The organism is Promicromonospora sp. NPDC023805, from assembly GCF_040639635.1.
GTDB lineage: Bacteria > Actinomycetota > Actinomycetes > Actinomycetales > Cellulomonadaceae > Promicromonospora.
In genome coordinates this window covers 56,859-114,026 of the sequence record NZ_JBFAAH010000020.1, presented here as the reverse complement: position 1 = coordinate 114,026, position 57,168 = coordinate 56,859, and the positions used below count along the sequence as shown (strand labels likewise).

General features: G+C 72.0%; 51 protein-coding genes and 1 pseudogene (2 of these 52 running past the window's edge). 14 read left to right on the top strand and 38 right to left on the bottom strand.

Annotation, left to right across the window (positions count from 1 at the left end; translation table 11 throughout):
* Positions 1–747, bottom strand: the 5' portion of a protein-coding gene (gene recA / locus AB0F70_RS19395; protein WP_357451775.1) for a recombinase RecA. Its footprint begins 474 nt before the window's first position; the window shows 747 of its 1,221 coding nt (coding positions 1–747); the start codon lies at positions 745–747; its stop codon lies off the left edge, out of view.
* Positions 748–1,004: 257 nt separating this feature from the next.
* Entirely contained in the window at positions 1,005–1,241 is a 237-nt protein-coding gene (locus AB0F70_RS19390; protein WP_357451773.1) for a DUF3046 domain-containing protein, read from the bottom strand.
* A gap of 68 nt (positions 1,242–1,309) precedes the next feature.
* On the opposite strand from AB0F70_RS19390, the gene AB0F70_RS19385 reads away from it, so the two are divergent.
* Positions 1,310–6,466, top strand: a complete 5,157-nt coding sequence (locus AB0F70_RS19385; protein WP_357451770.1) for a DEAD/DEAH box helicase — start codon at positions 1,310–1,312, stop codon at positions 6,464–6,466.
* Here the strand turns inward: AB0F70_RS19385 and AB0F70_RS19380 are convergent.
* Positions 6,432–7,169 carry a DUF998 domain-containing protein gene (locus tag AB0F70_RS19380; RefSeq protein ID WP_357451767.1) on the bottom strand — a complete coding sequence of 246 codons (738 nt, stop codon included), beginning with the start codon at positions 7,167–7,169 and terminating at the stop codon, positions 6,432–6,434. The two genes, AB0F70_RS19385 and AB0F70_RS19380, sit on opposite strands and share 35 nt — an antisense overlap.
* Positions 7,170–7,379: 210 nt before the next feature.
* Between AB0F70_RS19380 and AB0F70_RS19375 the strand changes: the two genes are divergently transcribed.
* A complete protein-coding gene (locus tag AB0F70_RS19375) occupies positions 7,380–8,192 on the top strand; it encodes a DNA-formamidopyrimidine glycosylase family protein (protein WP_357451762.1) in 813 nt (270 codons plus the stop codon).
* Between the two features lie 122 nt (positions 8,193–8,314).
* On the opposite strand, the gene AB0F70_RS19370 is transcribed toward AB0F70_RS19375, so the two are convergent.
* The 3 genes from AB0F70_RS19370 to pgsA all read right to left on the bottom strand — a co-directional run bounded on the left by AB0F70_RS19370 (position 8,315) and on the right by pgsA (position 10,022).
* Positions 8,315–8,668 carry a helix-turn-helix domain-containing protein gene (locus AB0F70_RS19370; protein WP_116674556.1) on the bottom strand — a complete coding sequence of 118 codons (354 nt, stop codon included), beginning with the start codon at positions 8,666–8,668 and terminating at the stop codon, positions 8,315–8,317.
* 263 nt (positions 8,669–8,931) lie between these two features.
* Positions 8,932–9,435: a CinA family protein gene (locus AB0F70_RS19365; RefSeq protein ID WP_357451759.1), complete on the bottom strand. Its 504-nt coding sequence runs from the start codon at positions 9,433–9,435 to the stop codon at positions 8,932–8,934.
* The gene (gene pgsA, locus AB0F70_RS19360; protein ID WP_357451756.1) at positions 9,432–10,022 is read right to left on the bottom strand and encodes a CDP-diacylglycerol--glycerol-3-phosphate 3-phosphatidyltransferase; all 591 of its coding nucleotides are present in this window, start codon (positions 10,020–10,022) and stop codon (positions 9,432–9,434) included. The genes AB0F70_RS19365 and pgsA overlap by 4 nt, the downstream gene beginning before the upstream one ends.
* Before the next feature lie 90 nt (positions 10,023–10,112).
* Between pgsA and AB0F70_RS19355 the strand changes: the two genes are divergently transcribed.
* Positions 10,113–11,363, top strand: a complete 1,251-nt coding sequence (locus tag AB0F70_RS19355) for a CapA family protein (protein ID WP_357451753.1) — start codon at positions 10,113–10,115, stop codon at positions 11,361–11,363.
* On the opposite strand, the gene AB0F70_RS19350 is transcribed toward AB0F70_RS19355, so the two are convergent.
* Entirely contained in the window at positions 11,360–14,203 is a 2,844-nt protein-coding gene (locus tag AB0F70_RS19350; protein WP_357451751.1) for a DNA translocase FtsK 4TM domain-containing protein, read from the bottom strand. The two genes, AB0F70_RS19355 and AB0F70_RS19350, sit on opposite strands and share 4 nt — an antisense overlap.
* Before the next feature lie 197 nt (positions 14,204–14,400).
* The gene (locus AB0F70_RS19345; RefSeq protein WP_357451748.1) at positions 14,401–14,811 is read right to left on the bottom strand and encodes a hypothetical protein; all 411 of its coding nucleotides are present in this window, start codon (positions 14,809–14,811) and stop codon (positions 14,401–14,403) included.
* 92 nt (positions 14,812–14,903) lie between these two features.
* Here AB0F70_RS19345 and AB0F70_RS19340 point away from each other — a divergent pair, with 92 nt between their 5' ends.
* Positions 14,904–15,491: a TetR/AcrR family transcriptional regulator gene (locus AB0F70_RS19340; RefSeq protein ID WP_357451745.1), complete on the top strand. Its 588-nt coding sequence runs from the start codon at positions 14,904–14,906 to the stop codon at positions 15,489–15,491.
* A 40-nt stretch (positions 15,492–15,531) separates the two neighbouring features.
* On the opposite strand, the gene AB0F70_RS19335 is transcribed toward AB0F70_RS19340, so the two are convergent.
* The 7 genes from AB0F70_RS19335 to rraA all read right to left on the bottom strand — a co-directional run bounded on the left by AB0F70_RS19335 (position 15,532) and on the right by rraA (position 22,679).
* A complete protein-coding gene (locus AB0F70_RS19335; RefSeq protein ID WP_357451741.1) occupies positions 15,532–16,545 on the bottom strand; it encodes an adenosine deaminase in 1,014 nt (337 codons plus the stop codon).
* 31 nt (positions 16,546–16,576) lie between these two features.
* Entirely contained in the window at positions 16,577–17,413 is an 837-nt protein-coding gene (locus AB0F70_RS19330; RefSeq protein WP_357451738.1) for a DUF4328 domain-containing protein, read from the bottom strand.
* 152 nt (positions 17,414–17,565) lie between these two features.
* Entirely contained in the window at positions 17,566–18,222 is a 657-nt protein-coding gene (locus AB0F70_RS19325; RefSeq protein ID WP_357451735.1) for a DUF998 domain-containing protein, read from the bottom strand.
* A 734-nt stretch (positions 18,223–18,956) separates the two neighbouring features.
* Positions 18,957–20,642 carry a ribonuclease J gene (locus tag AB0F70_RS19320; protein ID WP_357451732.1) on the bottom strand — a complete coding sequence of 562 codons (1,686 nt, stop codon included), beginning with the start codon at positions 20,640–20,642 and terminating at the stop codon, positions 18,957–18,959.
* Positions 20,643–20,705: 63 nt separating this feature from the next.
* Complete coding sequence (gene dapA / locus AB0F70_RS19315) at positions 20,706–21,677, bottom strand: 4-hydroxy-tetrahydrodipicolinate synthase (RefSeq protein ID WP_357451729.1); 972 nt, start codon at positions 21,675–21,677, stop codon at positions 20,706–20,708.
* 28 nt (positions 21,678–21,705) lie between these two features.
* Entirely contained in the window at positions 21,706–22,218 is a 513-nt protein-coding gene (locus AB0F70_RS19310) for an ATP-binding protein (RefSeq protein WP_357451726.1), read from the bottom strand.
* Positions 22,215–22,679 (bottom strand): ribonuclease E activity regulator RraA, encoded by a 465-nt coding sequence (rraA, locus tag AB0F70_RS19305; protein WP_357451722.1) that lies wholly within the window; start codon positions 22,677–22,679, stop codon positions 22,215–22,217. The genes AB0F70_RS19310 and rraA overlap by 4 nt, the downstream gene beginning before the upstream one ends.
* Positions 22,680–22,747: 68 nt before the next feature.
* On the opposite strand from rraA, the pseudogene AB0F70_RS19300 reads away from it, so the two are divergent.
* The 7 genes and pseudogenes from AB0F70_RS19300 to AB0F70_RS19270 form a co-directional block, all read left to right on the top strand.
* Positions 22,748–23,650: pseudogene (locus AB0F70_RS19300) on the top strand (aldehyde dehydrogenase family protein); the annotation flags it as partial.
* Between the two features lie 85 nt (positions 23,651–23,735).
* Positions 23,736–24,461 carry an AzlC family ABC transporter permease gene (locus AB0F70_RS19295; RefSeq protein ID WP_357451719.1) on the top strand — a complete coding sequence of 242 codons (726 nt, stop codon included), beginning with the start codon at positions 23,736–23,738 and terminating at the stop codon, positions 24,459–24,461.
* Entirely contained in the window at positions 24,458–24,778 is a 321-nt protein-coding gene (locus AB0F70_RS19290) for an AzlD domain-containing protein (RefSeq protein WP_357451716.1), read from the top strand. Before AB0F70_RS19295 ends, AB0F70_RS19290 begins: the two co-directional genes overlap by 4 nt.
* A 101-nt stretch (positions 24,779–24,879) precedes the next feature.
* Entirely contained in the window at positions 24,880–25,383 is a 504-nt protein-coding gene (locus tag AB0F70_RS19285; protein ID WP_357451713.1) for a GNAT family N-acetyltransferase, read from the top strand.
* A 124-nt stretch (positions 25,384–25,507) separates the two neighbouring features.
* Positions 25,508–25,975: a hypothetical protein gene (locus tag AB0F70_RS19280; RefSeq protein ID WP_357451710.1), complete on the top strand. Its 468-nt coding sequence runs from the start codon at positions 25,508–25,510 to the stop codon at positions 25,973–25,975.
* Complete coding sequence (locus tag AB0F70_RS19275) at positions 25,972–26,475, top strand: GNAT family N-acetyltransferase (protein WP_357451707.1); 504 nt, start codon at positions 25,972–25,974, stop codon at positions 26,473–26,475. Before AB0F70_RS19280 ends, AB0F70_RS19275 begins: the two co-directional genes overlap by 4 nt.
* A gap of 43 nt (positions 26,476–26,518) precedes the next feature.
* Positions 26,519–27,817 carry an MFS transporter gene (locus AB0F70_RS19270; RefSeq protein WP_357451704.1) on the top strand — a complete coding sequence of 433 codons (1,299 nt, stop codon included), beginning with the start codon at positions 26,519–26,521 and terminating at the stop codon, positions 27,815–27,817.
* Here the strand turns inward: AB0F70_RS19270 and AB0F70_RS19265 are convergent.
* From AB0F70_RS19265 to AB0F70_RS19240, 6 genes are all read right to left on the bottom strand, one after another.
* Positions 27,703–29,133 (bottom strand): MFS transporter, encoded by a 1,431-nt coding sequence (locus AB0F70_RS19265; protein ID WP_357451701.1) that lies wholly within the window; start codon positions 29,131–29,133, stop codon positions 27,703–27,705. The two genes, AB0F70_RS19270 and AB0F70_RS19265, sit on opposite strands and share 115 nt — an antisense overlap.
* Positions 29,134–29,346: 213 nt before the next feature.
* Positions 29,347–30,696: an APC family permease gene (locus tag AB0F70_RS19260; RefSeq protein ID WP_357451698.1), complete on the bottom strand. Its 1,350-nt coding sequence runs from the start codon at positions 30,694–30,696 to the stop codon at positions 29,347–29,349.
* 76 nt (positions 30,697–30,772) lie between these two features.
* Positions 30,773–31,129 (bottom strand): PRC-barrel domain containing protein, encoded by a 357-nt coding sequence (locus AB0F70_RS19255; protein ID WP_357451695.1) that lies wholly within the window; start codon positions 31,127–31,129, stop codon positions 30,773–30,775.
* A 19-nt stretch (positions 31,130–31,148) separates the two neighbouring features.
* Entirely contained in the window at positions 31,149–31,592 is a 444-nt protein-coding gene (locus AB0F70_RS19250) for a hypothetical protein (RefSeq protein ID WP_357451692.1), read from the bottom strand.
* Entirely contained in the window at positions 31,589–32,818 is a 1,230-nt protein-coding gene (locus AB0F70_RS19245; protein WP_357451689.1) for a divalent metal cation transporter, read from the bottom strand. Before AB0F70_RS19245 ends, AB0F70_RS19250 begins: the two co-directional genes overlap by 4 nt.
* A complete protein-coding gene (locus AB0F70_RS19240; protein ID WP_357451686.1) occupies positions 32,815–33,348 on the bottom strand; it encodes a hypothetical protein in 534 nt (177 codons plus the stop codon). The genes AB0F70_RS19245 and AB0F70_RS19240 overlap by 4 nt, the downstream gene beginning before the upstream one ends.
* A gap of 131 nt (positions 33,349–33,479) precedes the next feature.
* On the opposite strand from AB0F70_RS19240, the gene AB0F70_RS19235 reads away from it, so the two are divergent.
* Positions 33,480–34,442 carry a TIGR03557 family F420-dependent LLM class oxidoreductase gene (locus tag AB0F70_RS19235; RefSeq protein ID WP_357451683.1) on the top strand — a complete coding sequence of 321 codons (963 nt, stop codon included), beginning with the start codon at positions 33,480–33,482 and terminating at the stop codon, positions 34,440–34,442.
* A 22-nt stretch (positions 34,443–34,464) separates the two neighbouring features.
* On the opposite strand, the gene AB0F70_RS19230 is transcribed toward AB0F70_RS19235, so the two are convergent.
* The 10 genes from AB0F70_RS19230 to AB0F70_RS19185 all read right to left on the bottom strand — a co-directional run bounded on the left by AB0F70_RS19230 (position 34,465) and on the right by AB0F70_RS19185 (position 46,128).
* Complete coding sequence (locus AB0F70_RS19230; RefSeq protein WP_357451680.1) at positions 34,465–34,938, bottom strand: hypothetical protein; 474 nt, start codon at positions 34,936–34,938, stop codon at positions 34,465–34,467.
* Positions 34,935–35,708, bottom strand: coding sequence for a 4-hydroxy-tetrahydrodipicolinate reductase (dapB, locus tag AB0F70_RS19225; protein ID WP_357451677.1), 774 nt, complete (start codon positions 35,706–35,708; stop codon positions 34,935–34,937). Before dapB ends, AB0F70_RS19230 begins: the two co-directional genes overlap by 4 nt.
* Positions 35,709–35,797: 89 nt before the next feature.
* On the bottom strand, positions 35,798–37,126 hold the full coding sequence (locus AB0F70_RS19220) for a pitrilysin family protein (protein WP_357451674.1): 1,329 nt from the start codon (positions 37,124–37,126) through the stop codon (positions 35,798–35,800).
* A 1-nt stretch (position 37,127) separates the two neighbouring features.
* Complete coding sequence (locus tag AB0F70_RS19215) at positions 37,128–39,389, bottom strand: polyribonucleotide nucleotidyltransferase (RefSeq protein ID WP_357451671.1); 2,262 nt, start codon at positions 39,387–39,389, stop codon at positions 37,128–37,130.
* 222 nt (positions 39,390–39,611) lie between these two features.
* On the bottom strand, positions 39,612–39,881 hold the full coding sequence (gene rpsO, locus AB0F70_RS19210) for a 30S ribosomal protein S15 (protein ID WP_357451668.1): 270 nt from the start codon (positions 39,879–39,881) through the stop codon (positions 39,612–39,614).
* 249 nt (positions 39,882–40,130) lie between these two features.
* Entirely contained in the window at positions 40,131–42,017 is a 1,887-nt protein-coding gene (locus AB0F70_RS19205) for a heme peroxidase family protein (protein WP_357451665.1), read from the bottom strand.
* Between the two features lie 85 nt (positions 42,018–42,102).
* Positions 42,103–43,656, bottom strand: coding sequence for a DUF6297 family protein (locus tag AB0F70_RS19200; RefSeq protein ID WP_357451662.1), 1,554 nt, complete (start codon positions 43,654–43,656; stop codon positions 42,103–42,105).
* Positions 43,653–44,333 carry an ABC transporter ATP-binding protein gene (locus tag AB0F70_RS19195; protein ID WP_357451659.1) on the bottom strand — a complete coding sequence of 227 codons (681 nt, stop codon included), beginning with the start codon at positions 44,331–44,333 and terminating at the stop codon, positions 43,653–43,655. Before AB0F70_RS19195 ends, AB0F70_RS19200 begins: the two co-directional genes overlap by 4 nt.
* Positions 44,334–44,368: 35 nt before the next feature.
* Positions 44,369–45,391: a bifunctional riboflavin kinase/FAD synthetase gene (locus tag AB0F70_RS19190; protein WP_357451656.1), complete on the bottom strand. Its 1,023-nt coding sequence runs from the start codon at positions 45,389–45,391 to the stop codon at positions 44,369–44,371.
* A gap of 143 nt (positions 45,392–45,534) precedes the next feature.
* Positions 45,535–46,128: a TetR/AcrR family transcriptional regulator gene (locus AB0F70_RS19185; protein ID WP_357451653.1), complete on the bottom strand. Its 594-nt coding sequence runs from the start codon at positions 46,126–46,128 to the stop codon at positions 45,535–45,537.
* Between the two features lie 119 nt (positions 46,129–46,247).
* Between AB0F70_RS19185 and AB0F70_RS19180 the strand changes: the two genes are divergently transcribed.
* Positions 46,248–47,339 carry a hypothetical protein gene (locus AB0F70_RS19180; protein ID WP_357451649.1) on the top strand — a complete coding sequence of 364 codons (1,092 nt, stop codon included), beginning with the start codon at positions 46,248–46,250 and terminating at the stop codon, positions 47,337–47,339.
* A gap of 26 nt (positions 47,340–47,365) precedes the next feature.
* Here AB0F70_RS19180 and truB read toward each other — a convergent pair whose 3' ends face one another.
* From truB to AB0F70_RS19150, 6 genes are all read right to left on the bottom strand, one after another.
* Positions 47,366–48,445, bottom strand: coding sequence for a tRNA pseudouridine(55) synthase TruB (truB, locus tag AB0F70_RS19175; protein ID WP_357451646.1), 1,080 nt, complete (start codon positions 48,443–48,445; stop codon positions 47,366–47,368).
* Between the two features lie 136 nt (positions 48,446–48,581).
* Positions 48,582–49,022 carry a 30S ribosome-binding factor RbfA gene (rbfA, locus tag AB0F70_RS19170; protein ID WP_357451643.1) on the bottom strand — a complete coding sequence of 147 codons (441 nt, stop codon included), beginning with the start codon at positions 49,020–49,022 and terminating at the stop codon, positions 48,582–48,584.
* 92 nt (positions 49,023–49,114) lie between these two features.
* Entirely contained in the window at positions 49,115–52,165 is a 3,051-nt protein-coding gene (gene infB / locus AB0F70_RS19165; RefSeq protein WP_357451640.1) for a translation initiation factor IF-2, read from the bottom strand.
* 176 nt (positions 52,166–52,341) lie between these two features.
* A complete protein-coding gene (locus AB0F70_RS19160) occupies positions 52,342–52,551 on the bottom strand; it encodes a YlxR family protein (RefSeq protein WP_357451637.1) in 210 nt (69 codons plus the stop codon).
* 144 nt (positions 52,552–52,695) lie between these two features.
* Positions 52,696–53,745, bottom strand: a complete 1,050-nt coding sequence (nusA, locus tag AB0F70_RS19155) for a transcription termination factor NusA (RefSeq protein ID WP_357451634.1) — start codon at positions 53,743–53,745, stop codon at positions 52,696–52,698.
* Position 53,746: 1 nt separating this feature from the next.
* Complete coding sequence (locus AB0F70_RS19150; protein ID WP_357451631.1) at positions 53,747–54,337, bottom strand: ribosome maturation factor RimP; 591 nt, start codon at positions 54,335–54,337, stop codon at positions 53,747–53,749.
* Positions 54,338–54,537: 200 nt separating this feature from the next.
* Here AB0F70_RS19150 and AB0F70_RS19145 point away from each other — a divergent pair, with 200 nt between their 5' ends.
* Positions 54,538–55,587: a DUF4439 domain-containing protein gene (locus AB0F70_RS19145; RefSeq protein WP_357451628.1), complete on the top strand. Its 1,050-nt coding sequence runs from the start codon at positions 54,538–54,540 to the stop codon at positions 55,585–55,587.
* 92 nt (positions 55,588–55,679) lie between these two features.
* Here AB0F70_RS19145 and AB0F70_RS19140 read toward each other — a convergent pair whose 3' ends face one another.
* On the bottom strand, positions 55,680–57,168 hold the 3' portion of the coding sequence (locus tag AB0F70_RS19140; protein ID WP_357451625.1) for a proline--tRNA ligase. Its footprint extends 338 nt past the window's final position; 1,489 of the gene's 1,827 nt are visible here — the last part of the coding sequence; its start codon lies off the right edge, out of view; it ends in the stop codon at positions 55,680–55,682.

Genomic DNA, 57,168 nt, shown 5'->3' with positions numbered 1-57,168 from the left:
CTTGACGACCTTCACCCGGGTGCGGTTACCGACCGCGTCCGTACCCTCCTTGAGGGTCTCGATACGCCGGATGTCGAGGCGGATCGACGCGTAGAACTTCAGCGCCTTGCCACCGGTGGTGGTCTCGGGCGAGCCGAAGAACACACCGATCTTCTCGCGCAGCTGGTTGATGAAGATCGCGGTGGTGCCGGAATTGCTGAGGGCACCCGTGATCTTGCGCAGGGCCTGCGACATGAGGCGAGCCTGCAGACCCACGTGGCTGTCGCCCATCTCGCCCTCGATCTCGGCCTTGGGCGTCAGCGCGGCGACGGAGTCGATGACGATGATGTCGAGCGCGCCGGAGCGGATCAGCATGTCGGTGATCTCGAGCGCCTGCTCGCCGGTGTCCGGCTGCGAGACCAGGAGGGCGTCGGTGTCGACACCGAGCTTCTTGGCGTAGTCCGGGTCGAGCGCGTGCTCGGCGTCGATGAAGGCCGCGATGCCGCCCTGGCGCTGCGCGCTGGCCACCGCGTGCAGCGCGATGGTCGTCTTACCCGATGACTCAGGACCGTACACCTCGACGACACGGCCACGGGGCAGGCCACCTATACCGAGGGCCACGTCGAGGGCGATCGAACCGGTCGGGATCACCTCGATGGGTGCGCGGATCTCGTCGCCGAGGCGCATGACCGAGCCCTTGCCAAAGCTGCGGTCGATCTGGGCGAGGGCCGCTTCGAGGGCCTTGTCGCGATCTGCTGGTGCGGGCATGTGCAACACCTTCGGTTCAGGGGCGCTCTGTGCGCCGGCATGGATGGCTCTGTACGTCGTTGCCGACCGTACGCGGAGCCACTGACACGGACGCCTTCTCCGGCCGCCGCCTGTGGACGACGTTCCGAAATCCGTGCCTGTGGTCGAAGTCTAGCCGAACGCGTGTTCGAGGCAAGGCAGGACACATCAGTGTGTCGCAGGACATCTTGTCGGTGCGTTGGCTCCTGGGCCGCGACTCCTGGAACTACCGTCCCGCCTCAGCGGCGGGGCGGCGGTGCCTGCCGGTGCTCGTCCCTGCCCCACCGGTCGGTGTCGGGCACGTCCAGCGCGTCGCACAGCGCGTGCCACACGTCACGCGGTTCGTCGCCGTCCTCCAGCGCGACGGCCGGGGTCCGGCCGTCGAGCGCGGGCAGCACCTGCTCGCGCGCGAGGGCGCGCCCGTAGCCCGGACCGAACACCTCGTCGATCAGCTGCCAGAAATCCCGTTCGCGCACCCGTCAACCCTACGTCTCCCCCTGGGCGGCCGGTGCACTCCGGGCCGGTGTCAGTGGTCAGGGACAGAATGGGGTCCATGGCAACACCCGACGACCCGCTCTCCCGGTTCGGACCCGCAACCCGCGCATGGTTCACCGGGGCTTTCGCGCAGCCCACAGCCGCCCAGGCGGGCGCGTGGGACGCCATCGCTCGCGATCAGCACGCGCTCGTGGTGGCGCCGACCGGGTCGGGCAAGACGCTCGCGGCATTCCTCTGGTCGATCGACCGGATCATGTCCGCTCCCCCGCCCGAGGACCGGACCCGTCGCTGCCGCGTGCTGTACGTGTCGCCGCTCAAGGCCCTCGCCGCAGACGTGCAGCGCAACCTGCGCTCCCCGCTCACCGGCATCCGGCAGGCCGCGGCACGGGACGGCGTGGTGGTCCCGGACGTCACGGTCGGCATGCGCACCGGCGACACACCGGCCAACGAGCGGCGCTCGTTCGCCACCCGGCCCCCGGACATCCTCGTCACGACGCCGGAGTCGCTCTTCCTCATCCTCACCTCGGCCGCCCGTGCCGGGCTCGCCGGTGTGGAGACGGTGGTGCTCGACGAGATCCATGCCGTCGCGGGCACCAAGCGCGGCGCGCACCTCGCTCTCAGCCTGGAGCGCCTCGACGCCCTCCTCGACCAGCCCGCGCAGCGCATCGGGCTGTCCGCGACGGTGCGCCCGGTGGACGTCGTCTCCCGGTTCCTCGGCGGCGGACGGGCCGACAGCTCGGCCCGCGAGGTCGCGATCGTGCAGCCGCCGTCGCACAAGGAGTGGGCCATCGACGTGGTCGTGCCCGTTCCCGACCTCGCGGACCTTGACAGCGCGCCCGCCACCGGTCCGTCCGACGGCGCGGCGTCAGGTGACGACGAGATAGACCTCTCGGGCGAGGCCACGCGGCCGCTGCGCAGGGCCTCGGTCTGGCCGCACGTCGAGGAGCGCGTGGTCGACCTCGTCGCCGACCACACCTCGACCATCGTCTTCACCAACAACCGGCGGGGCGCCGAGCGGCTGACCGCCCGGATGAACGAGGTATGGGCGCAGCGCCAGGGGCTCGAGGTCGCCGACCCGGCAAGCACCTGGGCCGCGCTCGTACCGGGCCAGTCGGGCACGAGCGCCGGCTTCCCCCGCCCCGTGCCCGGACAGCGCGGCATGCCAGAGGCAGTACCCGGCCGGGACATGACCGGAGTCGCTACCGGTCAGGACGAGATGATCCTGGCGCGCGCGCACCACGGGTCGATGAGCCGTGCGGAGCGCACACGCACCGAGAACGAGCTCAAGGAGGGCCGGCTGCCCGCCGTGGTCGCCACGTCGTCCCTGGAGCTCGGCATCGACATGGGAGCGGTGGACCTGGTGGTCCAGGTCGGAGCACCGCCGTCCGTGGCGAGCGGGCTGCAGCGCATCGGCCGTGCCGGCCACCAGGTGGGTGCGGTGTCCAAGGGTGTGGTCTTCCCGCTGTTCCGTGGCGACCTCGTGCCGGCCACCGTCATCGCGCAGCGCATGCGCGCCGGCGAGATCGAGCACATGCACGTCCCGGCCAACCCCCTCGACGTCCTGGCTCAGCAGGTGGTGGCGGCCCTGGCGGTCGACGACTGGGCCGAGGAGGACCTGCTCGCCCTCGTCCGCCGCTCCGCGCCGTTCACGCACCTCGGCGACGCCACCTGGCGGGCAGTGCTCGACATGCTCGCCGGCCGCTATCCCAGCGAGGACTTCGCGGAGCTGCGCGCCCGCATCACCTGGGACCGCGCCACAGGCATGCTGCGAGGCCGGCCCGGAGCCCTGCGTCTTGCCGCCACGAGCGGTGGCACCATCCCGGACAAGGGCGCCTTCGGCGTCTTCCTCGCCACCGATGCACCGGACGGCGGAGCCCCTGGTGACGCCCTCACCGACGCGGTGACCGGCGGCGGCGCACGCATGCGCGGCGGTAAGCGGGTCGGCGAGCTGGACGAGGAGATGGTCTACGAGTCCCGGGTCGGCGACACGTTCACGCTCGGGTCGAGCACCTGGCGCATCCAGGAGATCACCACCGACCGGGTGCTGGTCACCCCGGCGCCCGGCCTCCCCGGACGTCTGCCGTTCTGGCGGGGCGACGCCCAGGGCCGCCCCGCCGAGCTCGGGCGTGCCGTCGGCGCATTCGTCCGCGAGGCCGACGCCGCCCTGGCCGCCGACCCCGAGGCCGGGCGCAAGCACCTGCGCGACGGTGGGCTCGACGCCTGGGCGGCCGACAACCTCGCCGCCTATCTCATCGAGCAGCGGCAGGGCACCGGACGGGTGCCCGACGACCGGACCGTGGTCGTGGAGCGCTTCCGCGACGAGCTCGGCGACTGGCGCGTCGTGATCCACTCGCCGCTGGGCGCACGGGTCCACGCACCGTGGGCCCTCGTGATCTCCGCCCGCCTGCGGGCACGGTTCGGTCTCGACGTCGCCGCTATGCACTCCGACGACGGGATAGTGCTGCGGCTGCCCGACTCCGGCGGCGGCTGGGACGGCGACCCGTGGGACGTCGGCGCCGCCGTTCCGGAGGACGGCGAGACCGACGCGCGGCCTGAGCACATACCCGGCCGGGTCACGCTCGAGGACCTGCTCCTGGACCCGGACGAGGTCCTGGGTGCCGTCCGCGACGAGCTGGGCTCGTCGGTGATGTTCGCGGCCCGGTTCCGCGAGGCCGCGGCGCGCGCACTGCTGCTCCCCCGGCGGCGGCCCGACAAGCGGCAGCCGCTGTGGCAGCAGCGCCAGCGGTCCGCCCAGCTGCTCGAGGTGGCCAGCCAGTTCCCCGACTTCCCGATAGTGCTGGAAGCCGCCCGCGAGTGCCTCCAGGACGACTTCGACGTCGCCGCCCTGGCCGATCTCATGCGCGAGATCGCGGCCGGCGGCGTGCGGGTCGTAGAGGTCACGACGCCGACTCCCTCGCCCTTCGCCCAGTCGCTCCTGTTCGGCTACACCGCCCAGTTCCTGTACGACGGCGACGCGCCGCTGGCCGAGCGGCGCGCGGCCGCCCTGTCGCTCGACCCGGAGCTGCTCGCCGAACTGCTCGGTGAGCAGGGTTCCGCGGACCTGTCCGACCTCCTGGACCCGGGCGCCGTCGAGCGCACGGAGGCCGAGCTGGCCGGGCTCGCACCCGACCGCCAGGCCCGCGACGCCGAGGGGCTGTGGGACCTGCTCCGTCGCACCGGTCCGCATCCGCTCGACGCGCTGGAGGCCCGCACCCGCGAGGAGGCACGGCACGCGGTGGAGCACTGGCTCGACGAGCTCGAGGCCACCCGCCGCGTGATCCGCATCCGGTTCGCCGGCATGGAGCAGTGGGCGGTCGCGGAGGACGCGGGCCGGCTGCGGGATGCGCTCGGCGTGGCGCTGCCGGTGGGTATCCCGGAGACGTTCACCGAGCTCGTGCCCGACCCGCTCGGTGATCTCCTGCGCCGTCACGCCCGCACGCACGGGCCCTTCGGCGCCGGCGCGGTGGCTCAGCGGTTCGGGCTCGGCATCGCGGTAGTCGTGCACGGGCTTGCCCGGCTGGAGGGCAACGGCGTGCTCGCCCGCGGCAGCCTGCGCCCCGGTTCGCTGGGCGGCACGGGCGACGAGTGGTGCGACCCCGGGGTGCTGCGCCTGCTGCGGCGGCGTTCGCTCGCGGTGCTGCGGGCCGAGGTGGAGCCCGTGGAGCAGGAGGCCCTCGGCGCCTTCCTGCCCCGCTGGCAGAACGTCTCCACGGGCCTGTTGCGGGGTGCGGACGGGCTGGTGCAGGCGATCGAGCAGCTCGCGGGTGCCGCCGTCCCGGCGTCGGCCCTGGAGACCCTGGTGCTGCCCGCGCGCGTGACCGACTACTCCCCCGCCCTCCTCGACGAGCTGACGGTCGCGGGCGAGGTCCTGTGGGCCGGGCACTCCCGCCTGCCCGGCTCGGGCGGCGGGGACGGCCTGATCTCGCTCCATCTGGCCGACGGCGCCCCGCTCACCCTCGCCGCGCTCGAACCGGTCGAGGAGGAGAGCCTGCTGGACTCCGAGCTGCACCGTGCGGTGCTGGACCTGCTGACCGGTTCCGGCGGCTTCTTCCTGCCCCGCGTCGCCGAGCTCACCGGCGCCGAGCCGGACGCGGTGCTCGAGGTGCTGTGGGACCTGGTCTGGGCCGGACAGGTCACGAACGACGGGCTGGGCGCCCTTCGGGAGCGGGTCAGCGGCGCCGGTGCCCACCGAGCGCCGCGGACGGTCGCGCGCGCCCGGCCGGTGCGGCGCTCACGGTTCGCGGTGTCACCCGGGCGGCCTGCGTCGGCCCTCCGGGCGAGCACGTCGGTGCCAGGAGGCGGTGGCCGCTGGGCGGCCCTTCCGATGCGGGAGGCCGACCCGACCGTGCGGGCACACGCGCTGACGCAAGTGCTGCTCGAACGGCACGGCGTGCTCACGCGGTCCGGTGCGGCAGCCGAGGGCGTCGGGGCGGGCTACCGCGACGTGTATCGCGTGCTGTCCGGGCTGGAGGAACGCGCAGCGGTGCGCCGCGGGTACTTCGTCGAACACCTGGGCGGTTCCCAGTTCGCGCTGCCGGGCGCGGTCGATCGCCTGCGGGTCGACGCGCAGGACCGCACCCGGATCATCGAGGCCGAGCTGGAGGTCGCCGAGCGGACGGCAGCCATGGCGACCGGCACGGGCGCGAGCAGCACGAGCGGCGCGGTGGTGCTCGCCGCGATGGACCCCGCCAACCCGTACGGGGCTGCGCTCGCCTGGCCTGCGGGGCCGCACGGGCCCACCGGTCCAACCGGGCCCGGAAGTCCAGCGGCTCAGGACGGCACGACAGCCGGCCCGTCGGGCGGCGCGGCCGGCGCCGAGTCCGGTGGCGGGGCCGGGCTCGTCGTCGGCCCTGTGCCGGACGGCGGTGCGGCGTCGGACGGAAGTCCGGGGAACAGGCCCGTCACGGCGCACCGGCCCGGCCGGAAGGCCGGGGCGGTGGTGGTGCTCACCCACGGCGACCTCACACTCTTCGTGGAGCGGGGTGGCCGGACCGTGCTGTCGTTCAGCCAGAGCCCCGCACGGCTCGCGGTCGCCGCAGACGCGCTGGCCCGTACGGTTCGCGAGGGTCGCCTGGGCCGCCTCGTGGTCCAGCGGGTCGACGGCATACCGGCGCTGGAGGCCGCCCGGCATCATCCGGTGGCGCGTGCGCTCGTCGAGGCCGGATTCGCGGTCACGCCGCGAGGTCTGCGGATCTCGATCCGCTGAGCAGGAGGGCGGGTTCGGCCACCTCGGCCGTCTCGTGCTTCGGTGCCTCGGCATCGATGGTGACGGCGAGCAGGATCAGGTAGCCGATCATGACGGCGAACCCCACCCGCTCGATGAGGCCGAACGCCACGATCCCGGAGCCGACGGAGACCAGCGACAGGTGCACCACGAGAAAGACCGCGACCAGGACGCCCAGGACCCACGCGAACGTCCGCAGCCCTCGTGGCAGCGCGGTCCGCGGTCGGCGGATCGAACGCTCCAGGCTCAGGCCGACGGCCGGGAGCACGCAGAACGCCGTTGCCGCGCTCCACCGGTGGATCGTCGCGGAAAACGTCCCCGGAGTACCCGGCGGGTCGGTGGGGAACGCGCCGACGAGCACCATCGAGATGGCGAAGACGATCATCGCGGCCGCGGGAACCGGACCGACCGCCAGTCCGGAGCGGTACATCCGGGCCGTGAGGATCAGCCCGAGCACGGCGAGCGTCACGCCGCCCGCCAGGATGAGCTCACCGCCACCGGGCGTGAAGGCGTACCAGCTGATCGGATCGAGCACCGGGTCGACGGCCGCCCCGATGAAGTGCGCGGCGACTATCGTCAGCGCAGCGATCCCGCCGAACCAGCTCGCTGTCCGCGCACTGCGGGGGACTACTGAGAAGGCGGGCACGTCCGCGTGTCTCGCCAGGTCATCGGCAACAACGTTCATGTGTCAAGGATCGTGGACCGAACGCGCGGAAGCCACCAGATCTACCCTGATTGCGCCCTGATCTTTCTGCGGGCGATCCCTGATACGGCTCGGACGGCCGTCCGAGCGCAAGCCGGACCAGACCGTGTCGGGTGGGTGATATGCCGGTTGCGCGACGTATCTCGGCCCAGGCGCACACTACGCTGAAGCCCCACGACGAGGGGAGCATACGTGCCAGAAGGCGATGTACTGCGCCTCACGGCCGAGCGCCTCACGGTCGGGCTCCGCGGACTGCCGCTCGTCCGCGCGGAGCTGCGCTGGCCGAGCGCCGGAGGGGCAGACCTGACGGGCGCCGTCGCGCTGGAGACCCGCGCATACGGCAAGCACCTGCTCACGCGTTTCGACGACGGGCGCACCCTCCACACGCATCTGCGCATGGACGGGTACTGGAGGATCCACCGCACGGGCTCGCGCGACGCGTCAGCGCGTAACCCCGCCATCCGTGCGGTGCTCGCGACGGAAGCCTGGACCGCCACCGGATGGCACCTCGGGATGCTCGACCTGCTGCGCACCCACGACGAGCAGCGGATCCTCAACGGGCTGGGGCCGGACGTGCTCGGCGCCGACTTTCCCACCACCGGGCTGCCCGACGCCGCGGCGCGACTCGTCCGCGAGCCCGAGCGGCCGCTGTGTGCCGCCCTGCTGGACCAGCGCACGGTCGCGGGCATCGGCACCATCTGGATGGCGGAGTCGCTGTTCGCGCGGCGCCTGTTCCCGTGGACGACGACCGGGGCGCTGACCGAGGAGGAGCGCGACGACCTCCTCCGCACTGCTCGCAGGCTCATGGAACGCAGCGTCGCGGTGGGCCGGGCCCGGGGCCTGGGCGCTGTCGAGATACATGCGCACGGCCGGGCGGGCCGGCCGTGCCACCGGTGCGGCACCCCGATCAGCGTCGGCTCGGCGAACGAGAAGCCCTACGAACGCCCCGTGTTCTGGTGCCCCACCTGCCAGGCCCCCGACGCGAGACAGGCCGTAGCGGGGTAGAACTACAGCGGCACAGAGACAGTGGCACAGAGACAGCGAGACAGAACTGAGGCTGGGCGCTGATCTGCGCCCAGCCTCAGTTCTGTCTCGCTGAAGTTTTACCTCGTGCTGATGACGGCCGGTCAGCCGACAGGTGCCAGGTCCGACTGCGCGACCTCTCGCCGCGCTGCGGTCCGGTCGCCTCCCCTGGCGAGCAGCCCTGCGACGAAGTCCGCCGGGATCGTGTCCGGGATCTGGAATCCTTCGGCCACCGCTACGCGGTCGCTCACCTCACGCAGGACCAAGGACAGCGGCACGTCGAGCGCCTCGCAGATGGAGCCAAGAAGCTCGGACGACGCCTCCTTCTGACCGCGCTCCACCTCGCTGAGGTAACCCAGCGACACTCGCGCCGCCGACGAAACCTCGCGCAGGGTGCGCCCCTGACGCTGCCGCGTGTCACGCAGCACGTCTCCGATTTCTCGCCGTAGTACGACCATCTCGCGCCCCCTCTCAGTGCCTGTCCCTGAACTCACGCCCTGCCCTGCCTGGACCGGACGTGCCTTGCGTGTGGTGCGTGCTCCGTGCGTGGAGTTCGTTCTACCGTACCCCGCGCTCGAAGAGTTCTTGCGCCCGCTCCGGGTGGTCGGCCTGTTCATGATCACACCGGGACTAACGCCGTGGATATGAGCCTTGTTCCCAAGGTCCACCTGCGTCAAGCCCTGTGCAAGATTAAACCAAGAAACTTCACATGTCTGTAACTTCAGGAAACTTCGTGGGGTGTGTTGAATTTTTCACCCGAGGTCTCGCTGACGAGGAGCAACGCCATATCGAGCACACCTCGCACGGAGTCAGCGATCACCTTTGACCGGTCCCCGTCGAGGTCAAGCCGCTGCACCTCCGACGCTACCGGAGTGCTGACCGCGACGAAAACCACACCCGGCCCTTGACCATCCTGTGGATCTGGTCCAGCGACCCCGGTCGTGGCCAGCCCCACATCGGCACCCGTGGCGGTGCGTATCCCGGCCGCCATCTGGGCAGCCACCGCCTCGTCCACGGCACCCCGCTCGGCGAGCAGGTCGGCGTCCACACCGAGCAGCCCGGTCTTCAGGTCGGTCGCATACGCGACGATGCCGCCGCGCAGCACCCTCGACGCGCCGGGTACGGCGACGAGCGCCGCCGTGACCAGACCGCCGGTCAGCGACTCCGCCACGCCGATGGTCCAGCCCCGTGCGGCTGCCTCCGCCAGCAAACGGGGCGCGGTCATACGATCTGCGTCCTGGCCCGCGCGTCGCGGCGGATCTTCCAGCCCTGGTACACGTACTCGACGCCCGTCACGACGGTCACGACGAACGCCGCCATCAGCACGACCCAGGCGATCACCGTGAACCACTCGAAGCCCTCACGCGGCAGCAGGAACATCGAGATCGCCACGGCCTGCAGCACCGTCTTGAGCTTGCCGCCGCGCGACGCCGGCATCACCTCGTACTTGAGCATGCCCATACGCATGAACGTGATGCCGAGCTCGCGCACCAGGATGATCACCGGGATCCACCAGGGCACCTCGTCCAGGGGGATCCAGAGCAGGATCAGGGCGGCGCCCACGAGCAGCTTGTCCGCTATCGGGTCGAGCAGCTTGCCCAGGTCGGTGATCAGCCCGCGCGACCGGGCGAGGTAGCCGTCCACCTTGTCGGAGACGGCGGCGACCACGAAGATCGCCGTGGCCACGAGCCGCCACGTGGTGTCGTCCCCGCCTTCGACGAGTAGTGCCCAGGCGAAGAACGGGACCATGGCGATGCGAATCATCGTGACGACGTTCGCAATATTCCAGGGCGACGGAGCGTCGTTGACCATTGCTCAAGCCTAACGGCGGTTCACCCGCGGCCTGACCGCCCGGCGCGCGTCACGCTCGCTGCGACGGTCGGCCTGCCATAGCATCCGCAGGTGATCACCGTCAGTGCCCCGCGGTTCCTGGCCCACGCGGCGCTGTGTACCGCGCTCGTCGCCACCGCCGCCGGCTGCACCCCTGCTACCGACCCGGTCGCGGGTCCCTCCGGCAGTGCGAGCACCACTCCGTCCCCCTCGGCCACGCCGCCGCCACCGCCGCCACCGCAGGACATCGAGCTCACCCTGCTCGCCGCGGGCGACGTCCTGACCCACGAAGCGGTCAACGAGTCCGCGACCGGAGCGGATGGCATCGACTACTCGCCGCTGCTGTCGGGCATCGACCCCTGGGTCGCCGGCGCCGACCTGGCCCTGTGCCACCTGGAGGTGCCGGTCGCGCCCCCAGGCGTGGCGCCGTCGGGCTATCCGGTGTTCCGCGCGCCCGCCGAGATCGTCCGCGACCTGGGCGAGCAGGGCTGGGACGGTTGTTCGACGGCGTCCAACCACGCGGCCGACGGCGGGTACGACGCCCTCGCGGCGACCCTCGACGCGTTCGACCAGGCCGGGATGGGCCACGTCGGGACGGCGCGCGACGAGCAGGAGTCACGCGCTGCCCAGTTCTACGAGCTGCACCGCGACGGCCGGACCGTCACCGTCGCCCACCTCTCCGCGACGTACGGGCTGAACGGGCTCCAGCCGCCCCGCGGGACCTGGTCGGTGGACATCATCGACCCCGCACGGATCGCCCGGCAGGCCAAGGCGGCGCGGGCCGCCGGAGCTGACCTCGTGGTCGCCAGCCTGCACGACGGCGTCGAGTACGTCACCAAGCCCACGGAACACCAGCGGGAGGCGACGCAGGCCCTGGCTCGCTCAGGGCAGATCGACCTCGTGATCGGTCACCACGCCCACGTCCCGCAGCCTGTCGAACGTCTGGGAGGCGGCCCGGGAGGCGACGGGATGTGGGTGGCCTACGGCCTGGGCAACCTCCTGTCCAACCAGGGGGCGGACTGCTGCGTGCCGGCCTCCGCCGTCGGCCTCCTGATGGTGGCGGACATCGTGCAGGCCCCGGAGGGGAGCACCCGGGTCACCGGTGTCCGCTGGGCGGCGACCACTGTCGACCGCACGGCGGGCCACCGCCTGCGGAGCACACGCGACGCCCTCGCACGGCCGGACGGCGCCGCGCTCACGACCGCCGAGCTCCAGGAGCGCCTCCTGATCGCGCAGGAGGCGGCCGGGGACGGCGCGAAGGAGCAGGACAGGCCGAGCACCTCAACGGGCGAACCGCCGCGCGTGGTCCCGCGCACCCGCTAGCGGAGCGCCTCGGCGTCGTCGTGGTAGTCGGTGGCGACCGGCGGCATGTGGCCGTCGGTGCCGTCGGCGTACTGGTCCGATGATGCCGAGGACCCGTCGTCCGCGCCGCCGTCCCCCGCGGCCGACTGGTCGAAGACCTGCGGCTGCGGCTCGCCACGGATGAGGGCGAGCGCCGAGGGCAGGTCGTCCGCGGCGACCAGCACGTCGCGCGCCTTGGAGCCTTCCGAGGGTCCGACGATCTCGCGGGACTCCAGGAGGTCCATGAGCCGCCCCGCCTTGGCGAAGCCCACGCGGAGCTTGCGCTGCAGCATCGAGGTCGAGCCGAACTGCGTGGTGACCACGAGCTCCGTGGCCTGCAGCAGCAGGTCGAGGTCGTCGCCTATGTCGTCGTCGACCTGCTTCTTCGCCGCGGTGGGCGCTGCGACGTCCTCGCGGTACACGGGCTTGAGCTGGCTCTTCACGTGCTCGACGACCTGGTGGACCTCGGACTCGGTGACCCAGGCGCCCTGGACGCGCATCGGCTTGGCCGCGCCCATGGGCAGGAACAGCGCGTCACCCTGACCGATGAGCTTCTCGGCGCCCGGCTGGTCGAGCACGACTCGGGAGTCGGTGACCGACGACGTCGCGAACGCGAGCCGCGACGGCACGTTCGCCTTGATGAGCCCGGTGACGACGTCGACGGACGGGCGCTGCGTCGCCAGCACGAGGTGGATGCCTGCCGCGCGGGCCAGCTGCGTGATGCGCTGGATCGAGGCCTCGACGTCACGCGGGGCGACCATCATCAAGTCGGCGAGCTCGTCGACCACGACCAGCAGGTACGGGTACGGCGCGATCTTGCGCTCCGAGCCCGGCAGCGGCTTGACCTTGCCGGCCCGTACCGCCGTGTTGAAGTCGTCGATGTGCTTGTAGCCGAACATCGCGAGGTCGTCGTAGCGGGCGTCCATCTCGCGCACCACCCAGTCGAGGGCCTCCGCGGCCTTCTTGGGGCTGGTGATGATGGGCGTGATGAGGTGCGGGATGCCCTCGTAGACGGTCAGCTCGACGCGCTTGGGGTCCACCAGGATGAGGCGCACCTGCTCGGGCGTCGACCGCATCAGGATCGACGTGATCATCGAGTTGATGAAGCTCGACTTGCCCGCGCCGGTGGCACCGGCCACGAGGATGTGCGGCATCTTCGCGAGGTTCGCCACGACGTAGCCGCCCTCGACGTCCTTGCCCACGCCCATCACCATGGGGTGCTCCGTGCGCCGCGCGGCGCCCGAGCGCAGCACGTCGCCCAGCACCACGGTCTCGCGGTCCGTGTTCGGGATCTCGATGCCGATGGCGGACTTGCCAGGGATCGGCGACAGGATGCGCACGTCCGCGCTCGCCACCGCGTACGCGATGTTGTTGGAGAGCGACGTGATGCGTTCGACCTTGGTCTTGGCCCCCACCTCGACCTCGTACCGCGTGACCGTCGGCCCGCGGCTGAAGCCCGTGACCTTGGCGTCCACGCCGAACTGCTCGAACACGCCCGTCAGCGACTCGACCACGCGGTCGTTCGCCGCCGACCGTGCCTTGTGGGGCGCTCCCGCGACCAGGAGGTCCTCGTCGGGCAGCAGGTAGACCGTGTCGCCCTCCAGCATGGGCTGCACGCCCCGCGGCATCGGCTCGCCCGCCTGCGGCGGCCTTGGCCCGTCCGGCTTGGGGGCGGCCTTGGCGCCCGCCGCCGCCCGCTCGCCGTCGGAACCGAGCACACCGGGCCCGATGGCCGGGGCACCGGTGACCTTGCCCGCGGACTCGCTGGTCGGGATGCGCTGTGTCGTGAGCCTGCCGGCCTTCGCCGCGCGTTCCGCTGCGCGCTCAGCGGCCTCCACCTCGGCGGCCTTCTCGAAGGCCTCGTCGCCCACGAACCCGGCGAGGCGCTCCTTCTCGGCGGCGATCTCCTCCTTGGTGCGGCGCTTGCGGCGCTTCGTGGTCCCGGCGGTGCCGTCATGCGGCGAGACGCCGTCGGCGAGTGCGAGCCCGTCCTCATCGGTGGCGGCATCCTCGCGGTGGTTGCCGGTCAGCCGGTCGTACATGCCGCGCAGGCGCGCGGGGATCCGGTGCACCGGCGTCGCCGTCACGATGAGGACGCCGAAGAAACCGGCAAGGACGTACAGCGGGATCGCGAACCACTGCGTCAGGCCGGTGACCACCGGCGTCGCGAAGAGGAACCCGATGATGCCGCCGGCGTCCTGCACCGGGGCGAAGCCCGCCGTCGGTGAGGGCAGGCCCGCGCTGATGTGCACGAGAGAGCACGTGGCGACCACCAGGAAGCTGAGCCCGATCGCGACCCGGCCGTTCTGCTGGGCACGCTCCGGGTGGCGCATGACGCGGAAGGCGAGCCAGACGAGCAGCACGGGCAGCGCTACGCCCGCGATGCCGAAGGTGCCGGCGACCACCGCGTGCACGCCGTCGCCGAACGGTCCGTCGATGCCCCACCACTCGCGTGCGGCGACGATCACCGCGACCGCGAGCAGCGCGAAGCCGACGCCGTCGCGCCGGTGGTCCGGTTCCAGTTCCTGTCCTCCCTGCTGCGTTGCCTGCTGTGCGCCCCCGTCGGACGGGTCCTGCGCCGTCCGCGGCCCGGCTGCACGGGTGGCGCCACCCACCGCGTGCGCCATACCCATCCACAACCCGCGTAGTGCACGGACCGGCCACGGCGGGCGAGACGGACCGGACGCGGCCTTGGCCGCCGGGCGGGCAGCCCCCCGGCGCTGCGCCGGTCGCTTCGACGCGGCAGCCTTGGGCTTGGCGCTCTTCGCGCCCTGCCCGGATCCCTTCCCGGAGCTTCGCCGGGCCGACGTGCGGGTCGCCATGATGTCGCCACCGTAACCGGGGAGGGCGGCGGTGCCCAGGAAGCCTCGCGGTGTGTCCCAGGACCGGGCCCTTGTCCGCTTTGCCGGGATCTGGCCGGGAGCAGGGCTGGGTCGGGCCGCCGGTATGGCCTGAGCCTGCGGTCCGCTTCCGGCTCAGGCTCCGTCGGTATGGCCTGAGCCTGCGGTTCCGCTCCGGCTCAGCCCAGCAGCAGCCCCACCGCGAGCGTCACCACCCCTGCGGCAAGGACCGCCGCGCCGACCGGGAGCAGCACCACCGCGCGGTTGGGCTTCGTCCGCCCCTCGCCCATCGCGGAGAAGAAGAACCCGGCAGGCATCAGGATCGCCGCGTACAGCACGCCGGTGGCGGCCAGCCAGTGCGCGAACCCCGTCAGGTTCGTCGCCTCGGACAGGAGCAGGCAGAGCAGGCCGAGGATCACGAGCACGCCCGCATGCGCGTGGCCTGCCCGGTAGAAGCTCTTCTGCAGGTCGGTGGTGACCAGCCGGCCGCCGAAGACCTTGAGCAGGAAGAACCCGCCCGACTCGATCCCCACGACGGTCAGCAGCACGATGCCCGCTGTGATGCGGGCCGGATCCGAGAGCTCGAGCACGGCTTCCTCCAGGGACTAGCTGTTCCGATGTTTCATAACAGTGTTATCAAACAACGTTCGCAAACGGACGTCAAGGCTTCTAGACTCACGCCATGGCTCGACCACGACTGCACGACGACGCCCTGCGCACCCGCCTGCTCGAGGTCACCTCGCGGATGATCTCCTCCGACGGCGAGAGCGCCGTGACCGTGCGCAAGGTCGCCGCGGAGGCGGGCACCAGCGCCTCTGCCGTCTACGCGCTCTTCGGCTCGCGCGAGGCGCTGGTCGAAGCGGTCAGCGACGAGGGTTTCCGGCGCTTCGCCGAGCACCTCGCCGCCGTCGGCCAGGGTCACGACCCCGCGGCGGACCTGCGCGCCCTCGGCGGCGCGTACCGGAAGTTCGCCCTGGCGGACCCGCACTTCTACCGCGTCATGTTCTACCGCGCGGTGCCACCGGCCGACGGCGGTCCGGCGGCCGCCGTCGAGCGCCCCACCTTCCAGGTGCTGCACGACGCCGTCGCCAGGGCGCTCGACGGCGCGCCGCCCGAACGCGTGCTGGGCGCCGCCGTCGGGCTGTGGGGGCTGGTGCACGGGCTGGTGTCGCTCGAGCTGGCCGGTCTGCTGCCCGGGGACGAGAGCGCACGCGAGGCGGCGTTCGACCGGGCTGCCGGAACGGTCGGGCCGCCGCTGCTCGCGGGCTGACGCCGGTCGCTGGGCCGGCCGTTCTGGCCGGTCAAGCCGCTCAGGAGCCGGCAGCCCGCCAGGACTCGACCTCTGCCAGATAAGCGGCGACCCGGTCCGGCGGCAGGAACGACCCGCGAAACGACGCCGCCGCGAGCGCCGCCCGCTGCTCCCTGCTGAGGTCGAAGGCGGCGGTGACGGCGTCGTCGACGTCGTCCACGTAGGCGCCGAAGTACGGCGGGTCGTCGGAGTTGATGCTGACGAGCATGCCCGCCTCGATCATCGTGGGCAGCGGGTGCTCGGCAAGGGTGGGGACGGCGCGGAGCCGCACGTTGGAGACGGGGCACACGGTGAACGGGATCTGCTCCGCCACGACGCGGGCGACGAGCTCCGGGTCGTCGAGGACGGCGATGCCGTGGTCGATCCGCTCGGCGTGCAGGAGGTCGAGCGCGTCCCGGATGTTCTGGGCGGGCCCCTCCTCCCCCGCGTGCGCGGTGCGGCGCAGCCCGGCTTCCTCCGCACGCGCGTAGACGCCCTGGAACAGGCCTGGCGGGTAGCCGACCTCCGCGTTGTCCAGCCCCACGCCGACGATCGGCGCGTCCGCCGCGAGCAGCCGCTCCAGGACATCGAGCGCGTCGGCGCTGGCCCGGTCGCGGTGGAACGCGGCGATGAGCAGGGTGGTGATGCCGTGCTCGGCCTCGCTGCGCTCCAGCACGCCGGCGATGCCGTCGACGACGGCCTCCAGCGGCACCCCGCGCTCCAGGTGCGCCTGCGGGTCGAAGCTGATCTCCGCGTGGCGCACCCCGGCTCGCGCCGCCCGCACCAGGTAGGCGCGGGTCAGGTCGGCGAAGTCGGTCTCGGTGCGGAGCACCGACATGCCCGCCGAGTACAGGTCGAGGAACGACTGCAGGTCCTCGAACTCGTACGCGGCACGCAGGCTCGCCGGGTCGGGATACGGCAGCGCCACGCCGTTGAGGGCGGCTAGCTCGAACGCCAGCTCCGGTTCCAGCGTGCCCTCGATGTGCACGTGCAGCTCTGCGCGAGGAGGTCGCGACGTCGGCGTGGGTGTGGTCATGACGGCAGGTTACGTCCCGTCAGCGCCCTGGTCAGGCGAACCCTGCGGCCTTCTCCTGGGCCGTCGTGGTCTCCCGGACGATCCTTACCCAGTAGACGAACGCCACGGTGAGCGCGACGACAGCGACGGACCGGACGATGATCTCCATGTCCTGGGCGGACGAGGTGAAGACGCGCAGGCCCGACAGCAGCCAGAAGGTCCACCACAGGCCCAGGGCGACCCGGCGCTGCCCGTCGGGCAGGACTGCGCCCCGGATGTCCCGGACCACCCGGAAGGGGACCCAGAAGTTGGCGACGGGGACCAGCCAGCCGAGCCAGGTCCAGGCCCTGCCGTGCGCGAACCGGGCCGCGGGGTTCCAGGCCTCGGCGAACGCACGGCTGGCCTGGAGCCAGACGCAGGCGGCGACGTAGGCGGCCAGGCCGAACAGGAGCGCCACGGTGGCGCCGTTGGGGTCGATCCGGACGCCCAGGCCGATGTTGATGCCGGACACCTCGCCCCGGCCGCCCGTGAAGACCAGGATCGCGAGGCCGGCCAGCTCGACGAAGAGCAGGCAGCCCGCGGCCACGATCGTCCCGACGGCCAGCCCCGCGGGCGGCTCGGGCAGCGGCTTGCTGGACGTGCGGCGCCGGGCGGGCGGGTGGGCCCGGTCGACGGGCACTCGCTGCTGCCCGCTGACCGGTGTGTGCGGTCCGGCGTGCTGTCCGGTGCTCGCACCGGCGTAGTGCTCCGGGTACTGGGGCTCGGCGTACGGGGACTGCGGGTGTGCGGGGCTGCCTAGCTGCTCCGGGTGGGGCTGCCTGCCTCGTTGCGGTGCGGGCTCGCCCCAGGGAGCAGTGCCGTTCTGGTGGGGGGTGCGCGGGTCGGACATCAATGGCCTCCGGTGTGTTCCCGCCACCGTACTCACACCGCTATGTCCGATAGCAACCAGTTGCGGGTGAACCCGCGTCCAACTGGCGATTTTGTGGGCGCTGGTTGGACTTTCCTGGGGTGGTGAGCACGGTGGCGGGCGGTGAGTGCGGGTCAGCGGCGCGCCACGACTGGGTGCGGCACCTCCCGGTACAGGCGGAGCGACGCGAGCAGCAGCCAGGCGAACCCGGCCACCACGGCGAGCCACAGCCCGCCGATCCCGGCAGGACCGAGCGCGGCGCCACCGAAGAAGCCCACCAGGACCACTATCCCGGCAGCCCTCGACCAGCCTGCCTGCCCGCGCTCACCGTGGCGGGTGAGCCACCCGCCGAGCAGCAGGGCGGCGACCCCGAACGCGACGAACCCGATGCCGCCGAACGCGAAGTGCAGCAGCCCGGAGAGGCTCATCGTCGTGGCGCCATCCTGCCCGGGCGGGAACTCCGGCATCGGGTCCGGCGGGAAGATCGCGCTCGCCACCATCGCGGCGCCATAGATGCCCACCCCGATCCCGGTGCCGCGGGCGCCCGCCCGGACCAGTCCGATCCCGGCGACCAGCACCATCACACCGCTCAGCGCCAGGTTCGTGATCTGCATCCAGCCGCCGTCGCCCAGCATGAGCACGCTCAGCGGGTGTCGCGCGAAGTCGAACCCTTCCCGGGTGAACGCCAGGACCAGCCCGACGAGCAGGTAGAACGGCCCCGCGACCACACCCCAGCCGATCATCGACCGCGTCACCGCTGCCGCCGTGTCGAACTCTGTCTCTTGTGTCATCTCTCGTCCTCCGGAGTATCCCGCCGGCCAGGTGCCGACGTCCTCACCGATAGACGACAGAGGCAACGGAAACTGAGCGGTGCGCAGCACACCAGATTCGGGTCCCGGGCCGGAGACCTGACACATCAAGCCTTGGCCGGATCAGTCCGGCCGGGCGACGCGTCCCAGCAGGGTGGCAAGCTGCGTCAGTTCGCTGGCAGACAGGGCAGCGAGCGGGGTCTTCTCCAGCACCGTCGAGAGAGGGCGGTGGCTCGTCCGGGTCGATGAGCCACAGCGCCTGAAACGTCGCCGGCGTCATCTGGTCCACCGCGGTGAGGTCGGGCGGCCGACACCCTGGCCGCCGTCGCGACCCGCACGCTGGACGACTACGCCCGGCGACGCGCCGTCTCCTATCCCGGCCGCGCCGTGAACCGGGTGCTGACCTGGCCCGCACGCCTGCTGCCGCGCACGCTCGTCCCGCGGCTGACCGGCGGGCTCAACCGCCGGCTGCGCCTGCACGAGGTGGTCGACGCCGTCCAGCGGGCAGGTGAACTTCCTACGAACCGTCGAGCCCTACACACTGCACGCGACACGCCGACGATGGCGTGCAGGGTGTAGGGCTCGCCACCAAACCAGCAAGTCAGTACCACGAGAACGGGGTTATGCACCTGACCAGGCTGGTCAGGCACATAACCCCGTTCTCATCGGCAGCCAGCCGACCCAGCCAATCCGGCCGAGCGACCCGACCGCCCGGATCAGGCCTCGAGGACCACCGGGACGATCATCGGCTTGCGGCGCAGCCGCGTCGCCACGTAGCGCCCGATGGTGCGGCGCATGATCTGCTGCAGCTGGTGCGTGTCCGTGGCCCCGCCCGCGATCGCATTTTCCAGCGCCGCGGTGACCTCCGGCATCACCTTGTCGAACACCGAGGCATCCTCGGCCATACCCCGCGCGAGCACCTGCGGCGGTGCGAGCACCTTACCCGTTGCGGTGTCGATCACGGCGAAGACGGACACGAAGCCCTCCTGGCCCAGGACCACGCGGTCCTTGAGCTCGGCCTCGGTGATCTCGCCGACCGACGAACCGTCGACGTACACATAACCACACGGCACGGCGCCCACGACGGAGGCCTTGCCGTCCACGAGGTCGACGACGACGCCGTCCTCGGCGAGCACGACGCGGTCGGCCGGCACGCCGGTCTTGACCGCGAGCGCCCCGTTGGCGACGAGGTGGCGCACCTCGCCGTGCACGGGCATGACGTTCTTGGGCTTGAGGATGTTGTAGCAGTACATGAGCTCGCCGGCCGAGGCGTGCCCGGAGACGTGCACCTTGGCGTTGCCGCCGTGCACGACGCGCGCGCCGAGGCGGGTGAGCCCGTTGATGATGCGGAAGACGGCGTTCTCGTTGCCCGGGATGAGCGAGGAAGCGAGGATCACGGTGTCGCCGAACTCGACCTGCACCTTGTGGTCACCGTTGGCCATGCGCGACAGCGCCGCCATCGGCTCGCCCTGGGAGCCGGTCGACATGTAGACGATCCGGTCGCCGGGCAGCGAGTCGGCCTTCTTGATGTCGATGAGCACGCCCGGCGGCACATCGAGGTAGCCGAGGTCGGCGGCGATGCCCATGTTGCGCACCATGGAGCGCCCGACGAGGGCCACGCGCCGGCCGTGCGCGTGCGCGGCGTTGAGGACCTGCTGCACGCGGTGCACGTGCGACGAGAACGACGCGACGATGATCCGCTTGTCGGCGTGCGCGAAGACGTCGTCGAGCACCGGGCCGATCTCGGCCTCGGGCGTCACGAAGCCCGGCACCTCCGCGTTGGTGGAGTCCACCATGAAGAGGTCGACGCCCTTCTCGCCGAGGCGGGCGAAGGCGCGCAGGTCGGTGATGCGGCCGTCGAGCGGCAGCTGGTCCATCTTGAAGTCACCGGTGTGCAGCACGGTGCCCGCGGCGGTGGTGACCGCGACGGCGAGCGCGTCCGGGATGGAGTGGTTGACCGCGACGAACTCGCAGTCGAAGATGCCGAGCTGCTCGCGCTGCCCTTCCTTCACCTCGAGGGTGTAGGGCTTGATGCGGTGCTCCTTGAGCTTCGCCTCGATGAACGCGAGCGTCAGGCGCGAGCCGACCAGCGGGATGTCGCCGCGGAGCCGCAGCAGGTACGGCACGGCGCCGATATGGTCCTCGTGACCGTGCGTCAGCACGATCGCCTCGATGTCGTCGAGGCGGTCCTTGATGTAGTCGAAGTCCGGCAGGATCAGGTCCACGCCGGGCTGGTTGTCCTCGGGGAACAGCACGCCGCAGTCGATGACGAGCAGCTTTCCGGCATGCTCCAGGACCGCCATGTTGCGTCCCACCTCGCCCAGGCCGCCGAGGGCGACGACCCGCAGTCCGCCTTCAGGCAGCGCGGGGGGCAGGGACAGTTCGGGGTGAGGATGACTCACGTGGCCTCCAAGGCCTCGTTCCAACAAACTTTTTCCAACAGAAGAGATTCCAACAGAAGAGATCTATCGCCCGACGGCGGAGCTCGCGTCCGCGAGCTCGCTCACCTCGGGCTGGCGCATCACGGCGCCGTCGCGCAGCAGACCGGCCTCGGCCAGGACCACGCGCAGGGCGGCTACCTCGTCGTCCGTCGCGGCGACGTTGGGCAGGCGCAGGAACCGGTTGTCCGTGATGCCGATCGCCTCGATCGCGGCCTTGGCCATGACGGCCTGGGCGCCGGCGCCGTTGAGGGCGTCGATGACGCCGGTCGCCGTGCGGAAGACCTCGACGGCTCCGGCGATGTCGCCGGCGTCGAACCGGCGGACCGTCTCCGCGAAGTGCGCGCCGACCACGTGCGCCGAGACGGAGACGATGCCAGCGCCCCCGACGCTCAGGAACGGCAGCAGCAGGCCGTCGTCGCCCGAGTACCACGCCAGCCCGGTCTCCGCGATGAGCTTGGTGGCGGCGTAGACGTCGCCGGTCGCGTCCTTGTTCGCGATGATCCGCGGGTGCTGCGCCAGCCGCAGGTAGGTCTCGGGCGCGATGCGCACCACGGTGCGGCCGGGCACGTCGTACAGCATGACGGGCAGGTCCGTCGCGTCCGCGACGGCAACGAAGTGCTGGTACAGGCCCTCCTGGCTGGGCCGCGAGTAGTACGGGGAGACGACGAGCACGCCGTCCGCGCCGGCCTCGGCGGCCTGCTCGGCCATGCGGATCGCGTGCACGGTGTCGTTCGAGCCCGCGCCGGCGACGACTGCCGCGCGGTCACCCACGGCCTCGACGACCGCGGCGACGAGCTCTTCCTTCTCTGGCGTGTGCGTCACCGGGGACTCGCCTGTGGTGCCGGAGAGGACGAGGCCGTCGTTGCCGTCGTCCACCAGCTTCTTCGCCAGCTTGACCGCTGCCTTCAGGTCCACGGCGCCCTCGGGCGTCATCGGGGTGACCATAGCGGTCAGGACTGCGCCGAACGGGCGCGTCGGGTCAGTGGGAAGAACCATGGCTCTACCGTACCGTTTACCGCTCCGATCACCGCCGTCGCACGAGCTCCTCCAGCCGGCCGACGGCGGCGGCGATCTCGTCGTTGGTGAGCCGGTGCACGCCGGGCTCCCGGGCCACCTCGGCCAGGCCCGCCGCGTAGGCGGCGACCATGGTCGCATCGAGGCCCTGGCGGTGGGGCGCGGCGTCCGCGGCGATCCGGTCCGCGACCACATCGTCGGGCGCCTCCACCAGGACGTGGACGAAACGAGCGTCCCCGCTGGCGGCTGCGTCCGCGAAGCGTGCCACCTGGTCGGGTCGCTGCACGAGCTGCGGCACCACGACGTCGTGCCCGCCGCGCAGGTGCACGGTCGCCATGGCGAGCCCGAGCGCCCGGGCCGGCTCCGCGGTGTGCCGCGGGTCGCCGCTGATCAGCGCCCGGACCAGGTCGATGTCGAGGCAGAGTGTGCCAGGGTGCCGGGCCGACCAGGCCGCCGCGACAGTCGACTTGCCGGCGCCGGGTAGCCCGTTGAACAGGATCAGCCGCACCTCGTCTCCGGTCACCGCTCGACCAGCACGCCGTCCTCGTCCGCGTACACGGTGGCGCCCGGGCGGAACACGACGCCGCCGATCTCCACCGTCTCGTCCAGCACGCCCGCGCCCGTCTTCGACGACTTGCGGGGGTTGGTGCCGAGCGCCTTGACCCCCAGGCGCAGCCCGCCGATCGCCACCGAGTCACGGATCGCGCCGTGGATGATCGCGCCGGCCCAGCCGTTCTCCACCGCCGCGGCCGCGATGAGGTCACCCATCAGGGCGCTGCGGAGCGAGCCACCGCCGTCGACGACCAGCACCGCACCCTCGCCCGGCGTCTGAGACACCGCCTTGACCAGGCCGTTGTCCTCGTGGCACCGCACGGTGCGTACCGGGCCGGAGAAGGCGCGCACCCCGCCGAAGTCGCGCAGCTGGACGGGGAGCGAGGCCAGCGCCTCGCCGTGCTCGTCGTACAGGTCGGCCGTCGCGGTCATCGTGGTCCTCTCGTGGATGGGTCTGCGCCAGCACCCTACTCAGTGGTTCATCCGGCGCCCGGTTCGCCGCGCGCGCCACCGACATCGCCGCCCTCATCACCGCCGAGGCCGGCAAACCACTGGCCGAGGCGCGGGCCGAGGTCGTCTACGGCGCCGACTTCCGGTCCGGGCCGGTCACCGAGCCGCTGTTCGAGGACCCGCGCCTGCGCAAGGTCTCCTTCACCGGGTCCACCCACGTGGGTCAGGTGCTGCTCGCCCAGGCCGCGAAGAACGTGCTGCGCACCTCGATGGAGCTCGGCGGCAACGCGCCGTGCGTCGTCTTCGAGGACGCCGACGTCGACGCCGCCGTCGAGGGCGCGCTGATCGCGAAGCTGCGCAACTCCGGCCAGTCCTGCGTGGCCGCCAACCGCTTCCTCGTGCACGACGCCGTCGCACGCCCGTTCGCCGAGAAGCTCACCACGGCGATGGGCGCGCAGGTCACCGGACGGGGCAACCGACCGGGCACCGAGGTGGGCCCGCTCATCGACGAGGCGGCGGTGGACAAGGTCTCCGGCCTGGTGGACGACGCCGTCGCGCACGGCTCGCAGGTGCTCACCGGCGGCTCGCGGCTCGACGGGCCCGGCCACTTCTTCGAGCCGACGGTGCTCACCGGGGTCGACGCCGACGCTCTCGTCGTGACCGAGGAGATCCTCTGCCCGGTCGCCCCGATAGTCGCCTTCGGGTCCGACGACGAGGCGTTCGAGCTGGCGAACGGCACCCCGTACGGCCTGGCGGCCTACGCGTACACGACGTCGCTGATCCGTGCCCAGCGCGCCGTGGACGAGATCGAGGCGGGCATGATCGGCATCAACCGAGGCCTGGTGTCCGACGAGAGCGCACCGTTCGGCGGCGTCAAGGCCTCCGGCCTGGGCCGCGAGGGCGGCGAGGCGGGCATGGAGGAGTACCAGGAGACGGTGTACGTCGCTCTGTAGACCCGTCCGGTAGACCCGTCCGGCAGACCCGTCCGGCGGGCGGGCGGCGTGCCGGGTGCGCGCGGCGACGACGTAGCCTCGCTGCGTGAACGTCCTCCCCAGTGATCCGGCGGGCCGCGCCGCCGTCCGCCAGGGCGTGAGCGTCTCGGTCGCGACCGGCCTGTACGGCATCTCGTTCGGTGCCCTGTCGGTCGCCGCCGGGGTCGGCCTCGGCCCGACCATGGCCCTGAGCCTGCTCATGTTCTCCGGCGGCTCCCAGTTCGCCCTGATCGGCGTCATCGGCGCGGCGGGCACCCCCGTCGCGGCGATCGCCACCGCGGCCCTGCTCGGCCTGCGCAACACCCTGTACGGCGCGGTGGTCTCGCCGCTGCTCCAGGTGCGCGGCTGGCGCCGGCTCGCCGCCGCCCACGTCACCATCGACGAGTCGACGGCGGTCGCCGTCGCCCAGCCCGAACCCGCGGCCTCCCGGATCGGGTTCTGGGTCACCGGTGTCGGCGTCTTCGTTCTCTGGAACGTGTTCGTGCTCCTCGGCGCGCTCGCCGGCGACGCGCTCGGCGACCCGCGCGCCTGGGGCCTCGACGCGGCGGCCGCCGCCGCGTTCCTGGCCCTGGTGTGGCCACGGCTCGCACCGCGCCGTGCCCAGCTCGTCGCGGGGCTCGCCGTCGTGGCCACCGCGGCGCTCATCCCCTTCGTCCCGCCGGGCATCCCGGTGCTCGCCGCGGCGGCGGTCGCGATCGCCGTGGGCCTGGTCGCGCCGGCCACCTCGGACGCAGTTGCCGAGCCCGAGCCCGAGAAGGAGTCCGTCAGATGACCACCACCGTCCTGTGGACCACCGTGCTGGTGGCGTCCCTGGCCTGCTACGCCCTCAAGCTCGGCGGGCATCTGATCCCGCGCGGTTGGCTGGCCTCCGAACGCGTCCAACGGGTCACCGCGCTCGTCACGGTGGCGCTCCTCGTGTCGCTCGTGGTGGTCCAGGGATTCGCCGACGGCCCCGCCCTGACGGTGAACGCGCGTGTCCCGGCGCTCGCCGTCGCGGCCCTGGCGCTCGCCCTGCGCGCACCCTTCATCCTGGTCGTCGTGCTGGCGGCAGGCACGGCGGCAGGCCTCCGCGCCCTCGGCTGGGGCTGAAGCCCTTCCCGATGACCATGCACCTGCTGTCAGGATCGAGCCGTCCCTGGCAGCAGGTGCATGGTCATCCTGACGACCCGCTGGGCAGCTAGGGTGGTCGGGTGGCACTGTTTCGCGAGACCGCCGACGTATCCGTCCGCCCAGCGATCGCCGGCGACGAGGCCGCCGTGACCGACGTGCAGGTCGCCGCGTGGCGCGCCGCCGGCGTGCTCGGCCAGGGGGTCATCGACGCGCTCGACGTGCCCGCCATGCGAGCGCGCTGGTCGTCGGCCATCACCTCGCCGCCCGGCCCCGGCTTCGCGGTGTTCGTCGCGCTCGCGGGGCCCGACGTCGTGGGGTTCGCCGCCGTCTCCCCCGGTCAGGTGCTGTCGCTCGAGGTGCTGCCCGAGGTGCAGCGCGCGGGGCACGGGTCCCGTCTGCTCGCGGCCGCCGTCGACCGGCTCCGTTCCGACGGCTCGGAGACCGTGACCACCTGGACCCTGGTGGACGACACCGCGCGCGCCGCCTTCCTGGAGTCCAGCGGGCTCGGCGAGGACGGCCGCAGCCGCACCCTCGCCACAGGGGTCCGCGAGGTCGTCGAGCACCGCTGGTCCGCCGCGATCTGACGGCTGCGCCGTCCGGGCCCGCGGCTGTGTCCACCGGCCTGCCCGCCACCCTGCCCACCAAGCGAATCGCAGGTTTCACGCCCGCGTGACAGTCCCGTGACACGGCCTTGCGACCATCACCTTCATGGGGATACGCACGGAGTACTTCGCCGCACCTACCGATGAGGTGGCGGCGACGGCGCTCCGCACACCGGGCGGGCCGGCCGACCCGGACCAGCGCAGCGACCTGCCACGCTTCGACGCCGTCGCGGTGCCGTCGATGGACCCGTTCGTGATGCTCGGCGGGCTCGCCGGTGCGCTGTCCGGCCGCCCGTACGGCGAGGTCACCGCGCATCCGCGACACGGGACGCTGGTCTGCAGCGGAGGCGACGAGGGCCCGTGGATAGTCACCGTCTCGCAGATGCTCGCCGACGACCTCGCCTCCGCCGCACCCGCCCGCCTGGCCCGAGTGGCCCGTGAGTGGCACGCCACCGCTACGCCCGCCGTCCCGCCGCGCCAGCTCGCCGCGGCGCTGCTGCCGCTCGCGGCGCTCGCCGCACGCGCGGCCGACATGGGGTACGGGCTCTACTGCTGGACGAGCCTCACCGAATGACCAGCATCGTCCAGACGCTCGGCCGGGACACATCCGCGGAGCTCGGGCTCGGCGCGCTCCTTACGGCCTACCACCTGCGGACCGAGGAGGAGAAGGGCGCTGCCGTCACGGACGCGGACGCGCTGCCCGCCCGCTACCGGGCGGAGATCAGCGACCCGCGGTCAGCGTTCGCGGACGACGTCGTCCTGGTCGCGCGCCACGGGGACAAGCCAGCGGGCTGCGTGGTCGTGACCGCGCCCGTGGCGGGCCGGTCCGAGATCAAACGACTCTGGACGGTCCCGGAGCTCCGCGGCCACGGCGTCGCCTCGGCGCTGATCGGCGCTGCGCTGGCGCGCGCGGCCGCCGTCGGTGTCAGCACCGTCGCGCTCTCGGTCTGGAGCTGGCGCACGGGCGCGCTGGGCCTCTACGAGAAGCTCGGCTTCGCCGTCGTCGACTCGTGGGACGAACGGGACGACCTGGTCTGCATGGAGCGCGCCGTCCGGCTGACGGACAACGTTTGAAAGCAGCGTGACCAGAGGGCCGTGGAGGTGTTTCACTAACCCGGTGATCCGCACCCCCAACCCGCTCTGGCGGACTTTTGTCGAGCTCCGTGGCAACCCTCGCGCCTGCGTGTGGACCGAACCGCTGTGGGGTCTGTCCATGGCCCTCGTGCTGCCGTACGCGTCGGTGTTCATGCTGGCGCTGGGCCTGCACGACCAGCAGATCGGGTTCCTGGCGACCGTCGCGATGCTCTCCCAGGTCGTCTTCGGGCTGGCGGGCGGGATCATCACCGACCGGCTGGGCCGGCGCGCGACGACTGCCTGGTTCGACGTGATCGCCTGGGTGATCCCGTGCGTGCTGTGGGCGTTCGCGGAGAACTTCTGGTTCTTCCTCGCGGCGTCGCTCGTGAACGGCGCTCTGCAGGTCACGCAGAACTCGTGGGACTGCCTCATGGTCGAGGACGCCGAACGGAGCCAGATCACCCGGATCTACTCGCTGGTCAAGGTCGCCTCCGACTGCTCGGCCCTGTTCGCGCCGCTGGCCGCCATCCTGGTCGCCCAGCTCGGGCTCGAACCCGCTGTGCGCATCCTGTACATCAACGCCGCGGTCGTGATGACCGTAAAGATCGTCTGGCTCTACCTGTGGTCGAGGGAGACCCGGCAGGGCCGCGTCCGCATGGCCGCCACGCGCGGGCACAGCGTGTGGCGCATGCTGGCCGGCTACCGCGGCGCGCTCGGCCTGCTGCTGCGCTCGCGCGGTTCGCTCCTCGCGCTGGCCGTGGCCGCCCTGACCGCAGCGGTCACGCTCGTCAACGCCACGTTCTGGCAGGTGGTCGTCAGCCAGCACCTGCACGTGCCGGACGCGCTGCTGCCCTTCTTCCCGATGGTCCGCTCCATCCTGTCGGTGGTCTTCTTCTTCACGCTCATCCCGCTGCTGACCACGGCCGTCGACCTCAGGCGCGCCACGTTGTGGGGGTTCGGGGTGCACCTCGCCGGGCAGGTGGTGCTGGTCGCGATCCCGGCGTCCGCCGGCGGCGCGACGGCGTCGACGTACGCGTTCCTCGGCCTGTGCCTGCTGCTGGACAGCTTCGGCGCGGGCATGCTCTACATGCTCTCGGAGTCGCTCGTCGCGCTGCACGTGGACCAGGCCGAACGCTCGCGGGTGATGGCGCTCCAGCGCACGTGCATCATGCTCGCCGCGGCGCCGTTCGGCTGGATCTCCGGCTGGCTCTCCGGGATCGACCGCACCTATCCGTTCATGCTCACGGCGGCGCTGCTCGTCGTCGGGCTCGTGCTGGTGATGGTGCGCTGGGTGCCCACCCACCCGGACGCGGAGGCCGACCTGGCGCCCGACCCCGCCTGACGCGAGGCCCGGAGCGCGCCCGCTGCGATGGCGACCAGGACCACCGCGCCGCCCACGACCAGCGCGGCACGTACGCCCAGGAGCTCCATCATCAGGCCGAGCAGCGGCGGCCCGGCCAGGCCCCAGGCGGTGCTCGCGCTGCGCCAGACGCCCAGGACCCGGCCGCGCATGGCGGCGGGCGGGTCGGTCTGCAGCACCGTCGCGCCCGCCGTGTCGGAGATCGACTCCACCACTGCCATGGGTGCCACGACCACCAGGAGCAGGGCGAACGTGGGCGACAGCCCGGCGAGGACCTGGAGCGCCGCCCCGGCCGCCGCGAGCAGCGCCACGATCCCCACTGTCGGCTTGCGCAGCCGTCCCGCAAGGAACGCGCCAACTATGCCGCCCGCGGCCAGCACCGCGGCGACCGTCGCGAAGTCCTGCGTGGTCCCGGCGAGCGCGCCCGTGACGAGCACCGCCAGGGTCAGCGAGTAGTTGCGCCCGAAGACCGCGCTCACCGCCGTCACGCCGAGGAGGGCGACCAGCCGGGGGCGGCCGAGGAAGTACCTGATGCCCTCCAGCGAACCGGCCCGCCGCGGTCTGCGTAGGGCGGGCCCGAGGGGTTCGACGAGCTCGGCCGGCACGGGCGGGAGCGCCGCCGGTACGGGCTCCGCCGTCTCGAGCGATGGCACAGCGCCCTCCGACAGGACCTCCACGAGCGGACGCCGGTACAGCCGCAGGAACGGCACGAGGGCCGCGACCGCCAGGAACGAGAGCCCGTTGACCAGGTAGGCGGCGGCCGGACCCGTCAGCGCGATGAGGCCACCGGCGATGCCCACACCGGCCAGCCGGCCCACGCTGTGCGTCACCGAGCCCAGCCCGATGGCGGAGGGTACGTCGTCGGACGGCACCAGGTCGTTGCCCAGCAGCGAGGTCGCGGGGCCGTCGACCGCCGCCACCAGACCGGTCACCGCCGACAGGGCGAGCAGGAGCGGCAGGTTGAGCGCGTCGAACCCGACAAGCAGGGCGGTGGCGAGGGCGATCCCACCCAGCATCGCCTGGCTCACCGCGACCACCACCTTGCGCGGCCACCGGTCGACGATCGCGCCGCCGGCGACGCCGAAGAGCAGCCCGGGCGCGGCTTGGACGGCCAGCGAGAGCCCCGTCGCGGCCGGGGAGCCGGTGATCTGCAGCACGAGGAGGTTCTGGACGGTCATCTGCATCCAGGTCCCGGCGCTGGAGACCAGGTTCGCGCCGGTCCACCAGCGCATCGCCGGATGGCGCAGCGCGCGCCACGGGGAACGGTCGGGGGCAGGGTTCGGCGATACGGAGGTCACGCGTGGCGCGCGCGGGCGCACGCCAAAAAGGGCAGGGGAAAACACGGGAGCTTTCGGTAGAGGAGACGCCGCACAGCGGGCACCGCTGTTCGCAGCGGCAACAATTCAAACAACCGGTTCCCGGTGCGCTCTACCCCCTGGGACCCTTCGTGACCAAGGTCGCAGGTGACCGCCGTCTCTGCTGCTCACGCCCCGTGCGGGCGGCTACCGCGATCAGGCTCCCGAGCGCTCCTCCGACGAGCCCGTCGCCGCCCGCGGACCGCGCCCGAGGAGGCGCATCGCGAGGTAGAGCAGGACGCCGAGGAGCAGCAGCGCACCGCCCCGCAGCCAGGTCTCGCCCGACTGCTGCGTGAGCAGCAGCACGCAGCTCGCGACCCCGAGCCATGGCACCACGGTGACCACCCGGAAGTGCTCGTGCTCCACGTGGTCCCGGCGCAGCACGAGCACCGCCACGTTGGTGCTGATGAAGACCAGCAGGAGGAGCAGGACCACCGTCTCGGCGAGCGAGGCGAGGTCGCCGGTGAAGACCAGCCCCACGGCGACCAGCGTCGTGACCACTATCGCCACCCACGGCGTGCGGCGGCGCGGCAGGACACGCCCGAGGGCGGCGGGCAGGAGCCGCTGCTCGGCCATCCCGTAGGCGAGCCGGCTCGACATGATCATGGTCAGGAGCGCCCCGTTCGCCACGGCGATCAGGGCAACCAGGGAGAACAGCCACCCGGGCACCGTCCCGGCCCGCTCGACCACCTCGAGCAGCGGCCCGCTGGAGCCCGCGAGCGTCGCGGGATCCACGACGGCGACGGCGGCCAGCCCCACGGCGACGTAGACCGCGCCGGCCGTCAGCAGGGCGCCGAACAGGGCACGCGGATAGACCCGCCGCACGTCCCGGACCTCCTCGACCACGTTCGCCGACGTCTCGAAGCCCACGAACGAGTAGTACGCGAGGATCGCCCCGGACAGGACCGCGAGCGCTGGCGTGGTGTCGTCGGCGAACCGCGTGACGCGACCCAGGTCGCCGTCGCCGCGGCCGAGCACGACGAGCGCGAGGACGACGATGACGACGAGTCCGCTGACCTCGATGATCGTCATGACGACGTTCGCGCCCAGCGACTCGCGGATGCCCCGGGCGTTGAGCGCGGCGACGGCGACGAGGAACAGCACCGCCACCAGGCGTTCCGGCGCGTCGACGAAGGTGCCGAAGTAGTCGCCCGCGAACGCCAGGGAGAGTCCCGCCGCGCTGGTGACGCCCGCGGCGAGCATCGAGAACCCGACCAGGAACGAGATCACCGGACGCCGGAACGCGCGCTCGGCGAACACCGCGGCGCCGCCGGCCCTCGGGTACTTGGTGACCAGCTCCGCGTAGGAGCCCGCGGTGAGCAGGGCGAGGCCGAGTGCGACCAGCAGCGGCAGCCAGACGGGGCCGCCCACCTCGCCGGCCACCTCCCCCACCAGGGCGTAGACGCCGGCGCCGAGCACGTCGCCGAGGATGAACAGGTACAGCAGCCGCCCGCTGACGGCGCGGGAGAGCCGGGTCTCCGGGTCTGCCTGGATGGTCGTCGTCATGACCAGAGGCTGGCACCTACGGCGTCCACTCGCAGGGCGCGACGGCGGCCACTACGTCGGCGGGTGCCGCGCGCCGTCAGAGGCCGGGCTCGTAGCGCCGGTAGCCGGTGCGGAGCGTGACCGCTCTGCCGTCCGGGTCCGTGTCGTCCTGCGAGTCCGGCACCCGGGCGACGTCCGGCCAGTGCACGAGGAACGTGCCCCGGTGCAGCCACCGCAGCAGCGGGGCGACGGGCCAGGGGTGCCGCACGTCGGAGCGCTCGAAACCCAGGAACGACGTACGGGTGCGCGGCGAGACCACGAGCCCGTGCAGCCGTGCGCCGGCGAGGTACGTGCTGGGTGACCCGTCGAGCACGAAGCGCAGGTCGACCACCCAGCCGAGGTGTGTCCCGGCGTCGTCGAGCACCGGGACGTCGAGCAGGTCCGACGCGATCACCGTGGTCTCCTCGTGCTGATCATCCTGAGCCCTCCGGGTCGTGCGTACCGCCCGGGATCCGGCCGATGACGTGGTCCCGCGTCCAGCGCTCCAGCCAGGTCGCGTCGAGGTCGGCCCCGTGGACGCCGAGGCGCACGGCGGTACCGACGTCGGCCACGTGTCCCCACGCCAGGCGGTACCAGCGCGAGGCCGGAGGGCGTCCGCCGAAGATGCGCGTACCGAGCACGGGGCCGGTGAGCAGCGCGGCGATCACGACGGGTTTGCTGCTGTCGATCCGCCCGTCCGCGGCGGGCTCGCCGTCGACCAGCTCCAGCTCGATGTCGTCGAGGGTGCACACCGGCACCTCGTCGACGTCGAGCACCTGACGGTCCAGCAGGTGCAGCCGCGCGTCCAGGATCCGCCCGGGCTGCCGCGGCTCGGGCTCCCGGGCGAGGTCGCGCGGGCCGGTTCGTCCGCGTCTCATCCGCCCGCCTCCGTCGCGATCATCAGGGGTATCGCGGCCAGGGCGGCCACGACGAGGATGACGAGGTACACCGTGCCGAGCAGGTTCATCGCGCGTCCGTTGACGTGCTCGCCCATGTACTCGGGGTCGTTCGCGACGACCAGGATCGGCAGGTACGTCAGGGGCAGGGCCACCGCGGAGAAGACCACCGAGTACTCGGTGACGGCGATCGGGTCGACGTTCGTCATGAGCACGCCGACCGCGACCACCAGCGCCAGGATCATCGCCAGGTGGAAGCGGGGCGCCTGGGCCGGCCGCCGGAACTTGCCCCACGACCAGCCCAGGTACTGCGAGAGCGTGTAGCCCGTGGACAGCGCGGTCTCCAGCGCCGCGCCGAACGTCGCGGCCACCAGCCCGACGATGATCACGGCGACGAGCAGCGTGCCGCCCGCCTCCGAGATCGGCAGGATGAGCTGGGACATCGAGTCGACCCGTATCCGCGCCGGCAGCAGCACGATCGCCGCACACGCCGCTATCGCTATCGACAGCAGCCCGCCGAGCGGGAACCCCACCAGCACATTGAGGCGGGACGTCGCGAGGTCCCGCGGGGTCCAGCCGTCCTCGACGCCGCCGGACGAGAAGAAGAAGACCTCGTAGGGCGTCATCGCCGCGCCGAACAGCGCGACGGCGAAGTACCAGTACACGGCGGCGCTCTCCTGCACGGGCACCTGTTGGAGAAGCTGCGCGCCGAGGTCGCCCCAGTCCGGGCCGAGCAGGAACACCGCTACCGCGAACCCGACGAGCGCCAGGCCCAGCAGTCCCGTGACGTTCTCCATGACGTTGAACTTCACGCGCCACAGGACGAGCCACACCGCCAGCGCGGCCACGGGGACCCAGAGCCGGTGGTCCACGCTGCTCGCGAGCTGCAGGGCGAGCGCGATGCCGCCCACCTCCGCGATGAGGGTCAGCACCGTGACGGCGAGGCTCGCCACCAGGTTCAGCCCGGCGGTCCGCGGGCCGAGCCGCTCCCGGATGATCTCGAACGTCGCCCGGCCGGAGACCGCAGCGACCTTGCCGGACATGTGCGCGAACACGCAGATGCCGAGCACCCCCACCGCTACCACCCACGCCAGGGAGAGCCCGAACCGCGAGCCGACGACGGCGTTGGTCACCAGGTCCCCCGCGTCGAGGAACCCGCCGATGGCGGTCAGCACGCCGAGGGCGACGGTCAGCAGGCGGCTCTTCATGACGCCGCCCGCTCGGCCGAGGCCTCGGTCTGCGCCCTTGCCCGGGCCTCCGCCTGCTCGACCGCCCCGCTCGCGTCGTCGAGCCCGCTCGCGGCGTCGTCGAGGGCCCGCAGGACGTCATCGGCAGGGGACGGCGGCTGTCCCAGCCACGTGCGCGCGGCAGCGACCGGTCCGACGGCGGCCGACGCAGCGGAGAGCGCCTCGCCCCGTACCCCGTCGGCTTCCTCGGCTGCGATGACCAGCGTGCCGATGCCGTGCACCGCCCCGGTAGCCGCCTCGACGGCGTCGCCCACCGTGGCGTCGGCGGTCACCGCCTGCAGCCGGCCGGCGGCGCGCGCCCGCACGGCCAGCTCCGCCGTCGCGACCGCCGAGCTCGCGTCGTCGAGGTGGTCGGACACGCTGGCGAGGGCGCCCGCGTCGTCCGCCCTGGTGGCCGCGGGCCCGCATCCGGCAAGCGCGCCTGCCAACGCCAGGACCAGCGCCAGCGCGACGCGCGACGGGGGCGGCTGGCGATGCGGACGGTTCGTCACGCTCGAAATGCTTGCGCGGAAAACCGGTTCTCGCACGCTGGGTGAATCGATGGCCAGCCGCCCAGGGCCCGAGGGGCGAGCAGCAGCCACTCCTGCCTATCGTCGTGAGGACGACGCGGAAGGAGCACACCATGCACATCGGGTACACCCTTATGACCGAGCAGAGCGGACCGCGGGAGCTGCTGCGGTATGCGGTCGCCGCCGAGGAGGCGGGCTTCGACTTCGAGCTCTCCAGCGACCACTTCTCCCCCTGGCTCCCCGAGCAGGGACACGCACCCAACGCGTGGGTGCTGCTGGGGGCGGTGGCCCAGGCGACGAGCCGGGTCGAGCTGATGACCTTCGTGACCTGCCCGACCATGCGGTACCACCCGGCGGTGGTGGCGCAGCAGGCCGCGACGCTCCAGCTCCTGGCCGACGGCCGGTTCACCCTCGGGCTGGGCTCGGGCGAGAACCTCAACGAGCACGTGGTCGGCGAGGGCTGGCCCGCCATCGCCGTCCGCCAGGACATGCTCGAGGAGGCGACGCACATCATCCGCGAGCTGCTCACGGGCGAGCTGGTCACCTGGGAGGGCGAGTACTTCCGGGTCGACTCGGCGCGCCTCTGGGACGTGCCGGACGCCGGGGTACAGATCGGCGTCGCCCTCTCGGGCAAGCACGGCGTCGAGCGGTTCGCGCCGCTCGCGGACCACCTGGTCCAGGCGATGCCCGACGCCGACGTGGTCAAGGGCTGGAACGACAGGCACTCCGGCGGGTCCCGGGTGTTCGGGCAGATACCGATCTGCTGGGACCCGGACGAGGACAAGGCGATAGAGCGCGCCCACTCGGAGTTCCGCTGGTTCGGCGGCGGCTGGTCGGTGAACGCGGACCTGCCCACGCCGGCCGGGTTCACCGGGGCCTCGCAGTTCGTGCGGCCGGAGGACGTCGCGTCGTCGATCGCCTGCGGTCCGGACCTGGACAAGCTCGCCGAGAGCGCCCGCCCGTTCCTGGACGCGGGGTTCACCGACCTGGCGATCGTGCAGGTGGGCGACCACAACCAGGACCGGTTCCTCGCCGAGGCGGCTGGGCCGCTCGTGGAACGCCTGCGGGCTCTCTAGCGGGCTAGCCCTGGCGGGCGGGCTAGTCCTGGACGGTCGGAGCGGGTTTCGCGCGGTAGAACCCCGCGGCCTTGCGCAGGGCCTCGCGGGCCCGGCGGCGGTCGCCCGAGGCGTCGTACGCGAACGCGAGGTGGTACCAGGCGCGCCAGTCCTCCGGCGCGGCCTCGACGGCTGCCCGCCGTGGCTCGAACGCCTCGTCGGCGGCCGCCCGGTCGATGCGCCCGCCGGGTGAGCGGGGCAGGTCGTCCGCCGGGAGGTTGCCCTCGGCGAACAAGGTGTCCGCCATGGTCTGCACCGTCGCCGCGAGCCGGTACTCGCGCACGATCAGCCCGATGACCAGCAGCGGGATGATCAGCACGGCCAGGCCGATGGCGATCAGCACGGGCTCGCCGGCGCGCACCATCGTGATGCCGCGTCCCGCGATCTGCCAGATGTACAGCGCGAGCAGCGCGGTGACGGCCAGTGTGCCGGGCAGCCCCTTGGGCAGCTTGCTCACGACAGGTCCAGCACGTGCTCGAGGCCGACCGTCAGCCCCGGGCGGGAGACCACCGACCGGATCGCGAGCAGCACGCCGGGCATGAACGAGGACCGGTCGAACGAGTCCTGCCGGATGATCAGCTGCTCCCCCTCGTTGCCGAAGAGGATCTCCTCGTGCGCCACGAGCCCGCGCAGCCGCACGGCGTGCACGCGCACCCCGTCGACGTCGGCTCCGCGTGCGTCCCAGCCCGTCTCCGTCGCGTCGGGCGACGGCCCGAGGCCCGCCTCGGCGCGGGCCGTGGCGATCGCCGCGGCCGTGTGCCGAGCCGTACCGGACGGGGCGTCCACCTTGTTCGGGTGGTGCAGCTCGATGACCTCAGCGGACTCGAAGTACCGGGCCGCCTTCGCGGCGAACGTCATCGCCAGCACCGCCGACAGCCCGAAGTTCGGGGCGATCAGCACGCCGAGCGAACCCGTGCCGCCCGACCCCCGGGGGGACAGCTCGGCGAGGTGTGCCGCGACGCGAGCGCGCGAGTCGTCGTCCCAGCCGGTGGTGCCGACCACCGCGTGCACACCGGCGTCGAGCACCGCGTGCACGTTGGCCTCGGTGACGGCCGGGACGGTGAAGTCGACGGCGACGTCGGCCCCGGCGAGCGTCTCGCTCGTGATCGTGTCGCCGTTGTCCAGCTGGGCGACCAGCTCGAGGCCGTCCGCGGCCTCGACGGCCGCACACGCCTGGGTACCCATGCGCCCGGCCGCGCCGAGCACTGCCACCTTGATGTCACTCACGATCTACCACCCCTACTTCGTCGTTGAGTGCTGGATATTCGCCCCTCCAGCGGCTCTGAGAGGGCGAATATCCAGCACTCAACGGGACGTCAGTTGTCGAACGGGCCTACGCGGACTATCGATCTCGGGCGGGCGGCCAGGTCTTGCGCCAGGTCTTGGACCTCTGCCGCCGTGACCGCCTGGATGCGCTCGAGCGACTCCTCCAGCGACAGCAGGTCGCCGTACACGAGCTCGGCCTTGCCGAGGCGGCTCATGCGCGACCCGGAGTCCTCCAGCCCGAGCACGGTACCGCCGGACAGCTGCCCGATCGACCGCTTCAGCTCGGACTCGGTGATCCCGTCGTTCGCGAGCTTCTCCAGCTCCTCGACGAGCATCGCCGTGACCTGGTCCACCTTGGCGGCAGCACAGCCCGCGTACAGGCCGAACGTGCCGAGGCCGCCGTGCGCGGAGGCGAACGAGTACGTCGAGTACGCCAGTCCCCGCTTCTCACGGATCTCCTGGAACAGCCTGGACGACATGCCGCCGCCCAGCACGGCGTTCAGCACGGACAGCGCGAAGCGCCGGTCGTCCGTCGCCGAGATGCCGGTGGAGCCCACGATGATGTTGGCCTGCTCGACCTGGCGCTTCACGGTCAGCTCGGCGCCCGCCTCCGGCACGCCCGCGTGGTCCTCGGTAGTGACCCGGCGGTCGCGCGGCGCGACGGCGGCGTCGAGGTCCCATCCGCCGTCGGTCAGCGCCTGCGTGACCTGCTGCACGAGCTTGTCGTGGTCGATGCCGCCCGCGGCCGTGACCACGAGGGTCTCCGGCCGGTAGTTCCAGCGGTAGTGCTCCCAGACGGCGTCGCGCGGGACGGCGTTGATCGTCTCGGGCGTGCCGCCGATGGGGCGGCCCAGCGCGTGGTCGCCCAGGACGACGGCGGAGAACTGCTCGTGCACGACGTCGGTGGGGTCGTCGTCGTTCATCGCGAGCTCTTCGAGGATGACGCCGCGCTCGGTCTCGAGCTCGTCGGCATCCAGGCGCGCGGAGGTGACCATGTCGGAGATGACGTCGACCGCCATCGGCAGGTCGGAGTCGAGCACCCGCGCGTAGTAGCAGGTGTGCTCCTTGCCGGTGGCCGCGTTCGCCTCACCGCCGACGGCGTCGAACGCCTCGGCGATGTCCATCGCGGACCGTCGTGCGGTCCCCTTGAAGAGCAGGTGCTCCAGGAAGTGCGTCGAGCCGAAGTGTCCGTCGGTCTCGTCCCGCGAGCCGACGCCGATCCATGCACCCACCGTCGCCGAGCGCTGGCCCGGCATGTGCTCGGTGAGTACACGGACACCGCCGGGCAGGACGGAGCGACGAATGGTCGCTCCGTCCTGCCCGGCGGTCAGCTCGGCACCGGGCTCGCCCGTGGGGACGAGCGGCAGGTGCCATGCCATGTCAGGCGTCCGCGGATGCGGTGGCCTCGGTGGCCGGCTCGACGGCGTCGGCCGGAGCCGACTCGTCCTCGTCGGTCACGGCGACCAGCGACAGCTTGCCGCGCGGGTCGATCTCGCCGATCTCGACCTGGACCTTCTGGCCGATCGACAGCACGTCGTCGACGTTCTCGACGCGCTTGCCACCCACGAGCTTGCGGATCTGGCTGATGTGCAGCAGTCCGTCCTTGCCCGGGGAGAGCGAGATGAAGGCGCCGAACGACGTCGTCTTGACGACGGTTCCGACAAACCGCTCGCCCACCTCGGGGACGTGCGGGTTGGCGATCGCGTTGATCGCCGCGCGAGCGGCCTCGGCCGAGGGGCCGTCGACAGCACCGATGTACACGGTGCCGTCGTCCTCGATGGAGATGTCCGCGCCCGTCTCCTCCTGGATCTGGTTGATCATCTTGCCCTTCGGCCCGATGACCTCGCCGATCTTGTCGACCGGAACCTTCACGGAGATGACGCGCGGGGCGTTCGGGGACATCTCGTCGGGCGTGTCGATCGCCTCGTCGAGCACCTCGAGGATGGTCAGGCGCGCGTCGCGGGCCTGACCGAGCGCGGCGCTCAGCACCGACGCGGGAATGCCGTCGAGCTTCGTGTCGAGCTGGATGGCCGTGACGAACTCCTTGGTACCGGCGACCTTGAAGTCCATGTCACCGAACGCGTCCTCGGCGCCCAGGATGTCCGTCATCGCGGCGTAGCGGGTCTCGCCGTCCACGGTGTCGGACACGAGGCCCATCGCGATACCGGCGACCGCTGCGCGCAGCGGCACACCGGCGTTCAGCAGCGACAGGGTCGAGGCGCAGACAGAGCCCATCGACGTCGAACCGTTGGAGCCGAGAGCCTCGGACACCTGGCGGATCGCGTACGGGAACTCCTCGCGGCTCGGCAGGACCGGCACCAGGGCACGCTCGGCGAGCGCACCGTGGCCGATCTCGCGGCGCTTCGGGCTGCCAACGCGGCCCGTCTCACCGGTCGAGTACGGCGGGAAGTTGTAGTTGTGCATGTAGCGCTTGCGCGTCTCCGGACCGAGCGAGTCGATCTGCTGCTCCATGCGGAGCATGTTCAGCGTGGTGACACCCAGGATCTGGGTCTCGCCGCGCTCGAAGATCGCCGAGCCGTGCACGCGGGGCAGCACCTCGACCTCGGCCGAGAGGGTGCGGATGTCCGCGAGGCCACGGCCGTCGATGCGGACGCCGTCGGTCAGCACACGCTGGCGGACGAGCTTCTTCTGCAGCGAGCGGAAGGCAGCCGACAGCTCCTTCTCACGGCCCTCGAACTGCCCGGCCAGCTGCTCCTGCAGCCCGGCCTTGAGCTCGTCGAGCTTGTTCTCGCGGTCCTGCTTGTCCGCGATGGTCAGCGCGTCGCGCGTCGGCGCGGAGACCGCGGCCTCGACGGCCGCGAAGGCGTCGTCCTGGTAGTCCGGGAAGAGCTTGAACTCCTGCGTCTCCTTGGCGGACTGCGCAGCGAGCTGCACCTGCGCGTCGCACAGGGCCTTGATGAACGGCTTGGCCGCATCGATGCCCTCGGCGACGACGATCTCGGTCGGTGCCGCGACGCCCTCGTTCTTGATGAGGTTCCACGCGTTGTCGGTGGCCTCGGCCTCGATCATGGCGATAGCCACATCGGTCGAGCCGTCGGCACCCTTGATGGTCCGGCCGGCCACGACCATGTCGAAGACCGCGCGCTCCTTGTCGGAGTACTTGGGGAACGCGACCCACTGGCCGTCGACCAGCGCGATGCGCACGGCGCCGACCGGGCCGTCGAACGGCAGGCCGGAGATCTGGGTCGACGCCGACGCGGCGTTGATCGCCAGGGTGTCGTACGCGTCGTCCGGGTGCAGCGCCATGACGGTGATGACTACCTGGACCTCGTTGCGCAGACCCTTGACGAACAGGGGGCGCAGCGGGCGGTCGGTCAGGCGGCAGGTCAGGATCGCGTCGGTCGACGGACGACCCTCGCGACGGAAGAACGAACCGGGGATGCGCCCGGCGGCGTACATCCGCTCCTCGACGTCCACCGTCAGCGGGAAGAAGTCGAACTGGTCCTTGGGGTGCTTGCCGGCCGTCGTGGTCGACAGCAGCATGGTCTCGCCGTCGAGGTAGGCAGCGACAGCACCGCCGGCCTGCTTGGCGAGGCGTCCGGTCTCGAACCGGACGGTACGGGTGCCGAAGCGACCGTTGTCAATGACTGCCTCGGCGAACTGAATCTCGGGACCCTCCACGGGTGCCCTCCTTCTGTTGGGGTGTTCTCTTGGAACGCCCCCGCGCCCGACGGTCATCGATCGAGGCCTACCGAACCGCCGCTCGCCACGGGCGAGGTGTTCGGGAAGCCACTACCGAGGACCGGACGAGGTCACGGGCGGCGCGTTGTTGTCGTACTACAGCATCTATCTCACCAGACCAGCCCGGCCCCCGCAGCGGGGGCCGGGCTGGTGGGCGTCATGTCAGCGGCGCAGGCCGAGCTTGTCGACCAGGGCGCGGTAGCGCGCGATGTCGATCCCCTTGAGGTAACCCTGGAGACGACGGCGCTGGCCCACGAGGAGCAGCAGACCACGACGGCTGTGGTGGTCGTGCTTGTGCTCCTTGAGGTGCTCGGTGAGGTCCTTGATGCGCTGCGTGAGGAGCGCGATCTGCACCTCCGGCGAGCCCGAGTCGCCCGGCTTGGTTCCGTACTCGGAAATGATCTGCTGCTTGATGGCAGTGTCGAGCGGCATGGCTCTCCTTCAGTGTCGTTGCGCGGTGCTCCGGGACTAGTTCACCGGGGCGCTCTCGATCCGCGGCCGTTCAGACGGCAGTACCACATTACCAGTGCCACGCCTCCCTGCCCGACGGCGGACGCGGTGCCGCGTATGACGCTCGTCTCTGGTCGCGCCTGGTCAGGACCCTGCAGCGTGGTCGGTAGTTTGTCAGGTGATCGGCAGTCCGGATTGCCGACCACCTGACAAACTACCGACCACGCGCCTTCACGCCCCGTCGTGGCCCGCGTAGCCGTTCTTGGTCTTGCGGAAGATCGGGCGGCCCGCCTTGTCGTGCCGGATCGGGAGAACGCCCGCGAACACCAAGAGGTCCGGGAGCGTCGTGATGAGCCGCCGGTCATCGAACCGGACGCCGTGCGCCGGCGTCCAGTCGCGGCCGGGGCGGCGCATGAACGACTCGTCGTCCAGCCGCAGCAGGTAGAGGAACGTCTCCACGAGGACACGGCTGCCGACCTCACCCAGGAAGTTGCCGTTGCCCTGGACCTCGGCCTCCTTGAGGACGTAGTACCAGAGCGGCGTGCCGTCCAGGTCGTCGAGCGCTGCCACCAGCTCGGGCGACGCGTTCTGCCGGAGCTGCTCCGGCGTGAGCGGCCGGGCCCCGAGCTCCTTGGCCACCGCCTCGCCCGTCGGGATCGCCAGCATGTACCCGCGCAGCAGGTTGCGCTGCGCGAGGTGCTTCAGCAGCGCCCGCACCGAGCCCGCGGCCCCGTTGCCCTCGTTCAGCAGGTCACCCAGGCCGTCGGCCAGGAACGGGTCGATCTTGCGGGCCTTGCGGAAGGCGGCCGCGTCACCCTTGTCGGTGAACCGCGCCCACTCGATGGGCCAGTTCGACGGCAGCGCGGGCAGCGGGTTCGCGGGGCTCGGCGACAGACCGCCGTTGCCCGTGAACTGGAAGAGCTGGTCCAGCGTCGCCGTGCCACCGGGGCCGTTGCGCGTGAAGTTGACGTTGTAGTCGTAGGTGCCACGCACCATCGAGTGCCCGAACCGGAACGCCGCCACCGCGAACTCCAGCGGCATCGACACGCGGCGTGCGGGCCGGAACAGCTTCGGCCCCGTCGCGAGCACCGTGTCCAGCACGCCGGGCTTGGTGAGCGTGCGCAGGTAGTCGTGCACGACCAGCCACTGGTAGTGGTACCGGACGAGCTGCTGCGCGCGGTTGAACAGCTCGCGCTGCGTGGTCGCCGACCACGGCTCGTGTCGTGCCACCCAGTCGACGGTGGCGTTGTGGAACCGGATCATCGCCACGTGGAACTGCGCGACGACCAGGTTCTCGTCGTTGCGGCTGTCCGGGATCAACGGCATGCGCTCGCTGCCCGGCTCGGAGCTGCGCGGCAGGTCGCGCTGCGGGTCGTCGCCGGGGGCCACGAGCGAGAACGGCCCGAGCGGTTCGGTGGCGACCCGGCCGAGCCGCAGCTTGACCGAGCCCGGCACGTACGCCGCCTCGCTGCGGGTGGTGCCGCGGTCCTTCTCGCCCTCGAACCGCGGGCCGGAGCCGTACAGGCTGTCGAGGTCGAGCAGCGGGACGCGCCCGTTGTGGAGGCTGCGCACGACGACCTTCGGCCGGAACGCACGGAACGGGTCGCTGACGACGTCGCCGAGCGCCTTGTCGCCGCCCGGGCCGGAGCCGTCGTCGGGCCCGTTCGTGTTCAGGGTGATGTCGTGGTCGATGAACTGGCCCCAGTACGTGTAGACGGCGGGGACCGTTGCGTCGAGCGGCCCGGGCGCGGCGGCGGGCTCGATCATGGCGGCGCCGAGGCGCATCAGCGCGTCCCGGGTCTCGTTCAAGCGACCGCCCACGGGCAGGTGCCCGTCCGGGTAGCTCGCGGCCAGGCCGCTCAGCAGGTAGTCGAACGACGTCGTCGCGTCGAAGCGGTCCTCGCGCAGGTCACGCCGCACGGCCGCCTCGGTGCGCGGCATGAGGGTCGCCGTGCTCTCGTGCGGCTCGGCCACGTCGTCCGGGTCGGCGGGCACGAACACGCCACCGTGCCCGATCCGCCGCACCGTGCGGCCGGCTGGCGTCTGCGCCAGGTCGACCGCCTCGTGGGGGGCGTGGTTCGGCTCACCCTGGGGCAGCGCCTCAGTGGTCTGGACCATGGTCTCTCCTTCTCTGGGGGTGAAGGCCTTCACCAACTCAGAGAGCACCGCACCCCCGCCCGTGACCGATTCGGCCAGACCCGAATCAGGCGGTGCGCTTGACGTGCGCCGCCCACAGCACCGCGCCGACCGCGAACAGCACCTGCACGGCGACCATCGGCGGCGCCACGACTCCCGAGACGGCCACCCACGCGAGCGGGAGCGTGCCCAGCACCGCCAGGTCCAGACCCTTGAACTGGTGCAGCACCAGCCCGGTCGGCACGGCACCCGCGGGCGTCGCGATCATCGGCACGTCCCACGGCACCGGCCCGCGGTAGGCGGTCCGCACGGCGGCGGCCCCGAGCACCACGGCGGCGGGCACCGCCATCGCCAGCCACTGCCCGCCCCCGACGGTCGCGGCGACCGCCAGCAGCACCACCGCAGCCGTCAGCACCGGCCATGCGGTGCGCACGGCCCGGGTGGCGCGGGCGCCCAGCGGCACCAGCGAGTCCAGCCGCGGGTTCTCCCCCGCCGCCCGCGGCCCGACGGCGCCCGCGAGCGCCCCTGCGTACCCGACGCACGCGAGGACCGCCCAGAGCCCTATCCCGTCCGCCAGCACGGGCACCTGGACGGCGACGGCGCCCGTCGCGGCGAGCGCGACCATCCCGGCCAGGGCTGCGGGCGAGCGGACCAGGAGCGTGGCGTCGGCAGCGAGCAGCGCGCCGGCGGGCCCGCGAGCCGTGCCGGGCAACCAGGGCAGCACGCGCGACGCCGTCGGGCCGCCGCTGAGGAGCGCGCGGCTCATGCCGCCGCTGTCGAGCGAGAGCAGGGCTGCCGAGGCCTGCATGGCTGCCGACGCGCGGGCGCGCAGCTCGCCGGCCCGGAGCAAATCCAGACGGGTGGCCCAGACCGCGAGCACCGCACCGCCCACGACGACCACTGCCGCGAGCACGGGCCACGGCACTGACCAGGCGGCCCACTCGGGGGCCCAGAGCGCCAGGCCGAGCCCGGCCACCGGCACGGCGGCGAGCAGCAGGACGAGCGCTCTCCCCGCGCGGTCGCCCGACGCCGCCCCGGTCACCTGGAGCACACCCGTGCCGGCCACCACCACGAGTCCGAGCGCGCCGCCGAACGCGGCGTCGGCGAGTATGCCGGTGAGGCCTACGCCCACGAAGGCCGCCGGCACGCCGCCCGCGACCAGGCCGGCGCCGATTCCGGCGAGCACCGTGCGCACCACCGACGGCGAGGCCAGGCCCGCGCGGTCGGCAGGGGTCGGCACCCACCAGCGCACCCCGGCCGCGGGCAGGCCCGCCGGACCTACGCGCAGCGCCACCACCGCACCAGCAACGACCGCCAGCGCGAGCGCCATCGCCTGGATCAGTCCTGGTCCGAGCCCGAAGCGGGTCGCGTCCGACCCGAGCAGCTCCCGCACGGGCGCCCCGAACCCCCACACGTACAGCGCGACTATCGCGAGGGAGATCACCACCTCGCCGACGTCCATCGCCACCCGGCCCGCCTCGGCAGGCAGGTTGTGCGCCCGGACACGCGCGGTCAGCCGGCGCAGCTCGGCACCGGTGAGCTGCTCCTCCTCGTCCCCGACCAGCCGGGGCAGCGGGGGCAGCGGCGACGAGAAGGCGGCGCCCGGCTCGTCGCGGGTCATCGGAAGCCCGCCAGCACGCCCGGCGCGTCGGCAGAAGGCAGCAGCACGGCGCCGTCGTCGGACAGGTACAGGGCGCTCGCGCCGGTCGCGGCGAGCAGGCGGTCGTCGTGCGTCGCGAACAGGACTGCCGTGCCGGCGGCGGCCTCGGCGCGCAGCAGGTCGCCGAGCCGGGCGCGCATCGCGGTGTCGAGGCGCTGCTCCGGCTCGTCGAGCACGAGCAGGTCGCGCGGCCGGACCAGGGCGCTCGCCAGCAGGAACCGGCGGCGCTGCCCGGACGACAGCGTGTGCGGCATCGCGCCGCCGTGCCCGCTGATGCCCACGTGGTCGAGCACCTGGTCGGTGACCGCACCGGCGTCGGGCACGCCGTGGCCGCGCGCCGTGAGCACCAGGTGCTCGCGGACGGTCACGCCGGGGAAGAACGCGTCGTCGTCCAGCACGCCCGCGACCCGGGTGCGGAACCCGCGCTCGCGCTCGTCCACCACCCGCCCGAACGCGCTGACCGTGCCCGAGAGCGGCTCCTGGAGACCGAGCACAGTGCGCAGCAGCGTGGACTTGCCGGTTCCGTTGGTCCCGATCACGGCGACGACGTCGCCGGGCGCCAGCGTGAGCGAGACCGGCGGGCAGACGGCGTTGCCGCCGTACCCGACGACCAGGTCGGACAGTTCGAGGAGCGTCATGTCCACCTCAACGCACGAAGGCCCGCAAGATCTCCCTACGCGCGCAGGATCTTCCGGGCGCGCGCCACGTCGTCGTTCATCTGGGTGATGAGCGGCTCCATGCCGTCGAAGCGCAGCGTGGGCCGCAGGTGGGCCACGAACTCGAGCGCCACCGTCTGGTCGTACAGGTAGAGGTCCGTGCGGTCGAGCACGTACGCCTCCACGCGGCGCTCCACGCCGTCGAACGTGGGGTTGGTGCCGACGGAGATCGCGGCCGGGAGGATCTCCTCCTGCCCCATCCCCGCACCGGACACGGCGGCCCGGTCACCCTCTGGTCCGGCGAGGCTCGCGCACGTGGCGGCCGTGCCGCGGCGCAGCCACCCGGCGTAGACACCGTCGGCGGGGACCAGCCCGGTGATGTCGCCGAGGTTGGCGGTCGGGAAGCCCATCTCGCGGCCCCTGGCGTCGCCGTGCACCACTGTGCCGCGCACGAGGTGCGGGCGGCCGAGCACGTCGGCCGCCTGGTCGACGTCGCCCTCCGCGAGCAGCGCGCGCACCGCCGTGGACGACCAGCGCTGGTGCCCGTCACCCTCGGGCGGCAGGAAGTCGCCGACGTCGTCGATGGCGACGACCTCGAAGCCGTGCTGCCCGCCGAGCTCGACCATCGTCGCGAGCGTGCCGGCGTTCTGCTTGCCGAAGCGCACGTCGTGGCCCACCACCACCGTGCGGGCACCCAGGCCGTCCACCAGGTACCGGGAGACGAACTCCTCGGGCGTCTGAGCGGCGAAGTCGAGCGTGTAGTTCACGACCAGCGTCGCGTCCAGGCCCGTGCGCTCCATGAGCGCCAAGCGGTCCTGCAGGCCGGTGATCAGCTCCGGAGCCGACTCGGGCCGGTGCACGGCCGACGGGTGAGGCTCGAACGTCACCGCGACGGCGCTGGCCGCGTCGTTCCGGGCGAGCCGGAGGATGCGGTCGAGCACCGCCTGGTGGCCGCGGTGGACGCCGTCGAAGTTGCCGATCGTCACCACAGATGGCCCGAATCCCGGGGGAACCTGTTCCAGGTCCGTCCACAGCTGCACGCGGGTTGCTCCTCATGAATCGGGTGGCGCTGGCGCGGGGGCTGCTCGCGCCGCGTCCCGCACCGATCGCCAAAAGCCTACGGCGTCTTTCAGAAGTCGCGTGACCCGCGCAGCAGTTCGGCGCGGCTAGTCGGTGCGACCCGTCAGTGCGGGAGGGTCCGGCGTGCCGACTCCAGGTACGCCGGGGGATCAAAGTCGTCGATCATCGCCGACTGGACGATGAAGCCTTGCCCGATCCCCATGACGACGGGCACCAGGCGCTCCACGGTGACGTCGATACCGTCGGGCGCCTGGTCGGGATGCGCCTCGAACCAGCGCCGCAGCGCCGCTGAGAACGCCTCTCTGAGCACCTTGACCCCCGCGTTGAGCACCTCCCGCATGTCGGGGTTCACCGTCGCCTCGCCCCACAGCTGGAGCAGGAGTCGCAGATCGATGCCTTCAGACACCAGCCCGTTGACCACAATTCCCAGCACCTCCCCGGGCGCGGGTGGGCGGCCCGCGGCCGCTGCCGCCTCCAGGTCCGCGTTTCTGCGGCCGAGCGTCCTCCGGGCCACAGCCGAGAACAGGTCACGCTTGCTCTCGAAATAGCCGTAGACCGCGCCGGTCGAGAGACCCGCCTCGGCGATGATCTCGGCCATCGAGGTGTGCTGGTAGCCCTTGGTGGCGAACACACGCATGGCGGCCTCGACGATCTGGGCGCGGCGGGCGTCGCGCCGCGCGTCGCTGATCTTCGGCACCGGCCACCTCCCGTCGTCGGGCCTGGGTGACGCCCAGGCGATTGACAAGCATACGGTCGCGGAGCATGGTTATCCATAAAGAACGAGCGTTCGTTTTTTATCGAGACGGAGCCTTCCCCATGTCCTACGACGCACCAGCGCCCCCCACCCCGGCGGGCCGGGTCATCGGCGTCGCCCTAGCCCTCACCCTCGTGCTCACGGTGTTCGTGCTCGCGTTCTCGTGGCCCTCGGTCACCGCCGAGCCGCACAACCTGCCGGTCGCCGTCGTCGGGTCAGATGACGCAGTCACCGCCCTCCGCGAAAGCCTCGACGAGGCGCAGCCCGGAAGCGTCGAGCTGATAGAGACAGACAACCGGGCTGACGCCGTCGCGGCCATCGGGTCCCGCGAGGTCTACGGCGGCCTCGTGCTGGGCGACCCTGCGGCGGGCGAGGCACCCGAGGTGCTCACCGCGACCGCAGCGAGCACTGCCACGCACCAGCTCATGACGCAGATCGCCGCGCAGCTGCAGCAGGGCATCCAGGAGCAGGCCGCCGACGCGACGGCGGAGGCACTGGCCGCCGCCCAGGGAGGGGCGACACCTCCCCCGCTGCCGGAGGTTCCTGAGGTGACCGTCACCGACGTGGTTCCGCTGTCCGCCGACGACCCCCGCGGCTCCGGTCTGGCCGCAGCGATGTTCCCGATCCTCCTGGGCGGCATGATCGGTGGCATCGGCATCTCGGTCGCCGTGACGGGTGCCCTGCGCCGGGTGCTCGCCGTCACCGTGTACTCGGTGGTCGGCGGCGGGATCCTCGTAGGGATCCTGCACTTCTGGTTCGGCACGATCCAGGGCGACTGGCTGCTCGACGGAGCCGCTCTCGCTCTCTCGATCGCCGCGATCGCCGCACCCATCACCGGGTTCGTCGCGGTGCTCGGCAGCCCGGGCATCGCGCTGGGCCCGGTACTCATGATGCTGGTCGGCAACCCGATCTCGGGTGCGGCGATGCCGCCCGAGTTCCTGCCGTGGCACTGGGGCGCGATCGGCCAGTGGATGCCGCCAGGCGCCAGCGCGACGCTGCTGCGCGACGTCTCGTACTTCCCCGACGCCGACGCCTCAGCGGCCTGGCTGGCGCTCGCCCTCTGGGCCGGAGCCGGGGTGCTGCTGTCCGTCGTGGGTCATGCCCGCGCGACCGGCAGCGCCCGGCGCGCAGCGGCACTGGCCGCCCCCGCCTGAGCCGCGCCGGTCGGCGTCGGCCCGGCTCAGCCGGCCGCCGCGAGCACCAGCACGGGCTTGGCGAGGTTGTCGCCCCGCCGTCGTGTGTCCTCCAGCAGCGCCACGAGCTCGCCCGACGGCGACAGGGCCGCAACCACCTCAGGGCGGCCCGACGGCGCGACCCACTGCCCGTAGCCGAGCGCCCGGACCTCGTCCTCGTCCAGCTCACGCACCGGGAACGTGCCCCGGGCCGCCTTGGCCATCGGCAGGGTGGCCAGCGTGCCGTCGGCGTCGGTCTGCGTCTCCAGCTGTTCCAGCGTACGGGCACCCGCGAGGTCGTAGCCGCCCACGCGGGTGCGGCGGAGCGCCGTCAGGTGTCCGCCGGTGCCGAGGGCGACACCCAGGTCGCGCGCCAGGGCGCGCACGTAGGTCCCGGAGGAGACGGTGACGCGGACGTCGATGTCGACGGCCGGTATGTCGCGGGTCGGGCCGCTCCCCGGTTCGGCCGCGGTAGGCGCCACGCCCGGCACCGCGCCGGGATCCCGGTCGGCGGGATCGTCGACATAGACCTCCACCGGGTCGGCGTCCGGCACCGTCGCCGTGACCGGGCGGACAGCCAGGACGTCGAAGCGGGACACCGTGACCGGTCGTGCCTGCAGCTCGACGGTCTCCCCCGCCCGGACCAGCGCGTAGGCGCGCTTGCCGTCCACCTTGATCGCGGACACCGACGTCGGCACCTGCTGGATGTCGCCCGTGAGATCGGCGATGGCCGCGTCCAGCGCGGCCCGGTCCACCCGCTCGACGGCGCCGGACTCGGCCACGGAGAGAACCTGACCCTCGGCGTCGTCCGTGGTGGTCGCGACACCGAGCCGGATCGTCGCGTCGTAGTCCTTGTCCGCGCCCACCACGTAGGTGAGCAGGCGGGTCGCCTTGCCGATGCCCAGCACGAGCACGCCGGTCGCCATGGGGTCGAGCGTGCCGGCGTGGCCGACCTTGCGCGTCCCGGCGAGGCGCCGCATGCGCCCGACGACGTCGTGGCTGGTCCAGCCCTGCGGCTTGTCGACGACGACGAAACCGTCGGCAGCCGTCGGACGGCGCACCGGCGCCTGCGGGGTGGGGGAAATCATGGGTATCAGTATCCAGTGGCTCAGGGGTGGCACGCGGCGCCGGGAGACGACGAAGCCACCCGCGCCGGCCGGAACGCACTGGTTCCGACCGGACGACAGGTGGCGTCGGCGCAGCCCGTCAGGGACGGGACGGAGGTCACTCGGACTCTTCGTCGGCCTCGCGCGGCTTCTTGTAGGGGTCCTCGTCGCCCGCGTACCGGGCACCGGCACGCAGCGCCTCGAGCTCGGCGTCGCGCTTGCGAGCCTCGATCAGAGCGGCGTCGAGGTTGGCGGCGGTGTCCGGGACGGAGTCCAGGTGGAACTCGAGGGTGGGCGTCAGGCGGATGCCTGTCTGCTTGCCCACCTCGGAGCGGATCAGGCCGGTGGCGCTCTTCAGCGCCGCGGCCGTACCTTCCCGTTCCTCGTCCGAGCCGTAGACCGTGTAGAACACCGAGGCGTTCTGCAGGTCGCCGGTCACCCGGACGTCCGTGACCGTCATGAAACCGAGCCGCGGATCCTTGATCCGCGTATCGATCATCTGCGCGACGATCACCTTGATGCGGTCGGCGAGCTTGCGAGATCTCGGGGTGTCGACCATGAGCATTGATCCTTTCAGCGTGAGTGCGGGGTATCCGCCCGGTCCGGACGAGCCGGCCGGGCGAATACCCCGCACTCAATGAACCATCAGCGTCAGACGCGCGGCTTCTCGCGCATCTCGAACGTCTCGATGGTGTCGCCATCGGCGACGTCGTTGAACGACCCGAGACCGATACCGCACTCGAAGCCCTCGCGGACCTCGGTGACGTCGTCCTTCTCGCGACGCAGCGACTCGATGGTGAGGTTGTCGCCCACGACCGTGCCGTTGCGGAGCACACGCGCCTTCGAGTTGCGGCGGATGCTGCCCGAACGAACCATCGAACCGGCGATGTTGCCGAACTTCGAGGAACGGAAGACCTGGCGGATCTCCGCGGTCCCGAGCTGGACCTCCTCGTACTCCGGCTTGAGCATGCCCTTGAGGGCTGCCTCGACGTCCTCGATCGCCTGGTAGATGACCGAGTAGAACTTGACGTCGACGCCTTCGCGCTCCGCCAGCTCCTCGACGCGCTCGCCGTACTTCACGTTGAAGCCGATGATCACGGCGCTGTCGACGGTCGCGAGGTTGACGTCGTTCTGCGTGATCGCACCCACACCACGGTGGATGACACGCAGCTCGACCTCTTCGCCCACATCGATCTTGAGCAGCGCGTCCTCCAGTGCCTCGACGGCACCGGACACGTCGCCCTTGAGGATGAGGTTGAGGCTCTCGACCTTGCCCTTCTTGAGCTCGACGTCGAAGTCCTCGAGGCTGATCCGCTTGCGGCGCTTGGCCAGCGTCGCTGCACGCTCCGCCGCCTGACGCTTCTCGGCGATCTGGCGAGCGGTCCGGTCGTCGGGCGCCACGAGGAACGTGTCGCCGGCGCCCGGGACGCTCGTGAGACCGAGCACCTGGACCGGGCGGGCCGGGGTGGCCGCCTCGACCGCGTTGCCGTGCTCGTCGAACATCGCACGGACGCGGCCGTAGGCCGTTCCCGCGACGATCGCGTCACCGACGTGCAGCGTGCCGGCCTGGACCAGCACCGTCGCCACCGGACCGCGACCCTTGTCGAGGTTCGCCTCGATGGCCACACCGCGTGCGTCCTTGGTCGGGTTCGCCCGCAGGTCGAGCGACGCGTCCGCGGTGAGCAGGACCGCGTCGATCAGGCTGTCGATACCGATGCCCGGCTTCGCCGCGACGTCGACGAACATCGTGTCGCCGCCGTACTCCTCGGCCACCAGGTTGTACTCGGTGAGCTGCTGACGGACCTTCGAGGGGTTGGCACCCTCGACGTCGATCTTGTTCACCGCGACCACGATCGGCACACCTGCCGCCTGCGCGTGGTTCAGGGCCTCGACCGTCTGCGGCATCACACCGTCGTCGGCCGCGACCACGAGGATCGCGATGTCGGTGACCTGTGCACCACGAGCACGCATGGCGGTGAACGCCTCGTGACCCGGGGTGTCGATGAACGTGATGGCACGCTCGGTGCCGTCGTGCTCGTGCGTGATCTGGTACGCACCGATGTGCTGCGTGATCCCGCCGTGCTCGCCCGCGACGACGTCCGCGTTACGGATCGCGTCGAGGAGCTTGGTCTTACCGTGGTCGACGTGACCCATGACGGTCACGACCGGCGGACGGATCTCCAGGTCCTCGTCGGACTCGTCGTCCTCCTCGGCCTGCAGGTCGATGTCGAAGGCCCCGAGCAGCTCGCGGTCCTCCTCCTCGGCCGAGACCATCTCGATCTGGTAGCCGAGCTCCGTGGCCAGCGTGCCGAACGTGTCCTCGTCGAGCGACTGCGTGGCCGTGGCCATCTCGCCCAGGTGGAACAGCACGGTCACGAGCGCCGCGGGGTTCGCGTCGATCTTGTCGGCGAAGTCGTTCAGCGAGGCGCCGTGGCGCAGCCGGACGACGGTGGTGCCGTTGCCGCGAGGGACCTGCACGCCACCGAGCGACGGGGCCTGCATTGCCTCGAACTCCTGGCGCTTCGCCCGACGCGACTTACGCCCGCGGACCGGCTTACCACCGGCGCGCCCGAAGGCACCCTGTGTCGCACCGCGACCACCGGCACCACGACGCGGACCGCCGAAGCCGCCGCCGCCACCGGGACGACCCGGAGCGCCTGCACCTGCGGCGCCGCCACCGGCACCACCAGGACGGCCTGCGCCGCCACCGGGACGGCCACGACCGCCACCACCCGGAGCCGGGCGGTCACCCGGACGCGGCATGGAGGTCTTGCCCGGCATCATGCCGGGGTTCGGGCGCGGACCGCCGCCACCGGTACCACCGGGACGAGGTGCCGAAGGACGGGGGCCACCCGGACGGGGGCCGCCGGAGCGCTCGCCGCTGGGAGCCTCGGTGCGCTCGGGGCGCTGCCCCGGACGCGGCATGCCCTGGCTGGGCGCGAACGGGTTGTTGCCCGGACGCGGGTTGCCGCCGGCTGCGGGACGCTCGTTGCCACCGGGACGCTCGTTGCCACCCGGACGGTCGCTGCCACCCGGACGGTCGCTGCTACCAGCACCCGGACGACCACGGCCGCCACCGGGACGGGGCATGCCCTGGCTGGGTGCGAACGGGTTGTTGCCCGGACGCGGGTTACCGCCACCGGGACGGTCGCCACCGGGACGGCCACCACGGTTGCCGTCCCGTGCCGGACGCGCGCCGGAGGGCGCAGCGGCGGCAGGCTTCGGCGCACCGGGCTTGGGGGCCGCGGCGGGCTTGGGGGCACCGGGCTTGGGGCCCGCTGCTGACGTGGCGGACGCCGCAGGCGCCGCCTGGCTCTCAGCTGCCGGAGCCGGGGCCGGGGCGGGTGCCGCCGGCGCGGGGCTGCTCGGAGCCGGAGCCGGGCTGGGGGCCGGGGCGGGCGCCGGGGTCGGCGCGGCCTCTGCCCTGCTCGGTGCAGGCGCCGGGGTCGACTCGGCAGGCTTCTGGGCCGCGGGCTTCGCGGCCGGCTTGGGTGCGCCCTGTGAGGGCTTCGCCGCGTCCTTGTCGGACGGGCCCGCTGCGCCACCGGCGGGGAACTTGTCGCGCATGCGCCGCACGACGGGCGGCTCGAGCGTCGAGGACGCCGAGCGAACGTATTCGCCTGCCGACTTCAGCTCGCCAAGCAGGGTCTTGCTTTCCACTCCGAGCTCTTTTGCGAGCTCGTAGACGCGGACCTTAGCCACAACTCTCCTGTCTCGGTCCATCCCAAGACAGGGAGGACCACCGTTAGTACTGAGTACTCATCGCTGGGGGCTCATCGGGTGCCCATCGGCGTCTGACCCGCTTCCTTGTCGACGAATCGCATAATTCGGCCCGACGCACGTCGCGTCCGGTCGGAACAGTCCTGCGGTTGATGCACTCACTGGTCGAGGTGTGCTCGTACCTCGCCGAGGTCGAGGGGCCCGTCGACGCGCAGTGCGCGCGGTACGGCCCTGCGACGCTCAGCGAGCTCCAGGCACCGCGGTTCCGGGTGAACCCAGGCACCGCGACCCGGTAGGCAGGCACGGACGTCGATGACGATGCGCCGTGAGGCTTCCACGGCGTCATCATGCATCGGGGTGTCCAGCACCAGACGCAGGAGTGCAGACCGCTGGTCGCGCTCCCGGCATCCGACACACGTGCGCACCGGACCCTTGAGGGGCGGAACGGGGTATGTCGAAGGACGGGCACGTGGCCCAGACTCAGACAGTCTACCGCGCCGGCCCACCGGGCGTTACCGGCCGCTCTGCGTGTCGGAAGCCGCGCCACCTGCGTCGGCGTCGGCAGCCTCGTCGGAGCGGATGTCGATGCGCCAGCCCGTCAGCTTCGCGGCGAGACGGGCGTTCTGCCCCTCCTTGCCGATCGCGAGGGACAGCTGGTAGTCGGGGACGATGGCGCGTGCGGCGCGGGCGTCGGCGTCCACCACTGTGACGGACGACACACGTGCGGGCGACAGCGCGCTCTGCACGAAGGACGCCGGGTCGTCGCTGTGGTCGACGATGTCGATCTTCTCACCGTGCAGCTCGGCCATCACCGCGCGGACGCGTGCGCCCATCGGGCCGATGCAGGCGCCCTTGGCGTTGAGCCCGGACACCCGGGTGCGGACCGCCATCTTGGTGCGGTGCCCCGCCTCGCGGGCGATGGCGGTGATCTCCACCGAACCGTCGGCGATCTCCGGGACCTCGAGCTCGAAGAGCTTCCGCACGAGGTTCGGGTGCGTACGGCTCAGCGTGATCTGCGGGCCCTTCATCCCGCGGCTCACCTCGACCACGTAGGCGCGCAGGCGCTCACCGTGCACGTACTCCTCGGTGGGTACCTGCTCGTGCGGCGGGAGGATCGCCTCGGTGCCGCCCACGTCCACCAGCACCATGCGCGGGTCGCGACCCTGCTGGATGACGCCGGCGAGGACCTCGCCCTCCTTGCCGCGGAAGGTGCCAAGCACCTGGTCGTCCTCGGCGTCCCGCAGCCGCTGCACGATCACCTGGCGGGCCGTGGCGGTGGCGATCCGGCCGAAGTCCTGCGGCGTGTCGTCGAACTCGGGCCCGTACTCGACGACGGGACGAGCCTCCGGGTCCTCCCGGTCCTCGGGCGCGGGGAGCTCCTCGCGGGCCCACACGGTCACGTGGCCCGACGCGCGGTCCACCTCGACGCGGGCGCGGTTGTACGCGTCAGGAGTCCGGTGGTAGGCCGAGAGGAGCGCCTGCTCGATGGCCGCGACGAGGATGTCCAGGCTGAGGTCCCTCTCGCGCTCCAGCATCCGCAGGGTCGTCATGTCGATGTCCATGTCAGCCTTCCTCGTTGCGGCCGGGGTGACCCTCGGTCGCGTTGTACGAACCAGCACCGTCCGAGTCGTCGTCGGTGTCTTCACCTGCACTCTCGCCCAGTTCCGATACCTCGGCATCCTGGGCGTCGAGCTTCTTGAGCTCCACCTCTACCTTGCCCCGGCGGACGTCGCCCAGCGGGATCCGGCTCTCGCCGTCGAGCACCAGGACGTCGCCGTCACCGTCGTCAAGCACGTCGGTGAGCCGGCCTTCGACGCGCTCGCCGTCCATCATCTTCAGCGTGACCAGCCGGGTCCGGGCGCGCTTGTAGTGCCGCAGCTCGGTCAGTGGCCGGGACGTGCCCGGCGTCGATATCTCGAGCGTGTAGGCCCCAGCGACGACGTCGTCCTCGTCCAGTGCCGCCGACATGGCTCGCGAGGCGTCGCCGAGCCTGTCGGAGTCGAGGCTGCCCAGGGCGTCGTCCGGCAGGTCGATCGTGATCCGCACCACCGACGCGCTCCCCGCCCGGGTGACGGTCACCTCTTCGAGGTACAGCCCCGCGGTCTCGACCACCGGTCCTACCACCTCGCGGACCGCATCCGCCTGCTGTGTCATCGACTGCCTCCCGTCGGCTCCCCCACGTGCGCGGGGGCACGGTTCGAGCCGGAACGGTTCGACCGATGTGCTGTTGTTGTCTGCGTCAAGCGTAACGAAGCGCCGGGCCTCGGCACTTCGCGTAGAACGTGACGTCCGTGACCCGACCGCAATCGGTCAGGGCACGAATCGGCTTCTGGAACATGACATCATCGGCCACGATGAACCCCAACGGCCCGAGGGCCCGCACCCGAAGCCGGTCAGCCCTGACCGCGCTGGCCCTGACCTGCGCGATCATTCTCTCAGGTTGCGGCGTGCGGCTCGAGTCGCCGCCACCCACCGAGCCGGTTCCGGACGCGGTGGAGGTGGTGCGACGCACCGCCGTGGCCGACGCGCTGCTCGTGGCCGATCAGGCAGGCACCGCAGCGGTGGCCGATGGGGTCAAGCCCGACGTGGCCGCAGAGCTGACGGCCATCGCCGAGGCCACTGCCCTCCAGGCACAGCAGCTCGGCGGCGAGTACGACTCCGGCCTGGGCGACATAGTGACCGAACGATCGGGCGCCTCGCCCTCCGCGACCACGCCGGAGCAGACGCCCGGGGCGGTCGTCACCTCGCTCGGCGATGCCGCGACCCGCACCCGGGCCGCCGCCGACCAGGCACAGTCGGGCCCCCTCGGTCGCCTGCTCGGCTCGGTCTCCGCCGCCCAGGCGCGGTACGCGTGGAACCTCGCTCGGCTGACCGGTGCGCGCGCCCCCGCGCTCCCCTCGACCCAGATCCCCGAACCCCTCGAGGACGACGCCGAGCCGAGCGAGACCTCGACGGCTCCGGCGTCGGCCACGGAAGGGCCCGCTGCCGTCCCCACCGGTCTGTCGGCGGAGGAGCTCGCCACCCTGGTCCTGGCCGAGGACACCGCCGCCTACGCCCTCGAGGTGCGTGCGGCGCAGGCCGACGGCGACGTCCGCACCCGGGCCTACGACCGGGCCCGCGTGCACCGCGCACGAGCACAGGCCTGGGCCCTCGTGGCCGGCGTGGACGGGACCGACCAGGATCCGCGCCGGGTCGCCTACGCGGTACCCGGACCGGAGACGGCGACGCCGGACCTGGTCCGCGACCTCGAGAACGACCTCACGCAGAACTACGCGACGCTGGTCGGTGTGGCCGAGCCAGGCACCCGCGCCATCCTGGTCGCCCTCATGACGGACACGACGCTGGCGGCCGCCCAGTGGGGCGCCCCGGCGATCCCCTTCCCGGGCCTCCCAGAACGCGCCTGAGCTCCCGGCGCGACTCCCGCTGGTCCAGCTTGTCGATCCCGCTGGTCGAGCTTGTCGGGACCGGTCTCGACAAGCTCGACCTGCGAGGCCGCTCAGGCGAGCAGGGCCGCTACCTTTTCCGCTACCGCTTCCGCGACGCCGGCCACCGGCAGCTGCTCCGCCTCGCCGACGCGCGGCCGGACCTCGACCAAGCCGTCGGCCAGGCCCTTGCCCACCACGACCACGAGCGGGGCGCCGAGCAGCTCGGCGTCCTTGGACTTCACGCCCATCGAGACCTTCGTGGGCCGGTCGTCGTAGAGCACCTCGACGCCGCGGGCCGCGAGGTCCGTGGCGATGGACTCGGCGGCCTCGTACACCTCGGTGCCCTTGCCGGTCGCGATCAGGTACACGTGCACCGGGGCGACGTGCGCGGGCCACGCCAGACCACGCTCGTCGTGGTTGGCCTCCGCGAGCGCGGCGAGCGCACGCGTGACGCCGACGCCGTACGAGCCCATCGTGACGACTGCCTGCTTGCCGTTCTCGTCGAGCACGACCAGACCCAGCGCCTCGGCGTACTTGCGGCCGAGCTGGAAGATGTGGCCCATCTCGATGCCGCGGGCGAGCTCCAGCGGGCCGGAGCCGTCGGGCGCCGGGTCACCGGCGCGCACCTCGGCGGCCTCGACGGTGCCGTCAGCGGTGAAGTCACGGCCCGCGACGAGGTCGAACACGTGCTTGCCGGGCTCGTTGGCGCCGGTGATCCAGCGGGTGCCGGGCACCACGCGGGGGTCGAGGAGGTAGCGGATGGCGGGGACCTTCTCGCCGTCGGCGCCCTCGATCTGCTCACCCTGGGGGCCGAGCGCCTGCGGGCCGATGTAGCCCTTGACCAGCGCGGGGAACTTCTTGAAGTCCTCCTCGGTGGCGGCCTCGGGCTCGGCGGGGGTCAGCGCGGCCTCGATGCGCTTGAGGTCCACCTCGCGGTCGCCGGGCAGACCGATCACGACGAGCTCGCGGGTCCCGTCGGGCTGGACGAGGGCGAGCACCACGTTCTTCAGGGTGTCGGCGGCGGTCCAGGGCCGGTCGGGGCGCGGGAACTTCTCGTTCGCCACCGCGACGAGGGTCGCGATGGTGGGGGTGTCGGGGGTGTCCTCGACGTGCGCCGCGGGGGCGTCGTCGTAGGGGATCGCCTCGGGGACGGGCGTGACCACTGCCTCCACGTTGGCGGCGTAGCCGCCGGGCGAGCGCACGAAGGTGTCCTCGCCGATCGGCGAGGGGCTCAGGAACTCCTCGGAGCGGGATCCGCCCATGGCGCCCGACATCGCGGAGACGATCACGTACTCCAGGCCGAGGCGCGTGAAGATCTTCTCGTACGCCTCGCGGTGCTTCTGGTAGCTGACGTCCAGGCCCTCGTCCTTGACGTCGAAGGAGTACGAGTCCTTCATGATGAACTCGCGCCCGCGGATCAGGCCGGCGCGGGGGCGCGCCTCGTCGCGGTACTTGGTCTGGATCTGGAACAGCGTGACCGGCAGGTCCTTGTACGACGAGTACAGGTCCTTGACCAGGAGCGCGAACATCTCCTCGTGCGTGGGCGCGAGGAGGTAGTCG

Excerpts from the sequence above, each read along its gene's own strand:
- rpsO (WP_357451668.1), bottom strand. The coding sequence starts at position 39,881 with ATGCCGCTCGACACTGCCATCAAGCAGCAGATCATTTCCGAGTACGGA.
- AB0F70_RS19260 (WP_357451698.1), bottom strand. The coding sequence starts at position 30,696 with ATGACGACGACCATCCAGGCAGACCCGGAGACCCGGCTCTCCCGCGCC.
- rbfA (WP_357451643.1), bottom strand. The coding sequence starts at position 49,022 with ATGGTCGACACCCCGAGATCTCGCAAGCTCGCCGACCGCATCAAGGTG.
- AB0F70_RS19220 (WP_357451674.1), bottom strand. The coding sequence starts at position 37,126 with ATGGCATGGCACCTGCCGCTCGTCCCCACGGGCGAGCCCGGTGCCGAG.
- AB0F70_RS19195 (WP_357451659.1), bottom strand. The coding sequence starts at position 44,333 with ATGACGCTCCTCGAACTGTCCGACCTGGTCGTCGGGTACGGCGGCAAC.
- AB0F70_RS19280 (WP_357451710.1), top strand. The coding sequence starts at position 25,508 with ATGGGGATACGCACGGAGTACTTCGCCGCACCTACCGATGAGGTGGCG.
- AB0F70_RS19380 (WP_357451767.1), bottom strand. The coding sequence starts at position 7,169 with ATGAACGTTGTTGCCGATGACCTGGCGAGACACGCGGACGTGCCCGCC.
- AB0F70_RS19290 (WP_357451716.1), top strand. The coding sequence starts at position 24,458 with ATGACCACCACCGTCCTGTGGACCACCGTGCTGGTGGCGTCCCTGGCC.
- AB0F70_RS19145 (WP_357451628.1), top strand. The coding sequence starts at position 54,538 with ATGAACCCCAACGGCCCGAGGGCCCGCACCCGAAGCCGGTCAGCCCTG.
- nusA (WP_357451634.1), bottom strand. The coding sequence starts at position 53,745 with ATGGACATCGACATGACGACCCTGCGGATGCTGGAGCGCGAGAGGGAC.
- AB0F70_RS19350 (WP_357451751.1), bottom strand. The coding sequence starts at position 14,203 with ATGGCGACCCGCACGTCGGCCCGGCGAAGCTCCGGGAAGGGATCCGGG.
- AB0F70_RS19340 (WP_357451745.1), top strand. The coding sequence starts at position 14,904 with ATGGCTCGACCACGACTGCACGACGACGCCCTGCGCACCCGCCTGCTC.
- rraA (WP_357451722.1), bottom strand. The coding sequence starts at position 22,679 with ATGACCGCGACGGCCGACCTGTACGACGAGCACGGCGAGGCGCTGGCC.
- dapA (WP_357451729.1), bottom strand. The coding sequence starts at position 21,677 with ATGGTTCTTCCCACTGACCCGACGCGCCCGTTCGGCGCAGTCCTGACC.
- AB0F70_RS19275 (WP_357451707.1), top strand. The coding sequence starts at position 25,972 with ATGACCAGCATCGTCCAGACGCTCGGCCGGGACACATCCGCGGAGCTC.
- AB0F70_RS19365 (WP_357451759.1), bottom strand. The coding sequence starts at position 9,435 with ATGACCGCGCCCCGTTTGCTGGCGGAGGCAGCCGCACGGGGCTGGACC.
- AB0F70_RS19325 (WP_357451735.1), bottom strand. The coding sequence starts at position 18,222 with ATGACACAAGAGACAGAGTTCGACACGGCGGCAGCGGTGACGCGGTCG.
- AB0F70_RS19335 (WP_357451741.1), bottom strand. The coding sequence starts at position 16,545 with ATGACCACACCCACGCCGACGTCGCGACCTCCTCGCGCAGAGCTGCAC.
- AB0F70_RS19180 (WP_357451649.1), top strand. The coding sequence starts at position 46,248 with ATGTCCTACGACGCACCAGCGCCCCCCACCCCGGCGGGCCGGGTCATC.
- AB0F70_RS19245 (WP_357451689.1), bottom strand. The coding sequence starts at position 32,818 with ATGAAGAGCCGCCTGCTGACCGTCGCCCTCGGCGTGCTGACCGCCATC.
- truB (WP_357451646.1), bottom strand. The coding sequence starts at position 48,445 with ATGATTTCCCCCACCCCGCAGGCGCCGGTGCGCCGTCCGACGGCTGCC.
- AB0F70_RS19330 (WP_357451738.1), bottom strand. The coding sequence starts at position 17,413 with ATGTCCGACCCGCGCACCCCCCACCAGAACGGCACTGCTCCCTGGGGC.
- AB0F70_RS19370 (WP_116674556.1), bottom strand. The coding sequence starts at position 8,668 with ATGGTCGTACTACGGCGAGAAATCGGAGACGTGCTGCGTGACACGCGG.
- AB0F70_RS19385 (WP_357451770.1), top strand. The coding sequence starts at position 1,310 with ATGGGGTCCATGGCAACACCCGACGACCCGCTCTCCCGGTTCGGACCC.
- AB0F70_RS19250 (WP_357451692.1), bottom strand. The coding sequence starts at position 31,592 with ATGAGACGCGGACGAACCGGCCCGCGCGACCTCGCCCGGGAGCCCGAG.
- AB0F70_RS19150 (WP_357451631.1), bottom strand. The coding sequence starts at position 54,337 with ATGACACAGCAGGCGGATGCGGTCCGCGAGGTGGTAGGACCGGTGGTC.
- AB0F70_RS19235 (WP_357451683.1), top strand. The coding sequence starts at position 33,480 with ATGCACATCGGGTACACCCTTATGACCGAGCAGAGCGGACCGCGGGAG.
- pgsA (WP_357451756.1), bottom strand. The coding sequence starts at position 10,022 with ATGGTCAACGACGCTCCGTCGCCCTGGAATATTGCGAACGTCGTCACG.
- AB0F70_RS19200 (WP_357451662.1), bottom strand. The coding sequence starts at position 43,656 with ATGACCCGCGACGAGCCGGGCGCCGCCTTCTCGTCGCCGCTGCCCCCG.
- AB0F70_RS19205 (WP_357451665.1), bottom strand. The coding sequence starts at position 42,017 with ATGGTCCAGACCACTGAGGCGCTGCCCCAGGGTGAGCCGAACCACGCC.